Origin of the sequence: Neosynechococcus sphagnicola sy1 (assembly GCF_000775285.1) — a bacterium.
GTDB lineage: Bacteria > Cyanobacteriota > Cyanobacteriia > Neosynechococcales > Neosynechococcaceae > Neosynechococcus > Neosynechococcus sphagnicola.
On the sequence record NZ_JJML01000003.1, the window covers coordinates 1 to 57671 of the forward strand.

Annotated in this window: 46 protein-coding genes, 1 tRNA gene and 9 pseudogenes (1 of these 56 running past the window's edge); 32 read left to right on the forward strand and 24 right to left on the reverse strand. The window is 51.6% G+C overall.

The window, feature by feature from the left end; genetic code table 11:
• Window positions 1–64 precede the first annotated feature (64 nt).
• From DO97_RS01605 to DO97_RS01620, 4 genes and pseudogenes are all read right to left on the reverse strand, one after another.
• Window positions 65–367, reverse strand: a complete 303-nt coding sequence (locus DO97_RS01605) for an RNA recognition motif domain-containing protein (RefSeq protein ID WP_036530672.1) — start codon at window positions 365–367, stop codon at window positions 65–67.
• A gap of 761 nt (window positions 368–1128) precedes the next feature.
• Window positions 1129–1839, reverse strand: a complete 711-nt coding sequence (locus DO97_RS01610; protein WP_052128257.1) for a ComF family protein — start codon at window positions 1837–1839, stop codon at window positions 1129–1131.
• Window positions 1840–1903: 64 nt separating this feature from the next.
• Window positions 1904–2488 (reverse strand): GerMN domain-containing protein, encoded by a 585-nt coding sequence (locus tag DO97_RS01615; RefSeq protein ID WP_036530674.1) that lies wholly within the window; start codon window positions 2486–2488, stop codon window positions 1904–1906.
• 48 nt (window positions 2489–2536) lie between these two features.
• Window positions 2537–2992 (reverse strand): annotated as a pseudogene (locus tag DO97_RS01620) (GUN4 domain-containing protein); the annotation flags it as partial.
• Window positions 2993–3299: 307 nt separating this feature from the next.
• Here DO97_RS01620 and DO97_RS01625 point away from each other — a divergent pair.
• On the forward strand, window positions 3300–4727 hold the full coding sequence (locus tag DO97_RS01625) for an NADP-dependent isocitrate dehydrogenase (protein ID WP_036530676.1): 1428 nt from the start codon (window positions 3300–3302) through the stop codon (window positions 4725–4727).
• A 266-nt stretch (window positions 4728–4993) separates the two neighbouring features.
• Window positions 4994–6067, forward strand: a complete 1074-nt coding sequence (cax, locus tag DO97_RS01630) for a calcium/proton exchanger (RefSeq protein WP_036530678.1) — start codon at window positions 4994–4996, stop codon at window positions 6065–6067.
• A gap of 30 nt (window positions 6068–6097) precedes the next feature.
• Here cax and rpmB read toward each other — a convergent pair whose 3' ends face one another.
• The 3 genes from rpmB to DO97_RS01645 all read right to left on the reverse strand — a co-directional run bounded on the left by rpmB (window position 6098) and on the right by DO97_RS01645 (window position 9489).
• Complete coding sequence (rpmB, locus tag DO97_RS01635) at window positions 6098–6334, reverse strand: 50S ribosomal protein L28 (protein ID WP_036530680.1); 237 nt, start codon at window positions 6332–6334, stop codon at window positions 6098–6100.
• Window positions 6335–6374: 40 nt separating this feature from the next.
• Complete coding sequence (locus DO97_RS01640) at window positions 6375–7211, reverse strand: pentapeptide repeat-containing protein (protein WP_052128259.1); 837 nt, start codon at window positions 7209–7211, stop codon at window positions 6375–6377.
• An 835-nt stretch (window positions 7212–8046) separates the two neighbouring features.
• Complete coding sequence (locus DO97_RS01645; protein ID WP_036530682.1) at window positions 8047–9489, reverse strand: bifunctional orotidine-5'-phosphate decarboxylase/orotate phosphoribosyltransferase; 1443 nt, start codon at window positions 9487–9489, stop codon at window positions 8047–8049.
• 395 nt (window positions 9490–9884) lie between these two features.
• On the opposite strand from DO97_RS01645, the pseudogene DO97_RS01650 reads away from it, so the two are divergent.
• Both DO97_RS01650 and DO97_RS01655 read left to right on the forward strand, forming a co-directional pair.
• Window positions 9885–12523: pseudogene (locus DO97_RS01650) on the forward strand (cation-translocating P-type ATPase).
• Window positions 12524–12587: 64 nt separating this feature from the next.
• Entirely contained in the window at window positions 12588–12998 is a 411-nt protein-coding gene (locus tag DO97_RS01655) for a diacylglycerol kinase (RefSeq protein WP_072016316.1), read from the forward strand.
• Between the two features lie 110 nt (window positions 12999–13108).
• Here the strand turns inward: DO97_RS01655 and DO97_RS01660 are convergent, their stop codons facing one another.
• The 3 genes from DO97_RS01660 to DO97_RS01670 are packed head-to-tail and all read right to left on the reverse strand — an operon-like array spanning window position 13109 to window position 16186.
• On the reverse strand, window positions 13109–13810 hold the full coding sequence (locus DO97_RS01660) for a DevA family ABC transporter ATP-binding protein (RefSeq protein ID WP_036530684.1): 702 nt from the start codon (window positions 13808–13810) through the stop codon (window positions 13109–13111).
• A gap of 13 nt (window positions 13811–13823) precedes the next feature.
• Window positions 13824–14999: an ABC transporter permease DevC gene (gene devC / locus DO97_RS01665; protein WP_036530686.1), complete on the reverse strand. Its 1176-nt coding sequence runs from the start codon at window positions 14997–14999 to the stop codon at window positions 13824–13826.
• Window positions 14996–16186: an ABC exporter membrane fusion protein gene (locus DO97_RS01670; RefSeq protein ID WP_036530688.1), complete on the reverse strand. Its 1191-nt coding sequence runs from the start codon at window positions 16184–16186 to the stop codon at window positions 14996–14998. The genes devC and DO97_RS01670 overlap by 4 nt, the downstream gene beginning before the upstream one ends.
• A 182-nt stretch (window positions 16187–16368) precedes the next feature.
• Here DO97_RS01670 and DO97_RS01675 point away from each other — a divergent pair, with 182 nt between their 5' ends.
• Window positions 16369–17001, forward strand: a complete 633-nt coding sequence (locus DO97_RS01675; protein ID WP_239651362.1) for a TetR/AcrR family transcriptional regulator — start codon at window positions 16369–16371, stop codon at window positions 16999–17001.
• 20 nt (window positions 17002–17021) lie between these two features.
• On the opposite strand, the gene DO97_RS01680 is transcribed toward DO97_RS01675, so the two are convergent.
• Window positions 17022–17816 carry a 4'-phosphopantetheinyl transferase family protein gene (locus tag DO97_RS01680; protein WP_156120384.1) on the reverse strand — a complete coding sequence of 265 codons (795 nt, stop codon included), beginning with the start codon at window positions 17814–17816 and terminating at the stop codon, window positions 17022–17024.
• Window positions 17817–17966: 150 nt separating this feature from the next.
• Here DO97_RS01680 and DO97_RS01685 point away from each other — a divergent pair, with 150 nt between their 5' ends.
• The 19 genes and pseudogenes from DO97_RS01685 (at window position 17967) to DO97_RS01765 (ending at window position 37241) form a co-directional block, all read left to right on the forward strand.
• Window positions 17967–19397, forward strand: a complete 1431-nt coding sequence (locus DO97_RS01685; RefSeq protein WP_052128263.1) for a cache domain-containing protein — start codon at window positions 17967–17969, stop codon at window positions 19395–19397.
• A gap of 197 nt (window positions 19398–19594) precedes the next feature.
• Entirely contained in the window at window positions 19595–21829 is a 2235-nt protein-coding gene (locus DO97_RS20430; RefSeq protein ID WP_162182921.1) for an ATP-binding protein, read from the forward strand.
• A 12-nt stretch (window positions 21830–21841) separates the two neighbouring features.
• On the forward strand, window positions 21842–22507 hold the full coding sequence (locus DO97_RS20435) for a response regulator (RefSeq protein WP_052128267.1): 666 nt from the start codon (window positions 21842–21844) through the stop codon (window positions 22505–22507).
• A 44-nt stretch (window positions 22508–22551) separates the two neighbouring features.
• Window positions 22552–22929 (forward strand): response regulator, encoded by a 378-nt coding sequence (locus DO97_RS01695; protein WP_036530692.1) that lies wholly within the window; start codon window positions 22552–22554, stop codon window positions 22927–22929.
• A 90-nt stretch (window positions 22930–23019) separates the two neighbouring features.
• The gene (locus DO97_RS01700; RefSeq protein ID WP_162182922.1) at window positions 23020–24195 is read left to right on the forward strand and encodes a response regulator; all 1176 of its coding nucleotides are present in this window, start codon (window positions 23020–23022) and stop codon (window positions 24193–24195) included.
• A gap of 80 nt (window positions 24196–24275) precedes the next feature.
• A complete protein-coding gene (locus DO97_RS01705; RefSeq protein ID WP_036530694.1) occupies window positions 24276–25031 on the forward strand; it encodes a MinD/ParA family ATP-binding protein in 756 nt (251 codons plus the stop codon).
• Between the two features lie 22 nt (window positions 25032–25053).
• Window positions 25054–26035, forward strand: a pseudogene (locus DO97_RS30595) (alpha/beta fold hydrolase).
• A gap of 9 nt (window positions 26036–26044) precedes the next feature.
• On the forward strand, window positions 26045–26665 hold the full coding sequence (locus DO97_RS27195) for an MFS transporter (protein WP_275574913.1): 621 nt from the start codon (window positions 26045–26047) through the stop codon (window positions 26663–26665).
• Window positions 26589–27221 (forward strand): MFS transporter, encoded by a 633-nt coding sequence (locus tag DO97_RS27200; protein WP_338038184.1) that lies wholly within the window; start codon window positions 26589–26591, stop codon window positions 27219–27221. Before DO97_RS27195 ends, DO97_RS27200 begins: the two co-directional genes overlap by 77 nt.
• A 421-nt stretch (window positions 27222–27642) precedes the next feature.
• Complete coding sequence (gene eat, locus DO97_RS01725) at window positions 27643–29088, forward strand: ethanolamine permease (RefSeq protein ID WP_204368424.1); 1446 nt, start codon at window positions 27643–27645, stop codon at window positions 29086–29088.
• Window positions 29054–29176, forward strand: coding sequence for a hypothetical protein (locus DO97_RS27205; RefSeq protein ID WP_275574914.1), 123 nt, complete (start codon window positions 29054–29056; stop codon window positions 29174–29176). The genes eat and DO97_RS27205 overlap by 35 nt, the downstream gene beginning before the upstream one ends.
• Before the next feature lie 170 nt (window positions 29177–29346).
• Window positions 29347–30804 carry an aldehyde dehydrogenase family protein gene (locus tag DO97_RS01730; RefSeq protein ID WP_072016317.1) on the forward strand — a complete coding sequence of 486 codons (1458 nt, stop codon included), beginning with the start codon at window positions 29347–29349 and terminating at the stop codon, window positions 30802–30804.
• Window positions 30805–30913: 109 nt separating this feature from the next.
• Window positions 30914–31634, forward strand: a pseudogene (locus DO97_RS30600) (pyridoxine 5'-phosphate synthase).
• Window positions 31635–31636: 2 nt separating this feature from the next.
• On the forward strand, window positions 31637–31966 hold the full coding sequence (locus DO97_RS01740; RefSeq protein ID WP_036530698.1) for an MgPME-cyclase complex family protein: 330 nt from the start codon (window positions 31637–31639) through the stop codon (window positions 31964–31966).
• Between the two features lie 94 nt (window positions 31967–32060).
• Window positions 32061–32324 (forward strand): hypothetical protein, encoded by a 264-nt coding sequence (locus DO97_RS01745; RefSeq protein ID WP_036530700.1) that lies wholly within the window; start codon window positions 32061–32063, stop codon window positions 32322–32324.
• Window positions 32325–32500: 176 nt separating this feature from the next.
• Entirely contained in the window at window positions 32501–33094 is a 594-nt protein-coding gene (locus DO97_RS01750; RefSeq protein WP_052128273.1) for a hypothetical protein, read from the forward strand.
• A gap of 18 nt (window positions 33095–33112) precedes the next feature.
• Window positions 33113–34396, forward strand: a complete 1284-nt coding sequence (arsS, locus tag DO97_RS01755; RefSeq protein WP_239651363.1) for an arsenosugar biosynthesis radical SAM (seleno)protein ArsS — start codon at window positions 33113–33115, stop codon at window positions 34394–34396.
• 57 nt (window positions 34397–34453) lie between these two features.
• Window positions 34454–35749 carry an adenylosuccinate lyase gene (purB, locus tag DO97_RS01760; RefSeq protein ID WP_036530702.1) on the forward strand — a complete coding sequence of 432 codons (1296 nt, stop codon included), beginning with the start codon at window positions 34454–34456 and terminating at the stop codon, window positions 35747–35749.
• 109 nt (window positions 35750–35858) lie between these two features.
• A complete protein-coding gene (locus tag DO97_RS01765) occupies window positions 35859–37241 on the forward strand; it encodes a histidine phosphatase family protein (RefSeq protein WP_156120385.1) in 1383 nt (460 codons plus the stop codon).
• A gap of 37 nt (window positions 37242–37278) precedes the next feature.
• Here the strand turns inward: DO97_RS01765 and DO97_RS01770 are convergent, their stop codons facing one another.
• From DO97_RS01770 to DO97_RS01790, 6 genes and pseudogenes are all read right to left on the reverse strand, one after another.
• Window positions 37279–37824, reverse strand: coding sequence for a L,D-transpeptidase (locus DO97_RS01770; protein ID WP_239651364.1), 546 nt, complete (start codon window positions 37822–37824; stop codon window positions 37279–37281).
• A 770-nt stretch (window positions 37825–38594) separates the two neighbouring features.
• A complete protein-coding gene (locus tag DO97_RS22795; protein ID WP_052128275.1) occupies window positions 38595–38915 on the reverse strand; it encodes an LPS export ABC transporter periplasmic protein LptC in 321 nt (106 codons plus the stop codon).
• Between the two features lie 55 nt (window positions 38916–38970).
• The gene (gene lptC, locus DO97_RS21735; protein ID WP_162182923.1) at window positions 38971–39693 is read right to left on the reverse strand and encodes an LPS export ABC transporter periplasmic protein LptC; all 723 of its coding nucleotides are present in this window, start codon (window positions 39691–39693) and stop codon (window positions 38971–38973) included.
• Window positions 39694–39748: 55 nt separating this feature from the next.
• Window positions 39749–40353, reverse strand: a pseudogene (locus DO97_RS01780) (LabA-like NYN domain-containing protein).
• Between the two features lie 51 nt (window positions 40354–40404).
• A pseudogene (metG, locus tag DO97_RS01785) lies at window positions 40405–42040 on the reverse strand (methionine--tRNA ligase).
• Between the two features lie 468 nt (window positions 42041–42508).
• Window positions 42509–42796: a DUF427 domain-containing protein gene (locus DO97_RS01790; protein WP_036530704.1), complete on the reverse strand. Its 288-nt coding sequence runs from the start codon at window positions 42794–42796 to the stop codon at window positions 42509–42511.
• A 165-nt stretch (window positions 42797–42961) separates the two neighbouring features.
• Here DO97_RS01790 and DO97_RS01795 point away from each other — a divergent pair.
• From DO97_RS01795 to DO97_RS01805, 3 genes and pseudogenes are all read left to right on the forward strand, one after another.
• Window positions 42962–44934: pseudogene (locus DO97_RS01795) on the forward strand (AMP-dependent synthetase/ligase).
• A 120-nt stretch (window positions 44935–45054) separates the two neighbouring features.
• Window positions 45055–45505, forward strand: a pseudogene (locus DO97_RS01800) (YlqD family protein).
• A 6-nt stretch (window positions 45506–45511) separates the two neighbouring features.
• Window positions 45512–46765 (forward strand): dihydrolipoamide acetyltransferase family protein, encoded by a 1254-nt coding sequence (locus DO97_RS01805; protein WP_036530706.1) that lies wholly within the window; start codon window positions 45512–45514, stop codon window positions 46763–46765.
• A 68-nt stretch (window positions 46766–46833) separates the two neighbouring features.
• On the opposite strand, the gene DO97_RS01810 is transcribed toward DO97_RS01805, so the two are convergent.
• The gene (locus DO97_RS01810; protein ID WP_036530708.1) at window positions 46834–48387 is read right to left on the reverse strand and encodes a YcjF family protein; all 1554 of its coding nucleotides are present in this window, start codon (window positions 48385–48387) and stop codon (window positions 46834–46836) included.
• A gap of 468 nt (window positions 48388–48855) precedes the next feature.
• On the opposite strand from DO97_RS01810, the gene DO97_RS01815 reads away from it, so the two are divergent.
• Both DO97_RS01815 and DO97_RS01820 read left to right on the forward strand, forming a co-directional pair.
• Window positions 48856–49122 carry an AbrB/MazE/SpoVT family DNA-binding domain-containing protein gene (locus DO97_RS01815; protein WP_036530842.1) on the forward strand — a complete coding sequence of 89 codons (267 nt, stop codon included), beginning with the start codon at window positions 48856–48858 and terminating at the stop codon, window positions 49120–49122.
• The gene (locus tag DO97_RS01820) at window positions 49119–49502 is read left to right on the forward strand and encodes a type II toxin-antitoxin system VapC family toxin (protein ID WP_036530710.1); all 384 of its coding nucleotides are present in this window, start codon (window positions 49119–49121) and stop codon (window positions 49500–49502) included. Before DO97_RS01815 ends, DO97_RS01820 begins: the two co-directional genes overlap by 4 nt.
• Before the next feature lie 136 nt (window positions 49503–49638).
• Here the strand turns inward: DO97_RS01820 and DO97_RS01825 are convergent.
• From DO97_RS01825 to petB, 3 genes and pseudogenes are all read right to left on the reverse strand, one after another.
• Window positions 49639–49709 (reverse strand) — tRNA-Gly (locus DO97_RS01825).
• A 104-nt stretch (window positions 49710–49813) separates the two neighbouring features.
• Window positions 49814–50296: a cytochrome b6-f complex subunit IV gene (gene petD, locus DO97_RS01830; protein ID WP_036530711.1), complete on the reverse strand. Its 483-nt coding sequence runs from the start codon at window positions 50294–50296 to the stop codon at window positions 49814–49816.
• 114 nt (window positions 50297–50410) lie between these two features.
• Window positions 50411–51078 (reverse strand): annotated as a pseudogene (gene petB / locus DO97_RS01835) (cytochrome b6).
• Between the two features lie 343 nt (window positions 51079–51421).
• Between petB and ctpA the strand changes: the two are divergent.
• From ctpA to DO97_RS01850, 3 genes are all read left to right on the forward strand, one after another.
• Window positions 51422–52588 carry a carboxyl-terminal processing protease CtpA gene (gene ctpA / locus DO97_RS01840; protein ID WP_156120386.1) on the forward strand — a complete coding sequence of 389 codons (1167 nt, stop codon included), beginning with the start codon at window positions 51422–51424 and terminating at the stop codon, window positions 52586–52588.
• A complete protein-coding gene (locus DO97_RS01845; protein WP_052128279.1) occupies window positions 52578–53870 on the forward strand; it encodes an HD domain-containing protein in 1293 nt (430 codons plus the stop codon). The genes ctpA and DO97_RS01845 overlap by 11 nt, the downstream gene beginning before the upstream one ends.
• 153 nt (window positions 53871–54023) lie before the next feature.
• Window positions 54024–55313, forward strand: a complete 1290-nt coding sequence (locus tag DO97_RS01850) for a glucose-1-phosphate adenylyltransferase (protein WP_036530846.1) — start codon at window positions 54024–54026, stop codon at window positions 55311–55313.
• Between the two features lie 137 nt (window positions 55314–55450).
• On the opposite strand, the gene DO97_RS01855 is transcribed toward DO97_RS01850, so the two are convergent.
• The 3 genes in view from DO97_RS01855 to DO97_RS30605 are tightly spaced (at most 15 nt apart) and all read right to left on the reverse strand, a layout consistent with a single transcriptional unit that may run on beyond the window.
• Window positions 55451–55984, reverse strand: coding sequence for a chemotaxis protein CheW (locus DO97_RS01855; RefSeq protein WP_036530713.1), 534 nt, complete (start codon window positions 55982–55984; stop codon window positions 55451–55453).
• A gap of 15 nt (window positions 55985–55999) precedes the next feature.
• On the reverse strand, window positions 56000–56905 hold the full coding sequence (locus tag DO97_RS25670) for an ATP-binding response regulator (RefSeq protein WP_239651365.1): 906 nt from the start codon (window positions 56903–56905) through the stop codon (window positions 56000–56002).
• Window positions 56874–57671, reverse strand: partial view of a chemotaxis protein CheA gene (locus DO97_RS30605; RefSeq protein WP_239651366.1) — the 3' end only. Its footprint extends 1458 nt past the window's final position; only the last 798 of its 2256 coding nucleotides appear in the window; its start codon lies off the right edge, out of view — the gene reads right to left on this strand; it ends in the stop codon at window positions 56874–56876. Before DO97_RS30605 ends, DO97_RS25670 begins: the two co-directional genes overlap by 32 nt.

Here is a 57671-nt window from a genome sequence, read left to right on the forward strand (position 1 = left end):
AAAGCCAGCTTTACCAGAACTCAACACCACAGATACATCTTTGATTTTGGTACTGAACTGCTATTTAGTAGCGTCGAGAAGCACCACCTCGATTTTCCCAGTTGCCCCCTGGAGAACTTCTTTCTTCTCGGGGTCTTGCCTTATTAACCTTGAGGTCACGCCCCATCCACTCAGCACCATCCAGGGCTTCAATGGCCGCTGTTTCTTCTGCCTCTGTTTCCATTTCTACAAAGGCAAACCCTCTTAAACGCCCTGTTTCTCGGTCTGTAGGTAACTGAACCCGTTTGACAGTGCCATATTCCGCAAAAATCTGCGATAGGTCGTCCCGAACCACCTCGAAGGACAAATTTCCGACAAAAATTGACATAATAATATCTCCAGAATCAGAGAATGTAGGGATTTAGATTCGGAGAAATGTTTGTAAATCAATCAAGGTGAATTACTCAGCCGAAAATAAACTTAGTTAAAGTGTAGCATAATTTTGAGAAAATATACGAGAAAATATACATAGAATCTACCGATACAAATGTTGTTGAGACTCTCATTTTGCAGGAACCTAGAGAGTGAAAAAAATGTAGTATGAATCGTGCTTAAACTGGCTTTATATGAGACAAAAATAGTAGTACAATCCTGGCTCAACGGATCTAAGATGGAGATATCTCAGGTGGATGGACTGTGGGCATCAAAGGTGCTGTTGTGCTGGATGCAAGCAATGCTTTTCATTAGCTTATGAGGGTCAAGTTCAGCCGCAAAGGATTGTATTGTCGCCGATGGTCGTCCATGGACACGCGACTGATGGCAATTCCTTTTTGTTGGACTGTAGATGTTTTCAAAATGACCCATGCGCGTTCATTCAGCAGCCCTGTCAACTTTCCTGCCGTGAACAAGCCCCCTCACGTTGACAGCTAAAAACTCACTTGCAAGGGAAATCTTATTCCCCACCCATCGACAGTTGAGCTATTTCTCGCTGCTACAACTGTGCAGACTAGCACTGCTTCCTTGGCGGCCCTTCTCCCGATTGACAAATCAGCTCTAGGCTGGTTTGAGTAAAACGTTTCTTCCATGGCATTCAGATCCTGGAGCGATCGCCCATCAGGCGGCAGGGGAATGACGTTGGAGCCAGGGTTTTTAAAATCTTGCAGATGCGGGAAGTGAAGCTCCTGTTGGGAGATATCGTTGGGTGCGGGCGATCGCCACAACCCCATGAACAGCAATTCCAGCCCGTCGTAAAACCTGAGCGGCTGCCCGCGTCGTGGCCCCTGTGGTGTAGATGTCATCCAGGAGCAAGACCGCGGTGCCGGGAGCGGCTTGCCTCCACTCTGGCCCCAACCGAAAGGCATCAACCAAGCTTTGCTCTCGTTGATGCACAGACAGGGTATGGAGTGCCTCAGTGGCTTTAGACCGCTCCACACCCCGGCGCTGGATAGGCAACCCTGTGTAGTGACCAAAGCTTTCAGCCAATAACTCCGCTTGGTTATAGCCCCGCTGCTGGCATTTCGCGGCATGGAGGGGAATCGGCACAATGATTAAGGGTTGAGGGCATCTGCGGATGGCAATGGGAGCTGCTAACCAGGCTTTTCCCAACCAGTGTCCCAAGGGGCGGGCAATTTGCGGCTGGTTTTGATATTTCAAGGCCGCGATCGCCCGTTTCAAGAGACCGTCATAGGTTCCCCAGGCAAATACGGGCAGGGGCGGTTGCCATTCTTGGGTAGGGTAGGGAAGTTGATGGTCGATGAGTTGTCGCTGACAGTCCCGGCAGAAGTCTGCTGTTGTTGATCGCTGGCAAAGCGGGCAACGAGGAGCTAGAAATAAATTCAGCCAATCTCTAAACGGCTGCATATCCCTAGGGCTGAAGGCGATGGCTATGGGGCATTTTTACCATAGCCCGATCGCGCAGAGAAGCTTACAGGTCAAAGTCTTTCTTAAAGCTCTGTCGAGTCAGGGGTTGATCCACGATCAATCCTTCCCCACCCAAAACATCCAGAAGCTTCCCTTCGACCGCCACCCAAACAGGAGCCGAGGGTTGCAGACTAGTTGCGGTATAGACAATCTGGCCCAAGCGCCCGGTCATTGATTCACTGCCACCCCCAGCCGTAAATTCCCGGGACAGGTCAACATGAATCCCATCTGCCTCTAAGCGGACACCCCGGAGTTGGGTACCAGGGGGGATGGTTGTGGTTAAATTGTCCTCAGCTGGACCAGCTAACAATCGTTCAAAGGCAGTTTCCAAAGCCGCATCATTGGATTTAGCTTTGCTCTCAGGGGCGATCTCACCGGGCACTAACTCGGTCTTATTCCCAGCATGTTTCAGCCAGTAGACGCTCACTGACTGCTTGAGAGAAGTTCGGAGCGATCGTAATGGCGGCGGCGTCCCTGGCAAGTGCCCCCAGGTATACCAAGCAGTGCCACCTCCCACAACCAAAATGAGAGCCGCGAAACCCACCAGAACGTTTCTGGGAACCCCACCCACAGGCTTTGGCTCTTGCATCGTCCTACCTCCACACCTTGAACGGTCTAAGTCTTAAAAGACTGGAAATTAAGCATCTGGGTTCCGACTTGTCCAAGCAGGATGGTTCAGTAACGCTGCCATCATCCGTACCCCCCGTAACTGATTGGACAGGGGGAGATGACCTTTGGGAGCCGAGAGATCCCAGGTAAACTCCTGGGGATAGCGCGTCCAGCTATTTCCCTGCTTCCAGCCAATCTTGGGCCAGAACTTAGCCCAGTTTTTACCCACACTCAGCCAGATCTCCCGCTGCACCGAAAAACCAAACCTGCCTGCAGAATGGGTCAACCACAACTGGTTAATGGTCTGGAGGTCAAGAATCGGAAAACTGTCTACCTCGGTGAAGTAGACCCACTTGCGCTGTTCAGCTGTTGTACCGGCGATTTCGCAGAGCTTCTGGAGTGTCAGTTGATCCGCCGCTTGAAAATCTTGCTGGGCTAGCAGAGCTTGAAGGGGGCTGTAATCAACTCCCCGCTGCGATCGCAGCAACCCAGCATTGTCAGCGGACAGAGTGTCTTGAGTAAGGTCTATCATCCAGGGATTCGTTTCAGAGGCCTGTAATTCATCCATCATTGCTCCATTCTACCAATCGCTCCCTGACAGATCCTCTGCTGTTGGGGAAGCTGTCCTGAATTTCAGTTTTTGGGCCATCCATGGGGTAGAAATTGACCGTGGGGAGAAATGCTAACGTGAGCCACTCCCGCTAAAGCAAAGATTCTGGTAGCCTACCAAGGAGGTATACGGCTGGCTGTTGCTAGCCAGGATGCCTTGATTTTTCTCAGGATGCACTGGCATGTACAAGCTGATTACGCCCCCAACCACTGGCTCAAAAATTACCTTCGAGAATGGTGAACCCAGGGTTCCAGATCACCCGATTATTCCTTTTATTCGGGGGGATGGGACGGGGATCGACATTTGGCCTGCGTCTCAGAAGGTCTTTGATGCTGCCGTCGCCGTTGCCTATGGTGGCCAGCGTCAAATTAGTTGGTTCAAGGTCTATGCCGGGGATGAAGCCTGCGAGAAGTATGGCACCTATCAATACCTACCCGAGGATACCCTGCAAGCCATCCAGGAGTATGGCATCGCCATTAAGGGGCCATTGACAACCCCCATCGGCGGTGGCATTCGTTCCCTCAACGTAGCACTGCGCCAAATCCATGACCTCTATGCCTGTGTGCGTCCGTGTACCTACTACTCCGGCACCCCCTCGCCCCATAAAACCCCAGAAAAACTCGATGTCATTATCTATCGAGAGAATACGGAAGATATTTACCTCGGGATTGAATGGCGGCAAGGCAATCCCATCTGCGATCGCCTGATCAAGTTGCTCAACGAAGAACTGATTCCGGCCACTCCTGAACATCAGGGGAAGCAAATCCGTCTTGACTCGGGAATTGGCATTAAACCCGTGAGTAAAACTGGTTCCCAGCGGTTAGTTCGCCGCGCCCTGCAACATGCCCTCCGCCTACCCAAAGCCAAACAAATGGTGACCTTGGTTCACAAGGGCAACATTATGAAGTACACCGAAGGAGCCTTTCGAGATTGGGGATACGAACTGGCAACCACGGAATTCCGGGCTGAGTGTGTGACCGAGCAGGAATCTTGGATTCTCAGTAACCGCGAGCGCAACCCATCCATCACCATCGAAGAGAACGCCCGCCGGATTGAACCGGGCTATGATGCCCTCACCAGTGAGAAGCAGGCAAAAATCTGCCAGGAAGTCGAAGCGGTTCTCAACCAAATTTGGGATAGCCACGGCCAAGGTCAGTGGCAAGAAAAGGTGATGGTCAACGACCGCATTGCCGACAGCATTTTTCAACAGATCCAAACCCGCCCCGATGAGTACTCCATTCTGGCTACCCTGAACTTGAATGGGGACTATCTCTCAGATGCAGCAGCTGCCATTGTCGGTGGCCTGGGGATGGGACCAGGTGCTAACATTGGCGATCGCTGTGCCATTTTTGAAGCCACCCACGGCACCGCCCCCAAACACGCGGGGTTAGATCGGATCAACCCAGGTTCAGTGATTCTCTCCGGGGTCATGATGCTGGAGTTTATGGGCTGGCAGGAAGCAGCGGATCTAATCAAACAAGGGATTGCTCGCGCCATTTCCCATCGGGAAGTTACCTATGACTTGGCTCGGTTAATGGCCCCTCCCGTGGAACCGCCCCTCAAATGTTCTGAGTTTGCCGATGCCATCATTCGGCATTTTCAAGCCTAGTCTTTAAATTGCAGTTAACCACCGTAGATTGCCCAGACTATCTCGTGATCTCGGCGGCAACTCCTACAGAATCAACGATGCATCTGCCATTCCGATCAAACCAGCCGATGGATACTGCATCCATGGGTAGGGGTTAGGATCTGGCAGCGGAATTGATCTGAGTCACGGACAGGCAGCGACCTCTTGATTCTACTAGCGCTTGGTGTTAAGTTTTTTCTGCTGTTTGCCACGACCCAAGCGTCAGTTCCCATGGGCCTCAAAAAACAATTTCTATTGGCTTGTTGGTGTTTATTCCAATTTCCATCGCAGCTGAGATCCTGGAGTGGGGATCCTTAGCAGTTATGATCACGTCCGCCTTGGCAATTATTCCCCTCGCAATTTGGCTGAGCACAGCTACCGAAGAAATTGCCCTGGTAACGGGGCCATCGATTGGTGGCTTGCTGAACGCCGTCTTTGGCAATGCAACAGAATTGATCATTTCCCTGGTAGCGCTGAATGCTGGGCTGATCGATATTGTCAAGGCCAGCATTACGGGGACGATTATTAGTAACCTGCTCCTGGCCATGGGGCTGTCGATGTTCCTCGGGGGGCTTCGCTATAAAGAGCAAGACTTTCAGCCTGTAGTTGCCAGGGTGAATGGTTCTACCATGACCCTAGCGGTAATTGCCATGCTATTGCCGACAATGGTACTCAGTAACTCTCCGGGAGCTGAGTCCGCGACCAAAGAGCTGTCCGTAACGGTTTCTGTGGTGCTGATTGCGGTTTACATCCTGACCCTGGTCTTTTCGTTGAATACCCACAGCTATCTCTATGATGTGGGTCTCGTTGACTTAGAGGAAGGAGGCGAGGGTTCCGACCCTACCCATGTGCCCCATAAGCCCAACCTGTGGCTCTGGTTAGGTGTTTTGGTGGCTTCGACCCTCGCGGTTGCCTATGAATCCGAGATTTTTGTAGGGGTTGTGGAAGAAGCAACCTCAGGTCTGGGATTAACGCCCTTTTTTACCGGGGTAATTCTCTTGCCATTGGTCGGCGGTGCGGCTGAGTACGTCACTGCGGTGGGGGTCGCCGTCAAAAACAATATGGATCTTTCAGTGTCCGTTGCCATGGGATCTAGCCTCCTGGTTGCCCTCCTAGTCGCCCCAGCACTGGTACTGGTGGGTCTCGTCATTGGGCAACCCATGGATCTCAGCTTTAACCCCTTTGAGGTGGTTGCGGTGGCCGTTGCTGTCATCGTTGCAAACCTGATTAGTCTGGATGGGCGTTCCAACTGGTTAGAGGGAATCCTGCTCTTGGCAACCTATGTGATTTTAGGAGCAGCTTTCTTCTTTCAGCCCGGTTAGACAATCTACAACCAGTGGGAATCACCATAACTAGAAACGACTCAGATCGAGTCCTGCTTCTTTGGCAAAAGCCTGTAATCCTTTGTTCTCTAAGGTTTTGATGGCCTGAGTGGATAACCGTAGTCTTACCCAACGGTTCCCCTGAGGCCACCAAAGCCTTTTCCATTGCAAGTTAACTTCTTGTATCTTTTTGTTACGACGATGGGAGTGGGAAACCGCATAGGCATTGTTGGCCTGTTTCCCGGTTAGCTGACATTTGCGAGCCATAAATTCTCCAGACAACGGATTTTAAAGACACGATCCGTAATTATATCTGAAGTTTAGCGTCGATAGGAAGAGAATCTGACTTCATCTCTGATTGCAGGGTCAACGTTCCATCGTGCATCATCGCCCCAGACAGATTCACCCCTGTGAGATCGGTGCGATTAAAGCGGGCTCGACTGAGAATAGCACGGCTAAAGTTAGCTCCTGTGATGACTAAGCTACTCATCTCAGCGCGGCTGAGGTTAGCCTCTGTCAAGTTCACAGCCGTGAGGTTGGTTTCATTCAAGCGGGCACCACACAGGGTCGCTCGCACCAGGGTGGCCCCTGTGAGGTTGGTTTTTGTGAGATTCGCCTCGGCAAGAATGGCTCCGGTCAAGTCGGCACCCGTGAGGCTAACTTCGCTGAGATCGGCGCCCGTAAGGTTGGCAAAGGTCATTAGGGCACTGATCAAAACCGCTCTGGTTAAATTGGCTTCACTGAGGTTGGCCTGATTCAGATTTGCAGCACTTAAGACCGCTAGCCGCAGGTTGGCGCGGTTGAGGCCCGCATTGGTGAGAATGCACTTGATCAGATTGGCCTCACTTAAGTTAGCTTCGCTGAGGTTGACGCGGGTTAGGTCGGCTTCCGAGAGGGTCGCTCGCACCAGATTGGCACCACTAAGATTAGCTCCGGTCAAGTTCGCCCGAATCAGATTAGCGCCGCTGAGATTGGTCTCACTGAGGTTGGCATTACTCAAATCTTTGCCCCGTAGATCCATGCCGGTGAGATCGGCACGACTGAGACTAATTCCTCTCAAATCGGTCTGGTTGAAATCGGAGTCTAAAGTACCTTTGTATCCATTCAGTCCCGGAGACTGCTCTAGAAATTCCTGTGTATGCATGACGATTCCTCACCCAAATTTTGACGCGCACTTAAACCGCTAATGAAATATGGTGATCTAGATTGAATCGCTAAAGTTCCCAGATCATTGAACCGAGTTGGGATGCTCCGAAGGCGGTCTTTGACCATCTCCCTCTAAATTCCAGAGATTCGACCATATTTATGATTTAGTATGCCTGTAATTTCCAGTCGTGTGGTGACTAACCAGCCAGAATTTTTATAACTGAGTACAAAGAATTTAGCCACTTAATTGACATTGTACTTTCGCTGGTTTCAGGGGTGCGATCTGAGGATGATCATTGGCATATTCCACCTCTTAATGTTAGACCCCTCTTCACCATCCCTGGGTCGATCACTATTTTAGTACAAACAAACTAATGACCTTGACCGCCTTCCCCCAGAGTTTAAACCCTGTCCGCTGCATGAACGTGCTGCCATTAGCCCCATCAAAGTCATTCGCCAGAGCCATCTTCAGAGGCACATTCTCTCTCAGGCAACTGGGTTGACTCGTGCAGCGTCAAAGCATAATTTTAGGGTGGATAGCTTTGGAAAGGGTTGCCAGACAAAAAATCAGAGATCGCCAACCCTAATCCTTAGTATTGACGCGGCAGTAGTCTTCACCGTTTGACTTCGACCTAAGTCGGTCACCATTGTCACCTTGCCGTCCTGCACTGCTCCACTCCAGGCTTCTTCACCGACTTTCTATCACCTAACACTGCGGTTGTCTTCTCATAAGCAGTGTCAAGCCGATATGGCAATCCTAAATGAGTCGCAAACCAAATTAGCCTAAAATTCTTACCCAGAAAGGGTCAAAATTTACAAGTGACTTAGGACTGCTATAGTTTCAATAAGAGTTGCAACTGCTCGTGTTCTAAACGACCTGCTTCATATAAGGTTTGGGCAATTTCAGAAATTTTCAAAACAGCATGGCTGTGGTAGCCCTGCCGCTCAAGTTTTTCTTGTACTCCTTCTTCGTGATCAATTAATACGACCACATCTTTCACAACCAAGCCAACGGATTGTAATTTTTTCACCCCTTCGATCACACTCTTACCTGTGATGAGGATGTCATCAATGACAACAATGGTTTCTCCCTCACAAAATTGCCCTTCAACCAATCGACAGGTTCCGTGCGCCTTGACCTCCTTGCGGGGAAAAATCATGGGGTAGTTGAGACGTAATCCCAGACCAGTTGCTGTCGGTAATGAGCCATAGGGAATGCCAGCAATCCGGTCAAAATGCAAGCCTTTAAGTGTATTAGCATAGGCCGCAAGTACCTGCTCAAACACCTGAGGATGGGAAATGATTGTCCGCAGATCAATGTAATAGGGAAAGGTCGCACCAGAGGCTTGGACAAATTCCCCAAAGTGGATGCAACCAATATCATAGAGTTGCAAAATTAAATCCTTGTGGGGATGTTGATGCAATAGGCAGACATTCGGAAACCAGACAGAACAGGTGGGGTTTCCCTGGGCAATCGTTGATCTGATCTGATTGATGCCGTCACGTAGCGATCGCAGGGATTCTCGGGGAGATTCTTGAGCGCTGATCTCGTCAGGTGTGGGCATCAACAGTCCATCGCCGTTCGGAGTCAACCCTGCTTGCAGGAATTGCTCAAGGTCACTCAGTTCTGCTGGGAGTTCATCTGCTAGGATTAACCGCTCAGGGGCAATCGTCCGAATCCGACTAAAGACATCAATGGTTCCCCCAACTTCCAGACCTAACTGTTCGGGGATACCCCAGGTTTTGGCTTCTTCCACCAAATTTAGGTAAAAAGGTGATGGGGTTGTTGGATATTTCTGTAACCCCACAATGGATGGATTTGCAGTGGCACACAGGATAAAAACGCCCTTATCTGGATAAACCAGGAACGGGGTTACCCCATCCTGTCCGATGTAGGGATTGAGTGTAACAGCATCCACCTGCCAGGTTGCAAAGATCATCTGAGCAAAAATTGTACTGGTGTTGGGGTCGCTATGGTGGGTGTCCAAAATAACTGGAATATTGGGTGGAATGGCAGACAAGGTCTGATGCAATAATCCCAATCCTGAAGCCCCTAAAGCACGATAAAACTCCAACGTGAGGCGATAGGCACAGACTAAATCAGCTGTTTCCGCAATCAGAAATTGCAGCCACTCCTGCAAACCCCATATATGGCTGTGGGCACTTTCCCAAGAACCAAATTGTTGTGGCCAGTTCTTGGGATCAGGTGCTAATTCAAGATAGAGTAAACTTTGATTAAATTGAATAGATTTGTTTAATTTGTCGCAGAATTTCATGACTATTATTTGCAGAAGTGTTGAACGTTAGCTTAAAGCTAAGAAATTGGGTCGCTTTTGTAGATCATGCGTTTCACTTTAGGTGCCAATCAGGCCAGTTAATACGTTTATTCTCAATAAGTCGGGTTTTAAAATCCTACAAAGCGGACTGCCTGACACAAGAGTCTGAAAGGCTTATGGCGTCGTAGTTTGTGGGAAAAGATGGAGGTTATACACCAAATTTTTGAGTCCCAGTTGCGCCCGCACTCGCTCCAGACCAATCGCCCGCACCAGCTTGCCCCCCATCGTCATTATCCAGGCTCCAAAGACATCCTAACGAACCATGCAGTGACGAATGACCAATTGTGATTCAGCATTAAGACAAGGCATTTTCAACCTAGGACATCCCTCTGATGATGGTGAAACTCTCGGATTCACGCCAACTGACCGGACTGTCTGACCAGGAGGCCGCTGATCGCCTGCAGCAAGACGGTTTCAATGAATTACCCTCGACCCAGCAGCGTCATTTTCTGGCGATCGCCTGGGAAAATGTGCAGGAACCAATTTTTCTGTTGCTAATCGCCTGCGGAGTCATTTACCTGGTTTTAGGGGATGCCCAGGAAGCTTTAATCCTCCTAGGTTTTGTCTTCTTCATCGTTGGTATTAATCTTTACCAGGAACAGAAGACGGAGCGATCGCTGGAAGCTCTGCGGGATCTCTCCAGTCCCCGTGCCCTGGTGATTCGCAAGGGGGAACGACAACGGATCGCTGGACGGGAGGTGGTGCGAGGGGATTTGATCGTTCTCTCAGAGGGAGATCGTGTGCCTGCGGATGCAACATTGCTCTGGTCTACCCATCTGACAGTGGACGAATCGCTGTTGACCGGAGAATCCGCTCCCGTCCGCAAACGTGCCGCTGAATCTGGAGAAAAGCCGGAGACCCTTGCTGAAACGTTGCGACCGGGGGGAGATGACTTACCCTGTGTCTACTCAGGCACCCTGATTGTCCAGGGACAGGGGATTGCCCAGGTGCAGGCCACTGGGGTACACACGGAAATGGGCAAGATCGGAAAGGCACTGCAAACGGTTGTACCGGAAGACACCGTCTTACAGAAGGAAATTCGTCGCATTGTGAGCAAATTGACGCTGGTGGCGATCGCAATTTGCATCGCGGTTGTGGTGATTTACGGACTCACCCGTGGAGACTGGTTGCAAGGATCTCTGGCGGGATTAGCGCTGGCGATGGCGATTCTGCCCAATGAAATTCCGGTGGTACTGGCAATCTTTCTGGCGCTAGGGGCGTGGCGGTTTTCCCAGCAAAAGTCTTAACCCGTCGGATTCCCGTGGTGGAAACCCTCGGTGCGGCAACGGTGCTCTGCGTCGATAAGACGGGCACCCTGACCTTTAACCGCATGGCCGTTAAGCAGCTGTTTGTCTATGACGATTCCCGTCCCTATCCCTACGATGTCACCCTCCACGACCGCGAACCCTTGCCCGAAGCCATGCATGACTTAGTTGAGTTTGGGATTTTAGCCAGCCGCAAAGACCCGTTTGATCCCATGGAAAAAGCCTTACAGCTGATTGGTCAAAATTACCTGGCGCAAACGGAGCACCTGCATAGTGATTGGCAGCTCCTGTATGAGTATCCCCTCTCCAGTAAACTCCTAGCAATGTCCTGTGTCTGGGAAGCGCCCACCGGGGATTTAACCGTGGCCGCCAAGGGGGCACCGGAGGCGATCTCCGATCTGTGTCATTTCAATCCTGCCCAGCATCAAGAACTGGCTCAACATATTCAAACCATGGCACAGGAAGGATTGCGGGTGCTGGGGGTAGCCAAGGGACAGCGAACTGGCACTGTGCCGAAAATTCACCCTGATGACCCATCCCACCCGCTTCCCCACCTGGACGCTGACGATCGACTCCCCAGCAGACAACACGATTTTGAGTTTGAATTTGTGGGATTACTCGGACTGGAAGATCCAGTGCGGCCCACGGTCGCCCCTGCGATCGCAGAGTGCTACAGTGCTGGCATTCGAGTTGTGATGATCACGGGAGATTACCCCGTCACCGCTCAAAATATCGCCCGTCAAATTGGACTCACCCCGACAGAGCAGGTGATCACAGGTCGGGAACTGGAGCAGATGAGTGACGCTGAATTGCGCGATCGCATCCAATCCGTCAACATATATGCCCGTGTCGTTCCAGAGCAAAAGCTGCTGATTGTGAACGCCCTGAAAGGCAGTGGTGAAATGGTTGCCATGACGGGGGATGGGGTGAACGATGCCCCTGCCCTGAAGTCCGCCCACATTGGGATTGCCATGGGAGAACGGGGGACGGATGTGGCCAGGGAAGCGGCTGATCTGGTGCTGCTAGACGATGATTTCTCTTCGATTGTGGAATCGGTCAAATTAGGGCGACGGATTTTCGACAACCTGAAAAAAGGAATGGCCTATACCTTAGCGGTGCATGTTCCCATTGCCGGAATGTCTCTGATTCCAGTGATCATGGGATGGCCGTTGGTGTTACTGCCAATTCACATTGCCTTTCTGCACCTGATTATTGATCCGGCCTGTACGGTGGTGTTTGAAGCCGAACCCGCTGAACTCAATATTATGAAGCGTCCCCCCCGTAACCCCAAAGAATCCTTGTTCAGTCGTCGAACTTTGCGGCTGGCCTTACTTCAGGGAATCAGTGTTTTGGTGGTACTGGTCGTGGTGTTTGCGATCGCTTACTACAGTGGGAATAGTGCATTGGATGCCCGTGCCCTTGCCTTTACCACATTAATTATCTCCAATCTGGCGATGATTCTCACCAACCGTTCCTGGTCGCGCACCATTCCCGAAATGTTACAGGCTCCTAATGCAGCTCTCTGGTGGGTATTGGGCGGTGGCATTATCTTTCTAGCACTAATTCTTTATGTACCCATCCTCCGCCACTTGTTTGGTTTCTCCTTCCTCCATGGGGATGATCTATTAGTGAGTCTGCTTTCTGGAATCATCAGTATCCTCTGGTTTGAAGGGTTAAAACTCTGGAATCGTCGCCCCATAACGGTTTGATTACTAGACCTTCATTGGTAAATTACTGTCTAATATTTCATATAAATCCTTGAGAGTAAGCCCTATGTTTCCCCATCACCAATCATCAACCCCGCGCAAAAGATATGACGGAAATTCTATACCAAGTTATCGTCCGATTCACAAGTTTAAGATTATTCTACAGGGGCTTTATGTCGCCGTTATCTCTGACTTTAGTGTTGCCTACAAACTCGTTCTATCGATTCCAATTCTGGTTTTTTCATTTATTTTCAAACAATGGGTTGATCTGACGTTGATTTTGCTGGCAACTGGAATGGTTCTGTCTGCTGAACTTTTTAATAGTGCGATCGAAATTCTGTGTGATTTTGTCGAACCAAATGCAGATTCTCGGATTGGAATGATTAAAGATATTGCAGCAGCAGCGACGGGCATCAGCATCTTTGTCTGGGCTGTAACGTTGATCCTGGAATGCAATCACATTTGGCACTTGATTTGAAGTTTGGGCAAAACATGTATCTACCTGCGCATCATCGATTATAAAGCCATGTACTTTCACGCCTTTTCTATCAACTTCAAGGTGACCCAAATTCAGACAAGTAAGGTACGTTAACCTACCGTTTCTAAAGCATTAGAATTTTTACCCAAGCATCCATCTTCCATGTAAACGATGCGATCGGCAATATCCAAAATCCGGTTATCGTGGGTGACAAGTAAGATCGTCCCCCCCTGTTCTTTAGCAAGTGTTTGCATTAAGTTCACCACATCCCGACCAGACTTTTTGTCCAGGGCAGCTGTGGGTTCATCGGCTAATACGATTTTGGGATGACTGACCAATGCACGGGCAATCGCCACTCGTTGCTTTTGTCCCCCAGAAAGATCATCCGGATAGGAATGGAGCCGATCTCCCAGCCCGACGTGTTCCAGCATTGCAGCGGCACGTTTTTCCATGTCTGGTAACAATAAATGAGGGTGTAACTCCAAACCCATCTTGACGTTTTGCAGCGCAGTCAAACTGTGATGGAGGTTGTGGGCTTGAAAGATGTACCCATTGTGCCGTCGCGCCAGAGTAAGCTCTGTGGCTCCCGCTCCATAAAGCTCTTGATCTAAGACTTTCAGGCTTCCAGATTGAGCCGATCGCAAGCCACCGACAAGGGTCAGTAATGTGGTTTTGCCAGAACCAGAGGGGCCAGTCATAATCACAATTTCACCGCTATTGATTTCGAGTTCGATGTCAAACAGAACTTGTTTCTGCAATTGACCGTGCCCAAAATGGTGATTGAGATGGTGAATGGAAATTGCAACAGCCATAATGCGTTGATTCCTAAAACATATCCGCTGGATCGGCAGATTGCAGTCTCCGAGTAGCGATCGCTCCTGAGAGGGCACACATGATAACAGTTAGGGTTAATACCATCAGTGCTCTGGTGAATGTCATATAAATTGGTAACGCTGTTGCTTTGGCGGCGATGGCGTAGAGTCCCAAGGGTAAAATCGCACCCGGAATGAATCCTAGAAATGCCAGAATAATTGCTTCTTCAAACACCACGGATAACAAATAGGAATTGTGGTATCCCATTGCTTTGAAGGTGGCGTATTCTTTGAGATGGGCATTCACATCGGTGGAGAGCACTTGATAGACAATCACAACTCCAACCACAAACGCCATAGCTGTACCCAGACCAAAAACGAATCCGACCGGGCTTGCGGTTCTCCAATAGTTTTCCTCAAACGCCACAAACTCTTGAGCTGTAAGTACCCGGACATCCTGTGGCAGATGGGATCGTAAGGCAACGGCCACCTGATGTGGATCGTACCCAGGCTGCAGCCGCAGCAAGCCGAGACTAATACTGGCTGCATCTCTTCGAGGAAACAGGCGCAAAAAGGTTTGATCGCTGGTGATCAGGTTGGCATCGGCACCAAAGGAAGCACCGATAAAGAATGTCCCTGCAAGGGTTAGAGTGCGGCGATCGACCTCGGTGGTGACTAGCTTGCCCTGCTGTAGTTGGGCAATGACTTCTGCATACTTTCCCCTAGCGCCGCGATCGAAGAGCACTACATCAGGCAACTTAATTTTGTTCAGTTGTTGGTTGACTTGCGGTAAGTTAAAGGCTGGCCGATCGGGGTCAAATCCTAACACCTGGACGGTGGCATTGAGGCGAGTTTGGGGATTTTTCCAGGTGATGGTATTGATATAAAGCCCGGTTTCCGTCTTCACCCCTGGAATATCCATGGCCTGGAGCAGGCGACGCCGGGAAAATGTGGATAGATTTTGCAGGTTAAGGGCTTTGGGACTGAGCAAAATAATATCGGCCAACATCGAGCGGTTAACACGGGTATTACTGTCATACAAAGAACTCTGAAAGCCAAGCTGCATAAACATCAGCACATCGGCAAAGGCTATCCCTGCGATCGCGACTACGAATCGACCTTTTTCGTGACTCAGTTGTAGCCATCCCAGTGGAGTGCGGCGCTGAAGTTGTTGAATTAATCCCATCATTGTTCAATCACGACCTGAACTTGTAGATTCGTGAACTTGGCGGCTTTCTGATTGGAAGCATCATCTAGCCTGACGTGAACCTCAACGACTCTGGCATCAATGTTGGCACTCGGGTCGGTGTTGACCATCGTTTGTCGGCGAACCAGTGAATTCACGCGTTCGACGGTTCCTGTCAAGGCACCCGGAATCGTATCGCTGGTTACCCGCACCCGTTGTCCGGGATGTACTTTACCCACATCACTTTGATACACTTCTGCAATCGCTTGCATCTGCAGAGTTTGACCCATTTCCACAATGCCATCGTTGGCAACAATTTCTCCAGGACGGGTATGAATCTCTAAAATCTCACCCGCCATGGGCGATCGCACGTAGGCTTGATCTAATGCGGCTCTGGCCTGCTTCATGGCAGCCTTGGCACGCTCGACCTCGGCTTGATGGGCGCGAATATCCACGGGACGTACTTCCATAATTCGCCGCAAAGTTGCCTGGGCTTGGTGCAGTTGGGCAGGACTTGTGGTTTGAATCCGGGCTAACACGGCTTTTGCCTCTTCCAGACTTCTGCGAGCCGTGTCTAAGATTAACCGTTTGCGATCGAGATCAGATGCCGAGATCACACCCTCTTGATAGAGGGATTGATAGCGGTTCCACTCGGTTGCTGCATTTTGCAGTTCCGATGTTAATCGGGCAACCGTTGCCGCTTCAGCATCCATATCTCCCTGGTGTTGCGCTTTCAGACGGTCAATTTCGGCTCGCTGGGCATTGATTTCCCCCTGTTTGGCACCTGCCTCGGTAATGGCAAGTTGTGCCTCCGCAACTCTGACTTCATCCACTGCCTGCTCATAGGCGGCTTGCAGGCGATCGCGGCTATCTAAAATCGCAATTACCTGACCGACGTTGACGCGATCGCCCTCCTGCACCAGCAATTGCTCCACCCGATTGCCATTGCTAGAGGTTGGAGCCGATAGCTGAATCACCTCCCCCTGTGGCTCTAGCCGTCCCAATGCGGTCACAGTCGTGATTTCAGTAGAACGGATGACAGCAGCTTGGCTCATCCCCTTTTGAGCTAATTGCCATCGCCAAACTCCGTACCCTGCTCCTACTCCCAAGAGCACCAAGGCAGTGGCTGCGCCTCCTACCCAACGTCGGAATTTGCCATCAGAACTGCTGACAAACGGACTTTGTAGCATCCTTAACTCCTAGGCACCCTAGCAATACTAAACTGTTTCGTTTAGCCTCTTTTTAGACTAAACTGTTTCGTTTCGCTTCGTCAAGGATAGGATCGGAAGAGGCTGGGAAGTCCAGGGTGGAGCACCCCTGAGGGGGAATCCCTCCCCGAGACCTATCACAGCCTCAACCCTGATAAACCCTGATGACAGTAATGACCAAAGCCAAAAATATAGAGCGAGAGCTATCTGCTCAGAAAACTGATTTGATCTTAGCCGGAGCCATGCAGGAGTTCCTGGAGCACGGGTATGCAGGTGCCCGGATCGATAAGATTGTCGAGGCAGCTGGGGTCTCAAAAGCAACGGTTTATCGATACTTTCCGGATAAGGAAGCTTTGTTTACAGCGTTGATCCAGCAGATGGCCTCCCGAAAAGAACTGTTTCGGCTGCAAAATCTCCGATCCTACGAAGAGGAACCTATCTTATTTTTGAGACGCTATGCCACTGAAATGCTGGAGAATGTTGCCGAAGATCCCCAAATTCTGACCTTCTTAAGAATCATCCTCGGTGAATCAGGCCGCTTTCCAGAGCTGGCACGGGCATTTGTCAGAAATATTGAAAAATCTAGTCTTGACTTTCTCAGTCAATATTTTTCGACCCATCCAAAACTTCAGATTGCCGATCCGGAAGTCACTGCCCGAGCCTTTATTGGTACCTTGATTCATTTTGTGTTGTTAAAGCATGTGCTCCACAGTGGTGATATCGTCCCCATGGATCGCGATCGCCTTTTGGAAAGTCTGTTGGCACTGATTATTCCCCCGCCCATCGGTAACAGCTAAAAGGTTAGGCAACCTGTACCCTAAGAATTCCTAAGCGGCCCCACCAAGCGCCAACATTGCAGATGAGGGGGGGATAGGCTTTGTACCACCAGCGCCCCCAGGTAACTCGGTTGAGGCTGGAACTGATGCATCCACCATTGCAAACCAGATTCAGCTAGCACTAATCCGGTCACCGCCTCCCCTGCCCAGGCCACCTGAACCTCCGGCAGTCCTGCCAGTCCCCAACCCGTCCCTTTCAGATAAGCTTCCTTGAGCGTCCAGATCTGTAAAAAGCAATCAAGTCGCTGTTCAGGGGTGCGGCTTTGGAGTTGTTCATATTCCGAGGGACTAAAAAACCGCTGGGCTAATTGCTCCACGTTGTTGATCGGTCGTCTGTACTCTAGATCAATCCCTACCTGCATATCCAGGGCGATCGCGTAGGTACACAGGTCATGGGAGTGAGACAGGTTAAATTCCAGTCTCCCAGCGCTAAAAGTTGTCTCTAGAATGGGTTTTCCATGGGCACCATAGGTAAATATTAGTTGTCCGGGAAGCAGATCAAGATAACGGCTGAGGATGACACGCAGGTATCCCCGCGCTGCAATAAATCGCTGTCGATGCAGTTCTAATCTCAACCGATCAGCCCGACGATTTTCCTCCATTGACAAAAGGGATGAGAGCACTTGGAGTTCTGCCATGGGCACCACTAAGTCCGCCTGCCAGAGATGCACCTGCTGGCGAGGGAGTTCCGGTGTAACCGGAGCTAATAACCATTGCTCCGTCTTGCTGGGGGCTGAGGCAGAATACCCATCAATGGGAAAGATGAATTTCGTCAACAATCAGGACTTCCCAGCGTCATCAACAAACCCTTCAATAGCTAGAGACACCAAATTTTTCAACAGCATCAACGGTGGGGATACCCAAGCTGACTAAGAACCCTGTACTCATGGCGGCGAGATAAAAGCTGTAGCATGGGTATCAGATTCATGGTGCAAGTTGACGGGCGTATCTCCCTAAAATTGGCAGTAAAGGAACCTAGTATTGAGATGAAACCTTGGCATCAACGGGTTAACCCGACAACTTGGCCAATCACGGTCAAAATTTCAGTCGCCCTTTGCCTTGCTGCCTTAGTGCCGATGGGGGGAATTGCCTATTACAATCTTAACCAGAGTCTAGCGGCAATGGAAGCGTTAGAATACCGCAACTTAGAGCTATTAGCGCTGAGTACTGCCAATCGTCTGGATCAACTGATAACAGATGCCAGTCGCATAGCAATTCAGATCAGTGAGGATTATGAGGTCGGTCAATTTCTAGCGGGCACCACTGCCCCAGAGCGAGACGTTTTCGAAAAATCCGTGCAACAACTGCTGAATAGCGCTCTGTTAGATAACTCCAGTTACTCTCTCGCTGCACTTCTGAATCAACAGGGAACCTGTTTAGCCGCTACCAGCCCCGATCTCATTGGACAGAATTACAGTTATGTCAAGGGATTCAAAAGAGCAATTCGGGGTCAGACAGATATTTCTAGCATTTCTATTATTGATACTAAGTTTCCCAACAAACCTGGGATCTACTTTGCAGTTCCTGTTCGGCTTCAGAATCAAGAAATTGTCGGTGTCACTGTATTAAAAATGAAGGCGACAGCGGTGTGGAACATTGTCAACAATGTCAAAGTTGGCGACCAAGGATATGCGTTTTTATTGGATGAAAGAGGCATGGTTATTAGCCATCCCAAAGACGAATTAATGTACCATAGCCTATCTGAACTACCTGCCGACGTCAAGAAACAATTATTGCAAGAATATCAAGTGGGGATGGCAAAAGTTGGGGTTGCCAGGATTCGTAGTCTCAATGAGCCAGCACTGGCTAGAATCATGGAAAAAAGTAAGATGTTGGGCCATGCGAGTTATTACTTGTATCGTAAAAAACTACAAACAATTATTGGGTTTGCACCCTTGCAAGTGAAGCCATGGGTAGTTGGCATCAATGAATCTAAGGAGGCTTTCCTGGCACCCTTAAAAAAGCTAGCTCAAGAAAATAATCTCAGTGTGGTTGTCATTGGTGGACTAACTGGAATTTCAGCTCTATTTTTAGGTCGAAGTATTGCGAAACCAATTCGATGCTTAACGAAAGCAGCTCAAGACTTGGAGCAAAACACCTATAACGCAGAAATCTTACTCCCCAGTGCAAAAAGTCAAGATGACATAGGCAAATTTGTACGTACATTCATAAGAATGGCCGAGCAAGTGAAGGCACGGGAAGAGCGTTTAGAAGCACAGGTTAGAGAACTATATATTGAGATTGATCAGGGCAAAAAGGAGCGTCAAGTTGCTGAAATTACTGAAACCGAATATTTTCAACAGCTCTTGCAAAAAGCGAAAGTATTGCGTGAGCGTTCAATTCCTAATAATGAATAGCTGTAGATAGGAATGCCGACTATTAAATCGAAAACCTAATGTTCTCTATATCTAGATAAATTTAATTCCGAAGCAATATGAAAATTTTTGGCAAGCGTTATCTCTTCATGATGGGAATAACAACTTCGGCTGTTATCGCTGTTTCTAGCATCGTTTTCCTTTTACAATTACGCAAGCAATACCAGCATGAATTAAGTTTGATTGAAACTAGATTATATGATCGTACCCTAGAGATTGAGCAACTGACAGACAATCTGTTACAGCGGCTTCAGAGTTATCAGATTCATGCCGAGTCCGTGGTGAAAGCCAGGGGGGTTCGGATAAATCTTGCGTCTAACTATAACCAGTTACAGCCGTTACCAGGGATGAATCAGTTTGCCATGGATCATGTTCATCCTCCTCTAACCAAGGAAATGGTCGGCAATCTCACAGGGAGGGGATCTCTGGAAAAGCGCTCCCCAGATTTTTACCATGAACTGGATATGGCGCTGCTTTTAAACCCAGCTTTTCAGATCACAAAAGAAACGATGCCCCATGTCAGTTCTACCTACTATATTTCTGAACAGGAATTTATCAACGCTTATCCTTGGAAGCCCTCGAAGGTATTTAAATTTTTTGAGGGTCTTTATCAGGTAGATTCCTATCGTTTAGTGCGCCCCGAAAATAACCCCGATCGCAAAATTGTGTGGACGGTCGCTCAACAAAGAGATAAGAACCAAGACTTAGCGTCTGTGCCGGTGGTAACGGTGAGTGCTCCGATTTATTATGGGGATACCTTCTGGGGGGTAATATCTCTAGATGTTAAGCTCCAATTTTTGGATCAATTCGCCCGAGATATTGCCAGAACTGATCGTCTAGTCATGCTTCTAGAGCAACAAGGACAGCTCCTAGCCACACCCATTGACGCGGGGTCAAAAAACGTCCGATTCAGTTCAGTCCAAAAAGTTCTACCCCCGGAAGCTAGTCAGAGGATCAAAGAAATTTTAGCTGATGAACCTGGAAAGTTTCATCAGGTGGGAAACCAACTATTTGTTTATGAAAACATCAAGAATACACCTTGGAAGATCCTCCTTTGGATTCACCAACAGGAAGTTTTAGTGGCGATCTTGGGTCACACCATTTGGGGTTCGGTGATTCCGCTCTTAGGAGTTATCTTGATGGTCGTAATCGCCAATAGCGTCACCCGCCGCGAATTCATCGATCCCGCTAGCCATCTCGTCAGCCATATTGAAACTGAACGCCAGAAACTGGAACACTATCTGGCATTTGGTACCACCATTAGAGATCAAGCACTGGAACCTCCCATTCCCCCTGTACCCCAGCTTTGGAAGCATTGGTTTGATGTTATTTCTAATATCTTTGAAGAGAATCGCAACTTGCTAAGCCGCTTAAAAATTGAGGCTAAGTCGCTGGCTACAGCTTCTACAGCACTACAGCTTGTGAATGAAAAACTTGAGGAGGCCAACCGGACTCTGGAGCAAAAAGTAGAAGATCGCACCGCAGCCATGCGAGAGGCCATGCAGGAAGCTGAACAGGCTCGCGTGGCTGCGGAAGCTGCTAATCGGGCAAAAAGCACTTTTCTCGCGAATATGAGCCATGAGTTACGGACTCCGATGAACGCCATTATTGGCTACAGCGAGATGTTGATTGAGGAAGCTGAAGATCTTGAGCCAGAAGAATTTGTCCCAGATCTACGAAAAATTCAAGGCTCGGGAAAACATCTACTGGCATTGATCAATGACCTGCTGGATCTGTCCAAAATTGAGGCAGGGAAAATGGAACTCTACATAGAGTCCTTTGAGATCCAGGAATTAGTGGCGGAGGTGGTTGCAACCATCCAACCGTTGCTACGACAAAACGGTAACACGCTTGAGGTGAACTTGGATCCAGCCATTGGAACGATGGCGGCGGATCTGACAAAGGTACGTCAGAGCTTATTTAATCTTCTCAGTAATGCCTGTAAGTTTACAGAGAAGGGCATTGTTGCCCTCGCGGTCAGCCGCATTCACCCCATGGATCGGGACTGGGTGGTGCTGCAAGTGAAGGACACTGGAATTGGCATGACCCCGGAGCAGATGGGGAAATTGTTCCAGTCTTTCACCCAGGCCGATACATCTACCACCCGCAAGTATGGGGGCACTGGATTGGGGTTGGCGATTACGAAGCGGTTTTGTCAAATGATGGGGGGAGATATCAGCGTTGAGAGTCAGGTGGGTCAGGGCAGTACCTTTACAATTCAGTTGCCAACGGAGGTGGGGTGTCATCACGAAATCTCTCCGATGACCTCATCAGCCCCCAGTATTGAGACTTTATCACTCCCGGATCAGCGAATGTTGGTACTGGTGATTGACGATGATCCGACGGTGGGAGACTTGGCACAGCGGTTTCTCACCCGTGAAGGGTTTCGGGTTGTGAGTGTCCGGGGGGGGTAAGAAGGACTGCGAATGGCCCGACAATTGCACCCGGATGCCATCACTCTGGATGTAATGATGCCCCATATGGATGGATGGACGGTATTAACAGCCCTGAAAGCCGACCCAGAACTCGCGGCAATTCCAGTGGTGATGTTGACCATGGTGGATGAGCGCAACTTGGGTTACGCCTTGGGAACCAGTGACTACCTCACAAAGCCGATTGAGCGCGATCTCCTCGTGCGGGTGTTGACCAAATATCAACCCCACTTGGTCAGCAATCGGGTGTTGGTGATCACTGCCGATTCCAGCGATCGCATCGAATTACGACAGCTTTTGGAACGGGAAGGCTGGACGGTGGTGGAAACTGAGCAGGGAGCAGGGGCGCTGGAGCAAATTGCGATCGCGCAACCAGACGTGTTGCTCTTAGATCTAATGCTGCCCGATCTGGATGGATTTGAGGTAATTGCCCAGATACGAAGCCACCCTACCTGGAAGTCGCTACCCATTGTTGTCCTCACAGCCCAGGAACTTACTGCCACTGAGCGGCTGAAGCTGAGTGGCTCCGTCGAACAAATTATTCAAAAGCATTCACAAAATTTGGAGCAAACCTTGAAAGAACTCCAACAGCTTGTAGCGACAGCCGTTGATTTCAACGTTGATATCCCAGTAGATCTTACGCCTGAGAATAAGCCCTGACGGTATCATAAAATGATGAGCTTTACGTTGCTTCAGGGGTTAAAATGCCCAAGATCCTGCTAGTCGAGGATAACGAGATGAACCGGGACATGCTCTCGCGCCGTTTGATGCGCAAGGGCTTTGAGGTGATCATGGCCGTGGATGGGGATGAGGGCGTGAGAATGGCTCAATCACAGACACCGGATTTGATCCTGATGGATATGAGCTTACCGATTCTGGATGGCTGGGAAGCAACGCGACAAATCAAGGCCAATTGCCAAACCCAGAACATTCCTGTGATTGCCCTCACGGCCCACGCTATGTCGGGTGATCGTGAGAAAGCGTTAGCAGTCGGTTGCGATGACTACGATACCAAGCCCATTGACCTTCCCCAACTCCTGGATAAAATTGCCAGTTTGCTGACCCAGGGGGCTCCGTCATGACTGCTGAGGTTACCAACTCTCAGCCTGCCCGTCCAGCGCCGGATGCATCCATCTACCTCAATCATCTGCGCCACGAGTTGCGCACCCCCCGTGAACGCCATCATCGGCTACAGTGAAATGCTGCTAGAAGATGGCATCGAAGTCCAGGAGTCGGTGATTTCCGATTTAGAAAGAATTTTGCGGGGTGGACGATCCTTACTGGCTGAAGTCAACCAGATTTTTACCTCTCCCCAAGCCAATGCCACCCTTGCAGATCTCCATTCTCCGGTGTTGGTGCACCAGATTCGCCATCAACTTCGTCACCCCCTGGCAGCGGTGATTGGGTATGCAAAGCTCTTGCTAGAAGAGGCAACGCTTGATCTGCATCCCGATCTGGAAAAAATTCTGGGGGCAGCTCAACACCTCCTAGCTCAAGTGGATCAGATCCTGGAAGTTGTCTGTGGCGATCGCCACCAGTACCTGCAATTATCTAGGGGTGCCCAGTCCACTGAGACCACCCTGATGCAGGCCGTGGTAGAGGCTCTGCCACGCCAACGACAGGACTGGCACCCCCCCTCAGATAGCGGACACTTCACCATTCTGGTGGTGGACGACAATCCAATTAATCGGGATTTAATCTGCCGCCAACTGGAGCGACAGAGCTATGGGGTAGCCATCGCTGAAAATGGCCTCCAAGCGTTGCAAATCTTGTTCACAGAACGAATCTCTCTGGTTTTGCTCGATGTGATCATGCCGGAGATGAATGGCTACCAAGTTCTGGAAGCGCTCAAAGCCGATCCCCAGCACCGAGATATTCCTGTGATTATGATTTCAGCCTTGGATGAAATGGATAGTGCGGTTCACTGTATTGAAATGGGAGCGGAAGAATATCTCTGTAAACCTTTTAACCCGATTTTGCTCACCGCTAGACTTCATGCCTGTCTGGAGAAAAAGCGCCTGCGAGATTTAGAAGTCGAATATCTGCAACAGGTTGCCAAGGTAACAGCGGCAGCAGTGGCGGTGGAGACGGAGACCTTTGATCCGGGCAGCCTCTCTGAGGTGGCTCGACGCTCCGATGCCCTCGGGCAGTTAGCGCGCGTGTTTGAGCGGATGGCGAAGGAGATTTACCTGCGGGAAAAGCGCCTCCAGCAACAAATCCAGCAGCTGCGGATAGAAATTGATCAAACAAAAAAGGCGCGTCAGGTTGCTGAAATTACTGAAAACGATTACTTTTATGAGTTGCAGCAACGAGCTAGGGATTTACGAAAACGGGCTACTGATGCCTAAAGGGAGCGATCGCTGGTTTTATTGTTTCTGAAAACAACCATCGGAATCAGAGCCGTACTTAACTGCAAGAGGAGTCCTTGATGTCCCAAATCATCTCAATCCACTCCTTCCGAGGAGGGACTGGCAAATCCAACATGACGGCAAATCTCGCGGTCACCATTGCCAGCCAAGGTCATCGGGTAGGAATTGTCGATACTGATATCCAATCTCCAGGAATCCACGTCATTTTTGGCTTCGAAGAAGACATGATGAAGCTGGCACTGAATGACTATCTATGGGGGCGCTGTGCGATTGAAGAAGCCGCCTACAATGTTAGCAACATCTTACCGGACGCTTCCCAGGGTCAAATCTATCTGATCCCTTCCAGCATCAAAGCTGGAGAGATTGCCAGAGTCCTCCGGGAAGGTCTGGATGTGGGCTTGCTCAATGATGGCTTTCGGGAACTCGTCCAACAACTGAATCTAGACTATCTCTTTATCGATACCCATCCGGGACTGAATGAGGAAACCCTGCTCTCCATTGCCATTTCCGATGCTCTGGTGATTATTCTGCGCCCAGACCGCCAAGATTTCCAGGGAACTGCTGTCACCGTTGATGTCGCTCGGAAATTGGATGTCCCTAAATTGCTGTTGATGATCAACAAAATGCCCAGTGCCTTTGATCCAGCAACGGTGCGGCAGCAAGTCGAACAGAGTTATGATGCCTCTGTTGCTGGGATTTTTCTTGAAAATGAAGAGATGCTCCAACTCGCGAGTAGTGGAGTCTTTTGCCTGCACTATCCTGACCATCCCTTTACCAAGGAAGTGCAAAATGTGGCCCAGCAGTTACTGGCTTAAGTAATTCCGATTGAGAAACATTATGACAAGTGTCCCTGACACCATCCAACCTGGCTCACACCTCTGGCAGTGGCAGGGATTTTCAATTCGTTATCAGAGTGCTGGGGATGCTGGGAAGGCCGCCAGCCCTGACCCGTTGTCTCGGGCAGCCCTGGTGCTGATTCATGGCTTTGGCGCTTCTAGCGATCACTGGCGTCACAACCTCCCCGTCTTAGGTCAGACCTATCGTGTCTATGCCCTGGATTTGATTGGCTTTGGCCTCTCCGCGAAACCCCAACCTGGATCACGGGGAATCACCGATCAAATGGAATACACCTTTGAAGCCTGGGGAGAGCAGGTAATTGACTTCCTGCGTGAAGTGGTCGGTACACCTGCCTTCTTGATTGGCAATTCCATTGGCTGTATCGTTGCCCTCCAAGCCACGGTGATCGCGCCCAGTTGGGTGTTGGGAGTTGCCATGCTCAACTGTTCGCTGCGCCTTCTCCATGAGCGCAAACGCAGCCGTCTTCCCTGGCATCGTCGCTTCTCAGCCCCTTTACTGCAAGCGGTTCTTGGCAACCGCCAGATCGGGCATTTCTTTTTCCAGAAATTGGCAACTCCCCCGAGTGATTCAGAAGATTTTGCGTCAGGCCTACGGTCACCCTGAAGCGGTCACCGATCAACTGGTGGCACTGTTGCTGCGACCCGCTCAAGAGCCGGGGGCCGCCGATGTGTTTTTGGCCTTCACCGCTTATTCCTCCGGCCCCCTAGCTGAGGAGTTGCTTCCCCAGATCACCTGCCCCGTGTTAATCCTCTGGGGGATGGCAGATCCCTGGGAACCCGTTGCCCTGGGTCGAGATTTGGCAAACTTTGCCGCCGTTGAAGCGTTTATTCCCCTAGAAGGGGTCGGTCACTGCCCTCAAGATGAGGCTCCCGAACAGGTGAATCCCCTTCTAGCTGCTTGGGTTGCGAAGCACTGGGTTGTGGAAACCCCCGATCTAGAACGTGCTGAGACTCAAGGCTAGATAGTTCCCATGCGCGATCGCTCTCCCCGCTTTTCTCCCTTGTTATTTATCTTTGCAACAATTCTGATTGACAAGCTAGGGGAAAGCCTGATTTTCCCCATCTTGCCCTTCCTGGTGGAGCCATTTCACTTCGATGCCCTCAGTTTAAGCTTGCTTTTTTCCTCATACTCTGCCGCCCAGTTTCTCGCTGCACCTGTCTTAGGAGCGTTATCCGACCGCTATGGTCGGCGACCGATTCTCCTGATCTGTGTCATGGGAACGGCGATTTCTTACTTTATGTTTGGTTTCGCAGGGCAAGCATGGCTGCTATTTGTCTCACGGGCGCTGGATGGGGCAACGGGAGCGGTGTCCTCTACTGCACAAACCTACATCATTGACACCTCTGCTCCCCAGGATCGAGCCAAAAATTTTGGGCTGACGGGAGCTGCCTTTGGCCTGGGATTTATTTTGGGGCCGGCGATCGGGGGCTCCCTGGCGACGATTTACTTAAAATTGCCCATCGTTTTTTGCGGGCACCATTGCGCTGCTGAATTTTGGTTTGGGCTACTTGACGTTGGCGGAATCTTTGCCACTAGAGCAGCGTCAGGGGTTCAAGTGGCGAGACTTGAATCCCTTTTTGCAACTGAGTGACCTCTTTGTCAGACCAAGTATCCGGGGATTACTCTTAGCTTTTTTGATTTTCAACTTTGCCTTTGCTGGGTTTACCAGTATATTTGTCTTATTTTTAGATCGGCGTTTTAACTGGGGCCCCTCCCAGGCAGCCCTAGTCTTTGTAGCAATTGGGGTTGTTTCTACCGTGGTTCAGGCCGGTCTAATTCGGAAACTGCTGCCCCTCTGGGGGGAGGTGAAGTTAGCCATTTACGGATTTATCCTCTTGGTTGTAGGCTTTGGTCTGATTGTGGTGATTCCCCGGCAAGCCTTACTCCTGAATCTGATTCTTTACACCAGCGTTACCCTGATCGCCATCGGGGTGGGTTTTGTGTTGCCCTCGATCCGGGGGTTAATTTCCAATCTGGTGTCCGATCAAGAACAGGGCAAAACCATTGGCAGTACCCAGGGACTTCAGAGCGTTGCCGCGATCCTAGGCCCAATTTGGGCAGGTTGGACCTTTGATCACCTGGGGATTTTTACCCCGTTTCTGGATGGCTGCGGTGCTAATGCTGCTAGCCCTGGGATTCACCCTTAGTAACCTGAATGCTAGGCCGCGATCGCACAAGTTCTAAGGTCAGGACTGACGCAGTTGGTGAAAGAGAGAACAAAGGAGCAGCTCAGCAGGAGCGCACAGCCTCCCGAACAATGCTGAGTTTAGACTCATACCAACTGATACCTGTGTTAAAAATCATGTCCATTCAGATCCATTTAAGTTTCCTGAAGTGGAAACGAGTAGACAGATCATTTGCTGAATTGGTTTCTGGAATAGAGGAAAGAATTGTAGCCCTGATATTGCAAGGGGTGCTATGGCAGAATCATACTCTGAGTACAGGAAGCTGCAATCAATACGAGCAGGCGAGACTTTCTACCAGAAGTGGTAGGTTGTGACCAATCTGGATCGGTGAGGCCAGCGTTGGAGTTGATGAGTCCCTCAGAATAATGCAAAAGGGGTTGCTATGAGTGAAGAGAAGCCAAGGGGTATCGTTCGCTACGAAGCCGTGGAAGATGACTATCTCCACAAACGACAGTTACAACGCAGTGCGGGTTGGATACTGCTGTGGGCGTTGGGTGTGGGAGCTGTGATTTCCGGTGACTTCTCGGGTTGGAATTTTGGTCTAGCGTCGGGGGGATTTGGCGGCTTGGCGATCGCCACCCTGCTGATGGCATTGATGTATGTCTGCATGGTCTTTAGTATTGCGGAACTGTCTGCGGCGCTGCCCCATGCGGGGGGCTTTTATTCCTTTACTCGCAACGCCTTTGGGCCTTTTGGGGGCTTTCTGTGTGGCGTTACCGACACCATTGAATATGTGATCACCCCAGCGGTGGTCGTTTTCTTCATTGGCAGCTATATGCAGACCCTACTCCCTACCGTCCCCCTAGTGATTTGGTGGGTGTTGTTTTATGCCGTGTTTGTGTTGATTAACATTCGCGGTGTGGAACTAACGTTGAAGGCGGGTTTAGTCGTAACGGCGATCGCGGCGGCGGTGCTGGTGATCTTCTTTGTCGCGGTGATCTTCTCCGGTAAGTTTGACCCGGCCTTACTGGTGAATATTCCCCCGGAGCCTGGCAATCCCAACTGGCTTCCCTTCGGTTGGGCGGGGGTATTTAAGGCTTTGCCCTATGCCATCTGGTTTTATCTCGCCATTGAACAGCTTCCCTTAGCCGCCGAAGAAGCCCACGATACGGTGCGCGATATTCCCAAAGCGTTGATCTGGGGCATTGTTACCCTGTTGTTGCTGTCGCTGTTTGTCCTGGTTCTGAATACGGGTATGCCCGCTACCTTCGACATCAAGGACGACACTGGCAAAGTGATCGAAACAGTCACCGGGGCCGCTGCCATTAGCAGAACCGGAGCCCCAGTTGCCGATGGCTTCAAGGCCATTTTTGGGGAGGGACTGATCTTTACCGTCTTAACCAGTCTGGCGGTTGCCGGTCTGATTGCCAGTTTTCACACCATCATCTACGCCTATGGACGAGTGCTATTTTCCCTGTCTCGGGCTGGGTACTATCCCCGTTGGATCTCGATTACGAGCAAATTTCATACTCCGGCGATCGCCCTGATTGTGGGAGCATTGATCGGACTGGCCTGTATTCTGATTCTCGATAGCAGCGGCCAGACGGTGCTAATCGGCAGTACGTTAATCAATATGGCGGTACTGGGGGCTGTGATTTCCTACGCGACGGTCATGGTCAGTTACATCAAACTCAAGATCAGTCGCCCCGACTTAGATCGCCCCTATCTCAGTCCCCTGGGAATTGGAGGAGCCGCCATTGGGGCGGTGCTGGCGATCGTGGCTTTGCTGGCCTGCTTTGCAGATCCGGCCTACCAGCCCGCCGTCGCTTGGGTGGTGAGTTTTTGTGGCGGTGATGGTTGCCTATTTCCTGCTCTATTCGCGCCATAAGCTGGTTGCCAAGGCTCCTGAAGAGGAAGAAGCACTCCTCGCCCGAGCCTTGAGCGAAATCGAACAGCCCGAAGTCTTGGGTAAATAGGAACACCCGTCGCCCCTCTGAATCCAGGGGTGGTGCATCAAGTGGGAGAATTTGGAAAGAATCTGGGGTTAGAATTCAGCGATGATCTGACTTCTAACTCCTAGGTTCCTCTGAGGCATTGCTCTGCCACCTTTAGACAGCTCCCTCGGTGAAGCCAGCGCGGAGAACAGATGAGCCACACACAACACGAACCGTTGCACGAGAACTTGTTAATCAATGGGGAATTTCAAGCTGCCACCACGGGGGAGCGCACCGAACTGATTGATCCCGTCACCGGACAACTCTGGACGACCGTGGCGGCGGCAGGGGTGGAGGATATTGATCGAGCGGTGCAGGCTGCCGATCAAGCACGGGCAACCTGGCGGCGGGTCAATAGTCGCGATCGCACCCGGCTGTTACTGAAGTTAGCCGATCTAGTTCGAGATCAAATCGATGTCTTGGCACAGCTAGAAAGCCGTAATGTCGGCAAACCCATCCGCGAGGCCCGAGAAGAGGTGGAACTCGCCGCCGATTGCTTTGAATATTATGCCGGAGCGATTAACAAAGTCGGGGGGCAAACCATTCCCGTCGCCGCCGCTGGCACCAGTCTCACCTGGCGAGAACCCATCGGCGTTTGTGGTCTGATTGCTCCCTGGAACTTCCCAATCGCGATCGCTGCCTGGAAAGTTGCCCCAGCCCTCGCCATGGGAAATACCGTGGTTCTTAAGCCTGCCTCGCAAACGCCCCTGACCGCCCTGCGTTTGGGTGAGTTAGCCTTAGTCGCAGGAATTCCACCGGGAGTGATGAATGTGGTGCCCGGTAAAGGGCAGGTAGCGGGGGAGGCACTGGTAAACCATCCCCTGGTGCGGAAAGTTTCCTTTACCGGATCAACCGCCGTGGGCAGTCAAGTCATGCGACTGGCCGCCGAGGATATCAAGCGGGTGAGTTTAGAGTTGGGGGGCAAATCTGCCAACTTGGTGTTTGCCGATGCGGACTTGGACAAAGCCGTACCCAAAGCCCTCTGGAGTGTGTTTAGCAATGCAGGGCAGGATTGTTGTGCGCGATCGCGACTGTTGATTGAACGTTCGATCTATCCAGACTTTCTCGGGCGGCTGACCGAACAGTGTCAAGCCTTGAAATTGGGACTTCCCTCAGATCCGCAGACGGAAATTGGCTCTCTGATCTCCCAGCATCATCGGGATCTGGTGCGCCAATACATTGAACTGGGTCAGCAGGAGGGAGCCACCCTAGTCTGTGGGGGTGAGATTCCAACCACCCCATCCTTGGCTCAGGGAGCCTATCTATATCCGGCGATTTTTGCGGATGTCCGCCCCCAAATGCGTATTGCCCAGGAAGAAATTTTTGGCCCTGTGATTTGTTTAATTCCCTTCGATACGGAAGCCGAAGCCATCCAGATTGCCAACCATAGCCTCTACGGACTCTCGGGTTCCATCTGGACTCAAGACATTAGTCGTGCTTTGCGAGTGGCACGGGCCATAGAGACTGGTGTCCTGTCCATCAATACGGGGCATAGCGTCCATCTAGAAGCCCCCTTTGGCGGGGTCAAACGCAGCGGTCTAGGCCGGGAGTTGGGGCTGGCGGTGCTGGATCAGTACACGGAAATCAAGAGTATTTTTATTGCCGAATAATCTGCTGATCACAACCCAGGGAGCAGAGGTGCCATCGCCCCGTTTTTTTATCCCCCAGAAGTCTCTACAGTAGAAACTGGAGATCTGAATCTAGGGAGACCTACCCCCATTGCCTTCCCTTGGTGTCAATATTGACCACATTGCAACCCTTCGACAGGCCCGGCGCACCGTAGAACCAGACCCCATCGCTGCCGCAGTTTTAGCAGAACTGGGGGGAGCAGATGGCATTACCGTGCATTTGCGAGAAGATCGGCGACACATTCAGGATCGGGATGTGCGACTCTTGCGCCAGACAGTGCGAACCCATCTGAACCTGGAAATGGCTGCCACAGAGGAAATGGTGGCGATCGCCTTAACCATTCAGCCTGACTACATTACCCTGGTTCCCGAACGCCGGGAAGAAGTCACCACCGAACGGGGGGTTGGATGTGGCTGGGAACGAACCCCGACTGGGTGAGATTGTGACGCAGCTTCAGGGGGCAACCATCCCCGTCAGCTTATTTATTGATGCTGACCCCGAACAGATTCGAGCAGCGGCTCGGATCGGAGCCAAATTCATTGAGCTGCACACCGGGTGCTATGCCGAGGCTGCCAGTGAGGCGGAACAGCAGCAAGAATTAACGGTGCTGGCTCAAGGCTGTGCCCAGGCGATCGCCGCTGGATTGCGGGTGAATGCGGGGCATGGACTCACCTACTGGAACGTTTATCCGGTTGCCTGTCTCCCTGGCATGGAAGAATTGAATATTGGGCATACCATTGTCAGCCGCGCTGCCCTTGTGGGGATGGAGCGAGCCGTCCGTGAGATGAAATCTGCAATTCAGGGAAGATAATCATGCAAACGTACTACTATGTCCTTGCCAGTCAACGCTTCTTACTGGAGGAAGAACCGCTGGCTGAAGTTCTCAAAGAACGCCGTCGCAACTATCAGGAGCGAGAAAAAGCACTGGATTTCTGGCTGGTAAAACAACCCGCCTTTTTAGCGGCTCCTGAAATGGCATCGGTGCAGGCTCAATGTCCCCAGCCCTGTGCCGCCGTGATTTCCACCGACCAACAATTCATCATCTGGTTAAAACTGCGACTTGAGTTTGTTCTCACCGGGGAATTTCCAGCTCCCTCCGCCACCATTGCCGATCCCTTGGCATCCTTAGAAGCCGTTGTCTGATCTGAGCCAGCGGCCATTTCTGAACCCAGGGAGGCCATTGGCCAGGAGGCAGCCCTCCAACCTTGATGCTTGTTGTTTCGGGAAGAAACGATCTATGTCACCGGAGCCATCTCAGCAGCCAGAGCCAGAACCAACACCCAGAGTATCTGTCCTGTCAAAGGTTCAGCAACTCTGGCATCAAGCTCAACCCCGATTGAGAACCAAAACCATACAGCTTTTACGCACCGCGATTCAAGCCCTAGAAGCAGTGGCCGAAAAGTTAGAAGTGGAACCAGCGCCACCGGTTCTGCCTCCTGCTGCCTCCAAAATGATGCCATCGGAAATTGCTTCCGAGGTGGCTTTAGACCACCCCCCTTAGAGGGGATCTCGGAGCCATCAACCATCCCCTCTACTGCCTCGGATCTCCCGATTCTAACGAGTCTGTTTTCGCAATTGACCCAGCTGCGATGGTCAAAGACCGCTCTCCGAGCATCGCAGCTGCCGCAAACTCTAACCCCGAAACTGGCGCAACTCTGGTCGAGGTGGAGCCCGATTTTGGCAACCCTTCGTACCCGCTTACCTGAGTCGGTGAACACGAGGGTTTCCGATGCTGGATTGACCGGGGCGATCGCAGGCGTGCTGGTACTCTTGCTGTGGACCGGGATATCTCTCCTACCGGGGAAATCCTCCGAGATTGCGGTTGCTCCCCCCACCCCTAGGGCTCCCGCTATTCGTGTTCCTAACCCCAAGGGTTCCCCCACCGCAGCAGCTCCGCCAACGGCCAGTCCCCCAGCGGCTCCGGTGTTAGAGCGGACACCGGAGCAACCGTTGATTGCTGCGATTCAAGACCAGGTAGCAGCAATTACCGAGCAATATGCGGACGGTCTGATTCAATCCACCCAGGCTAATTTTCAGAGTAGTCGGCTGATTGTAACAGTCAGCAACACTTGGTACACCCTGAACCCAGCTCAACAGGATCAAATGGCTAGGGAAGTCCTCCGTCGTGCCCGGTCACTGGACTTCCGCACCCTCCAGATCACCAATCCCCAGAACCAACTGCTGGCAAGAAGCCCCGTGGTGGGGACTGAAATGGTAATTATGCAACGGCAACCCCCTGATGTTCCTGCCAGTGGAGCCGCTGATAGCTAGGGATTCCTGACAATCCCCTTGAGAATTACCGAGGGCGAGGGACTGGACAATTCTGCTGTGGCCTGGTTAAATCCTGAGGATCTGACGGTCTCGATCAACGTCGAGGAACTAGCAGCGATCGCCGACAAATCTGAGCCAACAGGGTTCCTTACGAGGTATGGGATGGATAACGTCATGGCAAATGTTCGGGTTGTTACATCGGGGGCTGCCCATAACCGCGATCAAGACACGAAACCCCCACGCCTGACTTCTTTGCAACAACGGCGTTCTCCCTTAGCTGACCCCCGCCAACAAATCGCCACCCTAGCGGCGCTGAATCTCGGCACCACCGCCACTCAGGGTAAGTTCTCCCAAGCCCTGGCCAATCATGGTTGGGCCTCCCTGACCCCTGCCCCCCTGGAAATCTTTCAGATCAATGTTGGCAAGCTCTGCAACATGACCTGTCGCCACTGCCATGTGGATGCTGGCCCTGATCGCAAGGAGGTCATGAGTTGGGAAACCATTCAGGCCTGTTTACGAGCATTGGATCAAACCGCCGCCCACACCGTTGATATTACCGGGGGGGCTCCGGAACTCAATCCCCATTTTCGTTTCTTAGTAGACCAATGTGTCGATCGCGGCAAACAGGTGATCGATCGCTGCAATCTGACGGTGCTCTTGCTTCCGGGCCTGGAGGATTTACCGACGTGGTTGGCAGCCCGTGGAGTCGAGATTGTCTGTTCCCTGCCCCATCATCGCCCTCGCAGTACCGATGCCCAACGGGGGGATGGTACCTTTGCGAAATCCATCGAAGCCCTTCGTCGCCTCAACACCGTGGGCTATGGTCAGGGCAATTCCCGGCAGCGGCTGACCCTGGTGAGTAATCCGGTGGGGGCATTTTTGTCCGGGAATCAAGGAGCCATGGAACGGGAGTGGCAGGTGAGTTTGCAACAGCACCACGGGGTCAGCTTCGATCGCCTGATCACCCTCAACAATATGCCGATCTCCCGCTATTTAGAATGGCTGGAGCAATCTGGCAATCTTCAGGCTTACATGGAACGGTTGGTGAATGCCTTTAATCCCGGTACGGTGGCAGGACTGATGTGTCGCCATACCCTCTCTGTTTCCTGGGATGGCCGACTCTTTGATTGTGATTTCAACCAAATGCTCGATCTGGAGATGCAGTTACCCCAGGAACCCCGTCCCCACATCCAGGACTTTGACCCGTCACTGCTGATGCAACGGCAGATCGTGACCCAACGCCATTGTTTTGGGTGTACCGCTGGTTCTGGCAGTTCCTGTGGGGGGGCGATCGCCTCCTAGACGTGAACCAGGAGACGAGATGTTTTAAAATGGGGCAGTTGTATTGTGTAACGAACGTTGATTGAGCGTTATACGTTGCCCGAGATGGGCGACCTCTGGACTGATACTTACAAATTACAGACATGGCTGCAAGTCGAAATCGCAGTTTGTGAGGCTCAGGCAGAGCTAGGGACGATTCCGGCGGCAGCGGTTGCTGAGATCAAAGCCAAAGCAAAGTTTGATCCGCAGCGGATTCTGGAAATTGAAGCCGAGATTCACCATGATGTGATTGCCTTTCTCACCAACGTCAATGAGTACGTCGGGGATGCAGGCCGCTACATTCATTTGGGTCTAACCAGCTCCGATGTCTTGGATACAGGGCTGGCATTGCAATTGGTTGCCAGCGTCGATGTGTTGCTGTCCCAGATCGAGGCCTTGACCCAGGCGATTCGCTATCAAGCCCAACAGCACCGTCACACGATCATGATTGGGCGTTCCCACGGCATTCATGCCGAGCCCATCACCTTTGGATTTAAGCTCGCTGGGTGGTTAGCAGAAGTGTTGCGTCACCGCGATCGCCTGGTACACCTACGAACCCAAGTTGCGGTCGGCAAAATTTCCGGGGCGGTGGGCACCTATGCCAATATTGATCCCAAGGTAGAGGCAATGACCTGCCAGTTGTTAGGGTTACAACCCGATACAGCATCTACCCAGGTGATTTCCCGCGATCGCCACGCTGAGTACTTACAAGCACTGGCCTTGCTCGCAGCTTCCATTGAGCGCTTTGCCGTTGAAATTCGCAACCTCCAACGCACCGATGTCCTAGAGGTGGAGGAGTTCTTCGCTAAGGGGCAGAAAGGCTCCTCGGCCATGCCCCACAAACGCAATCCCATTCGTTCTGAGCGGCTCACAGGTCTTGCACGGGTGATTCGGGGTCATGCGATCGCGGCTCTGGAAAATGTTGCCCTCTGGCATGAACGGGACATTTCCCATAGCTCGGTGGAGCGGATGATTTTACCCGATAGTTCTGTGTTAACCCACTTTATGTTGGTGGAAATGACGGACTTGGTGAAGCATCTGCTGGTCTATCCGCAAAATATGGCACGAAACCTCAACGTTTATGGAGGAGTGGTGTTCAGCCAGCGGGTGATGTTGACCTTGGTGGAAAAGGGCATCCGTCGGGAAGAGGCCTATAGCATTGTCCAGTCCTGTGCTCACACGGCCTGGAATCAGCCCGACGGTAACTTCCGTGATCTGATTTCTAAAGATGCGCGAGTTGCTGAGAAACTCTCCCCCGCAGAGGTCGCCGACTGTTTCGACCCCCAGCATCACCTCCGACACTTAGATGAGATCTATCAGCGATTAAATATCTAACGTTGCAAGAGTCTCCTTCAGATAAGGTAATGATTGGAGATTCACGATAGGATCTGTTCTGGCTTGGGGGTCTGGCAACATCATCCCAGCGCAGTTGCACTGAGACAAATTGGGAGGCAAAATTCTGGCTACTCGTGTGATTTTGGTGCGTCATGGTGAGAGTACTTACAACATTGAGCAACGGGTGCAAGGACACTGCGATCAATCGTGTCTCACCGATCACGGTCGCAAAGGGGCTCAGCAGGTTGGCCAGGCTTTGCAGGGGTTGGCGTTGGAGGTCATCTACTCCAGCCCCCTCCAACGGGCTCAGGAAACGGCAGACATTATTCGCAGCCAAATCCAGTCCTTGCCCCACCCTCCCGATCTGCACCTCACCGATCAACTGAAAGAAATTCATCTCCCCCTTTGGGAAGGAATGCTGTTTGAGGAGGTCAAATCCCAGTATCCAGAGGAGTACCGTTGTTGGCAGCAGCAACCCCACAACCTCTGTATGCAGATTCCTTCAGTCACAGGGGTTACCGACTTCTATCCGGTGCCAGCGGTCTATGACCAGGCTCGAAAGTTCTGGCTAGACGTTTTACCCCGCCATCCGGGAGTCACCCTGCTGATCGTGGCTCACAGCGGCATTAATCGGGCATTGATCAATACGGCAATGGGCTTGCCCCCCGATCGCTACCAGCGGATGAATCAATCTAACTGTGGGATCAGTGTGCTCAACTTTGCTGGGGGGCTGGGCGATCCCGTCCAACTGGAATCACTCAACTTGACCGCTCACCTGGGTGATCCCCTCCCCAAGGCTCGTCCATGGCAGGGGAAATTTCCCCTACGGTTATTGTTGGTACGTCATGGTGAAACCGAGTGGAATCGACAAACCCGGTTTCAAGGGCAGATTGATGTGCCCCTCAACGATAACGGACGAGTTCAGGCGCAGCAGGCGGCTGAGTTCTTGAAAGTCATTCCCCTTGAAGCTGCTTTCAGTAGCCCGATGCTCCGCCCCAAAGAAACCGCTGAGATTATTCTCCAGCACCATCCGGCTCTGTCCTTACAACTCCGGGATGGGTTGCGGGAAATCAGTCATGGACTCTGGGAAGGCCAGTTAGAGTCTGAAATTGAACAATCCTTTCCAGGGCAACTCCAGCAATGGCGAGATGCCCCTGAAACCGTGCAAATGCCAGAGGGTGAAAATCTGCAAGATGTCTGGGATCGGGCGATCGCCGCTTGGCAGGTTATGGTCAACGAATTGGCTGCCGCTGCCCAGGATGGCAGCCGGACAGCGCTGGTCGTTGCCCACGATGCCACGAACAAGGTGATTCTCTGTCACATCTTGGGAGTAGGGCCGGAATCCTTCTGGTCGTTTCGTCAGGGCAATGGAGCGGTGTCCGTGGTTGATTATCCCCAGGGCCCGCAAGGGGTGCCAGTGCTGCAAGCGATGAACATTACCACCCATTTAGCCGGGGGCATTCTCGATCGCACCGCTGCGGGAGCATTATAAACAACGGTAAGATTGCCAGGGTGTGAGGGATGGCTGCCTAAGGACTCACAATCACCGGAGTGCCCTCGGTGACTAGTTCAAATAACACTTTGACATCTTGGTTGCGCATGCGAATACAGCCGTGGGAGACCGCCTGACCAATCAGGTGTTCATTGTATTTGGGGGTGCCGTGAAAACCAATTTGGTTGCGACCATTAGTCCAGAATCCGATCCAGCGCTCCCCCAAGGGATTCTCAGAACCCGGAGGCATCACTTCTCCTGTAAGAGGATTCTTCCAAGCCGGGTTGGTGTATTTATTGAACACTTTATAGGTACCCAGGGGTGTCTTCCAACCTGCCCGCCCTACGGCGATCGCAAAACTGGTTTTGACGAGATCGCCCTGATAAACATAGACCCGACGCTGGCTCAACTTCACCTCTAGGTGGGTGACATTGACTGGTTTCGGGTTGGTGTTGAAGTCGGCAGGTTCTGGAGTTGGGGGCAGAACTGAGGTTACAGGAATGGGGGGAACGGCGACTGGGTTGACCCCATTGGGCGTGGCTGCTTCCAGGGAAGTTGGAACTCCAGCCAGGGCAACACTCACAGCGGCTATAATTCCAGATTTCCAGTGCAATTGTTTTTTCCCCATTCAGTAACCAGATATCATCAAATCTAAGATAGAAGAGATTCATCCCCATGCCAATCTCGCCAATAACCCCCTGAATGGGCCTTCGGGTAACCATAGCCTAACGAATCTGCAAAATTATCGCTGCAACATCGCTGGCGACTACACCTGTCCTTGCCTAAATCTATTTGGATGAGGTTGGCCATTAGCAACCAGTTAAGACGGGTAATCGGTTCAGTTTTATCCGCTGGTCTGCCAAGAATTGCCACTAACATTTTGGGGGTCACAGGGGATGAAAGGCCCTGTAGTTGTTTGTATTTGGCATTGACGGTAGCTACATCGGCTAAAACCCATCTTCTTCACAACTCCGGAGTCAGCTGGGTAGTCTCAGTTACGTAGTCCCATTCTTGGTCTCTAATTTTACACTGCTGTTCAAGACACTGATCAACCTAACCCCTGAGATTACAGGGACTGGAGAGAGAATGGCGATCGCCCTGGCTCTATGACTGCTCGTAATCTGGTTGAAATCCGTCAATCATAGAATTGTTCGGTCAAGATGAAGATGAACCCCCTTGGAGATTCATGATGTCAAAAGAGAAAAAAGGCAACAGAGAAACCAAAAAGCCCAAAGCCCCCTCTGATGGAACTAAAAAGCCAAAGAAAGACCCTAAGAGACATGATAGTTCCAGCGGTGGCTAGGGTACGGACTTGTTGGGTGCGACTCAGCGCCCAACAAATCAACCTGGTAACTACTCAGGAATAATATGGGTGACCACGTTACTAGTACCACCACTGAGCATCACACGTTGATCCTGGAATTTTCCCCGTGCGGTTGGCCCAGTAGAGGTAAAGCTGGGATTCTGCTGTTGATAGAAAACATCACCCTCTGCGATGAAGTCGCGGGTGGGAATAAACCAGGTGAGTTGATTACTGGTAAGTAGCGCCTGATTGCGTTGACCAATGCCCTGCACCGCCCCGGTCAAATAGAAAATTTGTTTGGGGATATCCATCCACCCTTGGTTGGCATTGACGGTGACTCGATCCACTCGATGCAACAGTTGAATCGGCACTTCCGAGGTCAGGGGTTTTTTGTTTAAGTCCCATAGGAGCGCCTGACTGGCAATATCAAGCGGTGGGTCTTTGAGGATTAATTTGGCAGTTTTTTTGTAGTAACACGGTTTTAGTTTTCTGATTCACCAGGGACTGGTAGCCCGTTGCTCGGTCAGTTAAGGTGGTGCCTTTATATTGGTCAACTTGAATGAAGCGATCGCCTACAACCTTTTGCTCCGCCATCAACCAAATCAAATGTTCAGTTTTGAGCTTCAAATTTGGGTCCTTCGAGGTAGCTGCCACCTCCCCGGTCATTTCCATGCGGCGGGCACGGCTAAACATCCGCCCCTCCCGTGCCGACCCCTGCATCTTTGGATGGGTCACGGTAAAGTGATTGCGCACCATTAACAAATCCTTTTTGGGGTGCCACTCAGCCTCATTGCCCCTGAGAACGGCCCCGTCTTTAATCGCTGTGGCAACAATCTCCCCCTTGAGAAAAATCTGCTGCCCATTCTGCTGCACCATTCCTTGGAGTGCTTTGAAGCGATAGACTATCTTCCCGTCCTGGAACAGCTCACCGTTAGGCTGTTCAATCCGGGCTACCTTCTGGTCTTGACTATAGACAGCCCGCTTACCCCTGACTAGCCAGAGGGGATGCCCCTGAGCATCAGCCTGCTCCAGCACCACCTCTTTAAACACCAGATTGCCACCGGGATTTTCTGGAATGTCCTGGGTCAGGGGTGAGTCATTAAAGTTGCGACTCCCACAGGCCGTTGATCCCAAAAGTAGTGCGATCAATAACAGACGCCTGAGAGTTAGTTGTAAGCACATACCCCCTAGACGCTGCTCACCCCTAAAGTTGTTCCGGCTCATCCACTAAACCAATGCCAGAGAGGGGTCGGTAGGTATAGCTGCGAGGGGTTTTTTTGAATATCTTCTTTGATATTGTCAAGATCCACGTAGCGATCAGCCACATTGATTAAGCTGTCACTGGTCATGGAACGGAGACTAACCACTTCAACCCGCACCCCTCGATAGCTAACGGCATCGACCGCATAGGCTAAATCACCGTCGCCACTGACTAAAACAGCAGTATCGTAGGAGCCTACCAATGCCATCATATCCACAGCAATCTCAACATCCAGATTGGCTTTCTTAGAGCCATCAGGCAATTGCACCAAATCTTTGGCAATCACCCGATACCCATTCCGCCGCATCCACAACAAAAACCCCTGTTGCTTTTCATTGGTCCGATCCACTCCTGTATAGAAAAAACGAGCGCAAAAGACGGGAACCTGCGGTTAGACGACAGAGCAGCTTGGTGTAATCAATCTCAATTCCAAGTTGAAGAGCTGCATAGAATAAGTTGGAGCCATCGATAAAGATAGCTACCCGACCCCGGTTTTCTAAAACCTGTTCTGGTGTAAAGACAGAGCCGCTATCTAAGTGATTCAACATGTTTTTTGGACCTCAATTTATTATGTGAAAGCTTAAGTGCTTTGAAATCATCTAAGCAGTATCTTTTGCAGTATCTTTTAGAGAACTCGTTAACTCTGGCAATTCCAACCGTTGAAATACGGGCTTTGGTTCCGCCAAAATCTGCCCGGGGGGGAAGAATTCCCCAGGTGGCGTGGTGGTGGAACGGAGCTATCCCTGGCAAACCGACAGAATCCTGAAAATTGACCGCAAATCCCAGCTGTTGATAAATGGTGGAGCTGGTACTGGGGATGATCGGAGACAAAAGATAGGCAGCTAGGCGTACAGATTCTAAAACCGTATACAGCACAATTTCTAGCGCCGATTGTTGCCCCTGTTTGTACAGGGTCCAGGGGGCTTGTTCGTCAATGAGTTTGTTGCCAGCGCGCACCAGTCCTAGAACCGCTTCACAAACCTGATGGAATGCCAGATCTTCGTAGGCTTGGGCGACCTGTCCTCCCAGGGGAAGTGCCAGTTGTTTGAGGGGATGAGTCGGATCAATCTCGGCACCACTCAACGCTGGAACGTAGCCCTGGCAATATTTATGGGTCATCCTCAGGGTGCGGTTCAAAAGATTACCCAAGTCGTTTGCTAAATCAGCATTCAGGATGTGGACAAATCGTGTCTCGCTAAAGTCACCATCCCGTCCAAATTCAATTTCCTTCAAGAAATAGTACCGAATGGCATCAGCTCCATAGCGCTTCACCAAGGAAATTGGATCAAGGGTATTCCCAAGACTTTTGCCCATTTTCTGACCATCTTTGGTCAGAAATCCGTGTCCAAATACCCGTTCCGGTAGGGATAAGCCAGCTGACATTAGCATTGCTGGCCAGTAAACAGCATGAAATCGCAGAATATCTTTACCAATTAAATGCAATTGAATCGGCCACCAGTGGCTGAGGGCATTCTCTAGAGTAGGTTCGGCATCAGGCTCAAGGAGAGCCGTAATATAGCCCAGTAGGGCATCAAACCAGACGTAAAGGGTATGACCGGGATCAACGGGAACGGGAAATCCCCAATCGAGGTTAACACGGGAAATCGAGAAATCCTGTAACCCTTGGCTGACAAAATTCAAAACTTCATTGCGACGGATTTGCGGCTGAATAAAGCCAGGTTGGGTATGATAGAGAGCCTCCAATTGGGTTTGATATTTAGAAAGACGGAAGAAGTAGTTGACCTCATCTCGCCACTCAGCTTGACGATTGGGATGAATGGCACAGTAATGATCCGTGAGCAGATCACGTTCTTCTTTGAATTCTTCACAGGCTACACAGTACCAGCCCTGCTGCTGACCCAAGTAGATATCGCCGCGATCCCAGACGCGCTGAAAAAACGCTTGTACAATGGCATGATGACGGGGATCAGTGGTGCGACTGAAGCGATCGTACTGAATGTTTAGGGTTTGCCAGAGGATATCAAAGCCCGCTGCGATTTCGTCGCAGTGATCCTGGGGAGATCGCCCTCGACTTTCAGCGGTGCGCTGAATTTTTTGCCCATGTTCGTCGGTGCCCGTAATCAGCAGCACTGATTTTCCCTGTAAGCGCTGATACCGTGCTACAACGTCCGCTGCAATCGTTGTATAGGCACTACCGATATGGGGAAGGTCGTTGACGTAGTAAAGCGGTGTTGTTAAAGCAAACCTAGAATTCTTTTTATCAGTAGAATTCATAAAAACAATTTAAGACCCCCCTGAGCACTCGTTGTAATGATTACCAATTAGGGGCTTGAGGAATGCGCCAAATTGCAATTTTTCTGGATTAAAAGGCTTCAATCTGAAACTGTGACGGGATCAGCTCCTGAGAATAAAAGGGAAGCATAGGGCTAATCCTAACGGTGATCTCAGTGAAAAAAAACTTAAAGAAAGCTTAAATCACCCAGAAGTTGGCACGGTCATTGCCGATCAAACTCAAACAGCTAATGCTGGTAAGTACTAACCAAGCCCTGATTAGCAATGATCTACATGCTCCAAGGGATAAGAACTGATTTTAAAATCAGCAACTTGCTTCGGCCTGGATTGAAACCTGGTTTTTTAACTATAGTCGAAAGTGGCTCCTGTGTGCTAGGGATTTGTCTCAGTGTCGGGTGTCAGGGGACACATGGCCACCGCCAAATGTCCCGGCATCACCAGTGAACTGGTTCAAGCGGGTTCGACGCGCACGCCTTTCCAGAAAGCAATATAACCCGTAATGTTTTTAGCTGCTTCCTTGGGGATGGGGTAGTACCAGGCTGCATCTGGGTTGACTTTGCCATCCACCTCCAGGGTGTAATAACTGGCAACGCCCTTCCATCCGCAGGTGGTGTGGGTCTGACTCTCTTTGAAATAGGTGCGGTTGAGGGATTCAGGGGGAAAGTAGTAGTTCCCTTCCACCAGTTCGCAGCGATCGCTCTGGGCGAGAACTGCGCCATTCCAGATTGCTTTGGGCATAAGTTTTAAAATGCAATGGGGTTTCTGCTTCAATTGTGTACGAAGATCTACCCAGACGACATCCTGTCTCTAGTCGGTGAACTGGATACCCCCATCGTCGCAGAATAGAATCCGTTGGCAAATTCAGCCACTGCTGTCACTCCCCATTCCCGTGCAACCTTGACTATGAATGCCACTGTCTCCCCTCCGTCTGTGCAATTTACCGCAGCGGAACGCAAACGGCTACAAAAACTGGTGGACTATAACCAGATTCAGTCGATTCCAGATATCTGGGCGATCGCAGCTCAACAATTTGCTGATTTGACCGCGCTCCATGATCCCCATGCCAAGCCTGCGGTGCAAATCAGTTACACCCAGTTGCATCAACAAATTCAGCAGTTTGCTGGGGGTTTGCAACAGTTGGGAATTCAGGTGGGCGATCGCGTCTGTCTGTTCGCAGACAATAGCCCCCGCTGGTTCATCGCTGACCAAGGAATTATGACGGCGGGGGGGTGAACGCAGTTCGCAGCTCCCAAGCAGAGCGGGAAGAGCTGTTATTTATTTGCAGCGACAGCGGTAGCAACTTACTGGTGCTCGAAGACCTAGATACATTTAATAAGTTGAAACCCCGGTTGGGGGATCTGCCCATTCAAGCAGTCATCCTGCTCTCAGATCAGCCCATCGTCGGGGAGTCGAATTGGCAAGTGCTCAACTTTCAGCAGCTGATGGACTTGGGAGCCAGTCGCCCCTTCCAGCCTGTTACCCTCAGTTCTGAGCAGTTGGCAACCCTAATCTATACCTCCGGCACCACGGGCAAACCAAAGGGCGTGATGCTCAGTCATGGCAATCTGCTGCACCAAGTCACGACCCTAGGCGTCGTGGTGCAGCCCCAACCCGGCAATCGAGTCCTGAGTATTTTGCCCACCTGGCACTCCTTTGAGCGGAGTGTAGAATATTTTCTCCTGTCCCAGGGCTGTACCCAGGTCTATACCAATCTCCGCCAGGTCAAACGGGATCTGAAAACTTTCCAACCTTCTTACATGGTGGCGGTACCCCGTCTCTGGGAGTCGATCTATGAGGGAGTGCAAAAGCAACTGCGAGAACAATCTCCCCAGCAACAGTTGTTGGTGAAGACTTTAATCGGGATCAGTCAGCAGTATGTGGCTGCCCGCCGCATTGCCGAGGGCTTGGACATCAAGCACCTTCGTCCCTCCCTCGGCCAAGAATGGTGGGCGAGACTCACAGCCCTAGTGCTCTCGCCCCTCCACGCCCTCGCTGACCAGTTGATCTATCGCAAGATCCGGGAGGGAACGGGCGGTCAACTCAAACAGGTGATTAGCGGCGGCGGCTCCCTAGCCATGCACCTGGAAATGTTTTATGAAATTGTCGGCATCCAGATTCTCGTCGGTTACGGTCTCACCGAAACCTCCCCCGTGACCAATGCCCGCCGCCCTGAACGCAATCTGCGGGGTTCCTCCGGGCAACCCGTTCCTGGGACTGAAATTCGCATCATTGATCCAGAATCTCGCCAGCCCCTGCCCCAGGGACAGCGGGGACTGGTGCTGATTCGTGGCCCCCAAGTGATGCGGGGATACTATCAAAATCCCCAGGCCACGGCCAAGGCCATTGATGCCGAAGGCTGGTTTGATTCCGGTGACCTGGGATGGGTCACCGCTGAAAATCACCTGGTGTTAACCGGAAGAGCCAAGGATACGATTGTGCTCACCAATGGCGAAAACATTGAGCCTCAACCCATCGAGGATGCCTGTCTCCGCAGCCCTTACATTGCTCAGATTGTCTTGGTGGGTCAAGACCAGCGATCGCTAGGAGCCTTGATAGTCCCCAACCTTGAGGTTCTTCAGACCTGGGCGCATAGCCAACAACTGCATCTGCAACTCCCCCAAGCTCCTGACCAGCCGCCTTCACAAAAACGCTCTCTGACCCTGGAAAGTCCGGAGGTCATGGATCTGTTCCGTAAAGAACTCAACCGGGAAGTGCAAAATCGTCCCAGCTATCGTCCCGATGACCGCGTTGGGCCGTTCCGGCTCCTGAGCGAACCCTTCACGATGGAAAATGGCCTCATGACCCAAACCTTAAAAGTTCGGCGGTCTGTTGTCATGGAACGCTACCAGGGTATCATTAACGAGTTGTTCACCTAATGCAGGTGTGCCCAGTTCTCCCTGCCTGCGAGCTTGCCAATGCATCAGCGACTGGCCGTACTGAGTCACTGAATGTCCTAAATATTTTCCCTGTCCTACTGTCTTTCATGTGAACGTTTTATGGATATTCCCAATACCCAACTGCTGCTCAAACGCCCTGTCACCCTTAAGGCCATTGTGACGCCCCGCTGGAAAGAAGAAGTGCAGCAACAACTGCAAGCCCAGATCAACCAACTGGACGATCAATTTCAGCAGTTAGAAATGCAAGGGCAGCGCATGGTTGCCGAGGTACAGAAGCAAAACCTCCAAACCCCCTGGCCCTCAGGTGACGCAGCAGATCGAAAATATTCAAGCTCAGATCAACCAGAAGAAAAGCGAACTCCTCGATCAGAAAAACCAGATTTTGCAAAATCTGCAACAGATTCAACTCCTAGAAATGAATCAAGAGGTGTTTCAAGGCCAGATCGAGGGCTTTTTCCGCATTGAACTGGGGGACAATATGGTGCATAAAATGCAGGTAGAAGTTCTCCTGCGGGATGGGATTGTCGAAGAAATTCGCGGAGATGTGTAGCGGTCTATGATCTATGAAGTTTTCATGCCAGCCCTGAGTTCGACTATGACCGAGGGGAAAATTGTTTCCTGGACGAAGGCTCCCGGTGACAAGGTGGAGAAGGGCGAAACCGTGGTGATTGTCGAGTCTGATAAGGCTGACATGGATGTGGAGGCTTTCTATGAAGGCTATTTGGCATCCATTGTGGTTCCAGCTGGAGCGGTGGCTCCGGTGGGAATGACCATTGCCTATCTGGCAGAAACCATCGCCGAAATTGCCACCGCTCAGCAACAGGCTCAAGCCACAACCACCCCTATTGCACCGCCGCCGCCACCCCCCCCCGCCGCCGCTGTTGCCAGTGGCAATGGGACTCCCCAAGTCCCAGCCACACCACTCCGGAGTGGCCGCCCCATCATTTCCCCCCGCGCCCGCAAGTTGGCTAAGGAATTAGGCGTTGACCTCGGTACCCTGACTGGAAGCGGTCCCCATGGCAGAATTGTGGCGGCGGATGTAGAAGCTGTTTCCGGTGAAAAAACAGCGATGGCGATCGCTCCTTCTGTGGCAGCTGTGGCTAAAGCCCCAACCCCGATCGTCGCCAAAACCACCCCAGGGATTCTCGTCCCCTTCACAACACTGCAAGCTGCGGTGGTACGCAATATGGTTGCCAGTTTGGAAGTTCCCACCTTCCATGTGGGATACACCATCACCACCGATCCCCTTGATCAGCTGTATAAACAAATCAAATCCAAGGGGGTGACGATGACGGTGCTGCTGGCAAAGGCTGTTGCCCTGACCTTGCAGAAGCATCCGTTACTGAGTGCCAGCTACACTCCCCAGGGAATTCAGCACAGTCGTGCGATTAACATTGCCGTAGCGGTGGCCATGGAAGATGGGGGATTGATTACCCCGGTGCTCCAGCAGGCCGATCAGGTGGATATCTATGCCCTCGCTCGGAACTGGAAAGATTTGGTGGCCCGCTCCCGTACCAAGCAGTTGCAGCCCGATGAGTATAACTCCGGCACCTTTACCCTCTCAAATTTGGGGATGTTTGGGGTGGATCGATTTGATGCCATTTTACCCCCCGGTCAAGGGGCGATCTTGGCTATTGGAGCCTCCCGGCCTCAGGTGGTTGCCACCAAGGATGGATTGATGGGGGTGCGGAGCCAGATGCAGGTCAACCTCACCTGTGATCATCGAGTGATCTATGGGGCGGATGCTGCTGCGTTTCTGCAAGATTTGGCTAAACTGATCGAAACCAATCCCCCATCGTTGACCCTCTAAGGAATTGAAACAGTTCTCGTCCTCTGGGTGAGCCAATCCCTGAGCAATAACCGACTGAATCATCTGTTTTAGAGGGAATTCCGTCGGTTGTTGGGTTTTTCAGGTGGTTCTACCTCTGGGGTTAAGGGTTTGACGACGCGGGCGATCGCCTGTTGAACGAATGTCTTGATAAACTCATCCCGGCGATTCAGTTGGAACTGCCGCTGTACCACTTCCGTGATCCCGCCATCCCCCCAATCTTGGTCGTGGCGAAAATATTCCACGAAGCTTTTCCCAGCAATGCGCGTGAGGTAGGCGGCACTGACCCCTTGAATCGCCCGACCCACCAAAAAGCCGCCCACGCTTAATTGCAACGCCGCCGTTAACAACTCCACAGCTCCTTTGACAATACCCAGGCTGGTGAGGGTTTTGGCGAGGGAAACCGCTAATTCCCGTCCCCGTTCTATATTTAGTTCACAGCCATAAATTTTGCCAATTTCCACCACCATTTGGGCATTGACAGCGGCGGCGGCCAACAGATCCACCACAGGTAAGGGGGTCATGGCTACTACCCCAGCACCAATCCACTGAAATCGTTCAATGGCTTTTTCGGCAAGACGGCGGCGCTGACCGTCGATCAGGCGGCGGGCTTCTTCACTGAGACGTTGGGACTGTAACAAAATATTGTCCGCAATCAGGTCTTCGCCTTCTGCCCTCAGAATTGCTGCCATGCGCCGAATTAACGGCATCACCTCTGAGTCGGGCTGAAAAACTTCCCCACTCTCTAAGACAACTGCTTGGGGCTTGGCGGTGACGGCAATCACGTCCATCGCCGGTACTGCCCCCCGAACCCGTTCTCGCAGGCGAGCCAGAATCACCTCCCGATCAATTTCAGGGTACAGATCGGCTTTGTTCAGCACCAGCAGCGATCGCTTGCCAATTTCAGCTAAAGCCCGGAGGGAGCCATATTCTGACTTTTGAAGATCATTATTCACTACAAAAATCAACAGATCCGCTTCCGTAGCCAGTTGCCGCGCCAGTTGCTCCCGCTCGGTACCTGCCGTTCCCGCTTCTAAAATTCCCGGCGTATCGGTGATCAGAATCTCCCGCGCCAAGCCTTTGAGTTTCAGGCAGTAGGTTTCCCCCACTGCTGTCGTGCCCATCGGTGCCCCCACCTCCCCCACCATCCGCCCCATCAGGGCATTGATCAGGGAGGTTTTACCCGCCGAACCCGTGCCAAATACCACCACTTGAATCTCCCCACGGGCAAAGCTGGCTGCAATTTCCTGCGATCGCTGGAGCAACACTTGCCGCGACACTTCATCCTGAATTTGATTTACCTGCTGACGCACCGCTTTCAAGGTTTCCTCTGCGGCTTCGGCTTTGGCGGCGGGAATCCGAGCAGCGGCAAGGCGACCTTTACTGCGAGTCGGTTGCTGAAACAGCAGGGCATAGTAGACAAAAGCAACAATCAACACCACCAGCAACACAATTAAGACAAACATCAACGTGTTTGCCAGAAAAGGGTTGGTGTAGTAGGAAATTTGCCAGTAAAACTGTTGTAACGCCCCCACCAACCAGATCATCAGCCCTAGAACAACGCAGAGGCCAACAATCAGTAGTAACAGGCGGGAAGGAGGCATGAATCCAGGACAACAGACCAACGCCTTAATACTATCTCTGATGCTAGAGGGAATTTCCAGCAATTTTATCGGCGACAAGCCAAGGCAGAACAGCCAGACCACAACGCAACTTTAATGTTTCAGCAACTATTCCCTTGCCCGTGCCATCAGTCGTCCTACCTGGGGTCAATTAGTCAGATAACTGCAACACTTTCTAAGTTTAAGATCTGAGTTAATAGTGGCTGCATATCCCTGTAAGTGTATAGCCGAGAACACTATCATACCAAATCCTGAAGATCCAGCAATTTGTTTGTCAAATTCGTAGGTGGCGGTTTAGGGAATTAGAAGTATTGAATGCGTTCAAGGCTGATGGAGATCGCCCCTCATCCCGAATCTGGCGGCTGAATGATTGGCTGGAATGGATATGAAAAAGTGGCATAGAATAATTAAATGTGGCACGTCCAGAAAAATGTGGCATTCAAGGGAAATATGAATAAACTATCCCCATCGGTAGACGTGAATCTGGGTCGCCAAGGTCGATTAGTGATTCCGGCAGCGTTGCGGCGATCGCTGGGGTTTGAGGAGGGCGATACGTTGGTGGCGCGGGAGGAGGCGGGGCGATTGGTGTTGGAAAAACCGGAAACAATTAAGCAACGGCTGAAGGCGCGATTTGCGCAGGTGCCGAACGATCGCAGCTTGGTGGATGAATTGATTGCAGAACGGCGGGAAGAGGCAAAGCAGGAAGCAGCGGAATGACGGTTGTTTTGGATGCTTCGGCCCTGCTGGCGTATTTGAAGGCTGAGCCGGGGGGCGATCTCGTGGATGGGGTGCTGGCGGAATCGGTGATATCGAGTGTGAATTGGGCGGAAGTGATCCAAAAGTCGATCGCCGCAAGTGTGAATGTGGATGGAATGCTGGATGACTTGGAGGCGCTGGGGTTGGTGGTAGAACCGTTTACGCCGGAAGATGGCGAAATGGCGGGACGACTCTGGGAACAGACGAGACAAGCAGGTTTGTCCCTGGGCGATCGCGCTTGTTTGAGTTTGGGACTGAGATTGGGAGTTAATGTTTTGACAGCCGATCACGCCTGGACAGCTCTCAATCTGTCTCTCGATATGCAGGTGATTAGAACTTGATACCTAAACGATACCCAAACTGCCATGAAATACCCCAATCTTAACCGCACAATCAAAACACCTGCACTATGGCGCATAGGTACCTTAAACGACAAAAAGCCATAGAACCGTTGAATTCTATGGCTTTTTAGAAATAAGCGGGCAGCGGGAATCGAACCCGCATGACTAGCTTGGAAGGCTAGAGTTTTACCACTAAACTATGCCCGCAATTATGAACCTTGTCTAGAATATCATATTTAAGCCTGCTGATCCTCTAAAACCCTCCTTGAGAACCGCTTCAAAGCATCAACAGGCTTGTGAGATCACTGCGTTTAGAACAAGCCCAGGGTCAGAGACTTGTCAATGGGGAAGGTCGCCCCCACACCCAGCCAGATGGTGACCAGGGTACCAAACAAGAAGATGGTGGTAGCAACCGGGCGGCGGAAGGGGTTTTGGAACTTGTTGACATTCTCAATGAAGGGAATCAGAATCAAGCCCAAGGGCACGGAGCCCATCAGTATCACCCCCAGTAATTTATTGGGAACGGTGCGGAGAATCTGGAACACCGGGTAGAGATACCACTCTGGCAAAATTTCCAAGGGGGTTGCAAAGGGGTTAGCAGCTTCACCCACCATGGCAGGATCAAGCACTGCTAAACCAATACACAGGGCAATTGTCCCCATAATCACCACGGGGAAGATATACAACAAGTCATTGGGCCAGGCAGGTTCACCATAGTAGTTGTGACCCATGCCTTTGGCTAGCTTGGCACGCAACTCCGGATCGCTGAGATCCGGCTTCTTTTCAGTTGCCATTCAGGATTCTCCTTATCAAAGTTGAAGTTGATTTCACAAGGGGCGGCGGGGGTAGGCAGCAACCATGTTGGCTGTAGAGGGGGGCTAACCCAACATGGCATTAGCCGCGATCGCTTACAAGGGGCCAGAGATGCCCTGCTTGCGGATCATCAGGAAGTGCAGCAGCATGAAGACGGCAATCAGCCAGGGCAGCACAAAGGTATGGGCGCTGTAGTAGCGGGTGAGGGTTGCCTGACCGACGCTGGAACCGCCCCGGAGCAGGTCGGCGATCAACGTGCCAACCACCGGAATTGCCTCAGGTACCCCTGAAACAATTTTCACCGCCCAATAGCCCATTTGATCCCAAGGCAGAGAGTAGCCAGTCACCCCAAAGGAAACCGTGATCACGGCCAGAATCACACCTGTCACCCAGGTCAGCTCACGGGGCTTCTTAAACCCACCAGTGAGATAAACCCGAAACACGTGGAGAATCATCATCAACACCATCATGCTGGCAGACCAGCGGTGGATGGAACGAATCAGCCAGCCAAAGTTAACTTCTGTCATCAGATACTGAACGGACGAGAACGCCTCCGTTACAGTGGGTCTGTAATAAAATGTCATGGCAAATCCAGTAGCAAACTGGATGACGAAACATACCAGCGTAATTCCACCCAAGCAATAAAAATATTGACATGGGGAGGAACGTACTTGCTGGAAATGTCATCTGCGATCGCCTGGATCTCCAAGCGTTCTTCAAACCATTGGAATGCCTTGGAGTCAGTTACCTGCTTAGTGAACATGAAGCAAGAGTTCCTAGATAAAAATGTATTCCAGTAGATGCGGACGTGATGGATAAAAGTAGTGACAAATCCAGACAGGTATTGGGGTATGACAACTCTCTCACGCTTGCTGAGGGACCGATCCCTAACCCCCGGATTGACAACTGCTCTCCCTAACTTTTGAATGACATCTTAACACACTGTAACTGCCTGTTTTTGAGTCTCCATAAGGGGATCAGCCCAGTCAAGATAGATGGGTAGCAGCTGCTCAGAGATGACGTTAAAATTCTTGACATGCATAAACGGTTTTTTTTCAATCGGGCTGTCATTTATTCTCGTCTTAGTTCTAGGACTTTGTGTCAGCATGCCTGCTGCCCATGCCCTGTCGGAGGGGCAGAGACTGTTAAATGAAGCCTGGCGGATTGTGGATCGTGCCTATGTGGATGACACGTTTAATCAACACAACTGGTGGCAGGTGCGTCAACAGGCCTTGAAGCAACCCTTGGGGGATCGGGAGGCAGCCTATGCTGCGATTCAGACCATGCTGGCGAGTCTGGACGATCCATTTACACGGTTGTTGCGCCCCGATCAGTACCGGAGTTTACAGACTAGTACCTCTGGGGAGCTAACAGGGGTGGGGCTCCAGATTGCCCTCGACGCTGCCACTGGGGAGCTAGAAGTGATTGCCCCCATTGAAGGTTCCCCTGCTGAACAGGCGGGTATTCAACCCCGCGATCGCATTCTGGAAATTGATGGCATCCCCACCACCCAGTTAACCCTGGATGAGGCGGCCCAGCGGATGCGCGGCATTGTCGGTAGCGCGGTGAAGCTGACCATCAAACATGTCGAGAACCCGCCGACGGAATTGTCCTTGGTGCGGGGACGAATTATCCTCAATCCGGTGGTAGCGGAGCTACGCTCGACGATGCAGGGTTCTCCCATTGGCTATATTCGGTTGAACCAATTCAATGCCAATGCCACCGCGGAGCTTGCCCATGCCCTGGCGCGTTTTGAAAAACAGGGCGCGGATGCCTACATTCTGGATTTACGGAATAATCCGGGGGGGCTCCTCCAGGCTGGGATTGAAGTTGCGCGGCTGTGGTTAGATACGGGAACCATTGTCTACACGGTGAATCGGCAAGGGATTGAGGGCAGTTTTGCCGCAATGGGATCGGCGCTGACCCATGATCCACTGGTGGTGTTGGTAAACCAAGGAACCGCCAGTGCCAGTGAAATTCTGGCGGGGGCGCTACAAGACAATGGTCGCGCCCAGTTGGTGGGGGAGACCACCTTTGGCAAGGGCTTAATTCAATCGTTGTTTGAACTCCCGGACGGGGCAGGATTAGCCGTTACCGTTGCTAAGTATGAAACCCCGCTGCACCACGATATTCATCGCCTGGGAATTCGCCCCGATCTGCGGGTGCCCTTGGAATCCCTGACTCGCGAACAGATTGGGACGGATGCCGATTCCCAATATCAAGCGGCGGTGGAGTTGTTAACGAACCCTGCGGTACTCGCCGGTGCAGCGTAGCTGGGGTCGAACTTACCACGATCCACTCCACGGGGCGATCGCCCTCGAACGCAGCGATCCCATCGAAGCGTTATTGATCCGACTGATTGATACCCCTGCCTTTCAGCGGTTGCGCCGTATCCGGCAATTGGGGCCTGCCAGCCTCACCTTTCACGGGGCGGAAGGGTCACGGTTTACCCATTCCCTGGGGGTGTTGGCGATCGCCCGTCGTGCCTTTGATCGTTTGGCCCATCACTATCCCCAACTGGGAGTGCATCGCGCTGTGGTGTTGTGCGCCGCCCTGTTACACGACATTGGTCATGGTCCCTTCAGCCATACCAGTGAGGAGATCTTTGACGGCCATCATGAAGCCTGGACGAGTCGGATTCTGCAAGAGTCAGAGCCGATTCGCACCCTGTTGACCGACTTTTCCCCGGAGTTAATTGACCAGATTCAGCAGGTTTACCGCAAACAGTACCCGATTCCCTTAGTTTGGCAGTTGGTTTCCAGTCAATTGGACTGCGATCGCCTGGACTATTTGCTGCGGGATAGTTATTTTACGGGAGCTTCCTATGGTCATCTGGATCTAGATCGGATTCTGATGGCGATGAACTATGACCCCGTGACCCAGCAATTGGTGGTGGCCCACAAAGGGATGGCTGCGATTGAACATTATTTAGTGGTGCGGTACTTCATGTATGCCCAAGTCTATAGTCACCCGAAAAACCTGGCTGCATCTTGGGGATTAGACCAGGCTTTTCAGCGGGCACGGGAATTACTCACCCGCCAACAATTGGCCGCCGATGAGACGGTGACGGCTTGGTTAAGTCTCCCCAGCGACCAGTTGACCTTGGCGCAGTATCTGGCGGCGGATGATGGTGTCCTCACCTACCACCTCCAGCGCTGGCAAAGCAGTTCAGACCGCGTGTTGGCCGATCTGTGTCGGCGGTTTTTGGATCGGGATCTACTCAAAGCCTTGGATGTCACCCTCCTAGCCCCAGCGGATCGGGACTGGTTGCTGAATCAAGCCTATATTTACCTCGGGCAGGCTGACTTGGTGCCCACCTCCTATGCAGGGCTCCGGGTGGCGAAGAGTCGAGGCTATACCCTCTATCAGCGGGGGATCAAACTCCAGACAGCCGAAGGTCTTCAGGAAATTAGTACCGTTTCCCCCTTGGTGCAAACCCTGATTCAGCCCTATGAGCGGGTGTGGCTGATCTACCCCCGAGAAATTGAAGTTCCCCTCCTGAGCGCCCAGCGTCAACTGCGTCTGTCCCCGCCACCTCCCCCCACTCCAGTGTGACACCGGGCATCGGTAACCTGCGATCGCACCTGGATGGAACGGCGGGTAAGGACTTTGCAGTTCCCCCTTGCAAACTGTTCCCCTCAGTCACACACTGGACTTGGAAGGGATAGATATCACATCTGTTCAGACTGGGAGTTGAGAGGTTTTTTTGTGAAAAGAGTATTAGCCATCATTCTCGGAGGTGGCGCAGGCACCCGCCTCTATCCACTAACCAAACTGAGAGCCAAGCCTGCGGTGCCCCTGGCAGGGAAGTATCGTCTGATCGATATTCCAGTGAGTAATTGCATTAACTCGGAAATTTTTAAGATTTATGTCTTAACTCAGTTCAACTCGGCCTCTCTCAATCGTCATATTGCCCGTACCTATAGTTTCCCTGGCTTTTCCGAAGGCTTTGTGGAAATCCTGGCTGCCCAACAAACGCCGGAAAACCCGAATTGGTTTCAAGGGACGGCGGATGCAGTACGTCAGTATCTCTGGATCCTAGAGGAATGGGATGTGGATGAATACCTGATACTCTCCGGTGACCACCTCTATCGCATGGATTACCGCCAGTTTGTCCAGCGTCACCGGGAAACCCAGGCTGATATTACCCTCTCCGTGGTGCCCATGGATGAGCGTCGGGCTTCTGAATTTGGGTTAATGCAGATTGACAGTGCCGGACGGGTGGTAAGCTTCAGCGAAAAGCCCAAAGGGGATGCCCTCAACCAGATGCGTGTTGATACTACCGTCTTGGGTCTGACGGCTGCAGAAGCCCAGGCAATGCCCTTTATTGCCTCTATGGGGATCTATGTGTTCCGCAAAGAGGTGTTAATCCGGTTGTTGAAGGAGGCGACGGATCGCACGGACTTTGGCAAGGAAATCATCCCGGCCTCGGCTCCTAACTTTAATGTCCAAGCCTACCTGTTCAATGATTATTGGGAGGATATTGGAACCATTGAAGCCTTTTATAAGGCCAACCTCGCCCTGACACGGCAGCCGCAGCCGCCGTTTAGTTTCTACGATGAGGAAGCTCCCATCTACACCCGCCAACGCTTTCTGCCCCCGAGCAAGCTGTTAGATTGTCGGGTCACTGAATCGATGATTGGGGAGGGCTGTATTCTCAAAGAATGTCGAATCGAGCACTCTGTCCTCGGGGTGCGATCGCGCATTGAATCAGGTTGTGTGATCGACAACTCCTTGATTATGGGGGCGGACTATTATCAACCCTTTGCCGAGCGACGCACGGGCATGGCCAATGGTACGGTTCCCCTTGGAATTGGCTCTGACACCGTCATTCGTCGTGCCATTGTTGACAAAAACGCTTGTATTGGACGCAATGTCCAGATCATCAATAAGGATCAGGTTGAGGAAGCAGAGCGGGAAAACCTGGGATTCTATATTCGGAGTGGCATTGTGGTGGTGCTGAAGAATGCCGTCATTCCCGATGGCTTTGTGATTTAGATAGGAGCAGCGTAAGGCAGGAAACTTGAGATCGGGCAGGAGGATAGGAAAAGGCATCCCGAAGACAACGATTTCCTGTCTGCTGGATGCCTTCTGAACCGTTCTCCCTGGAAAGTCCTTGCTAGCCTGAAAGACAACTAGCGAGTGAGTGCCGTGATTTGCTGAGGCTGAGACAACTGGTCAGGATCGAGCAAGAAAACAGGGGGTTGATTCGCTGCCTGAATCATCAAGGAACTGACACACTGGATATTGGCCTGGGAGAGGTAAGTGGTAGATAAGGGCATCACCGCCGCGATCGCCACCCGCCGTAACGTTGGTTGAGAATCAATGGGCAACCCAACCACTCCCCCCTGAGAGTTTTGCACAATTAACAGATAACGCTGGGGGGCAGCCGCTGCTCCCGCAGTGGTGGGTAAACTAGCAAGTCCCTGGTTGCTAAAGATGCGGTGTCCCACATCCACGACGACGAGTTCTTGGTCCTGGTAAATGGTGAGGCTGACCCCAGTCCCCTGAGGGTCACCGTAAACTTGACCGAGGGGGACTACTTTCTGAACCACCTGAATCGCGAGGGCAAACCATTCTTGTCCGAGACGAAAGACGACGAACTGCTCCGTCGCTTCCGCCCGATGTTTTTGCAGGCGTTGAAATCGCAGGGGAGAGAGGGCTGACATAGGAGAAGGGGCGCACTAAAGGGCATGGGACTGGGAAGCTGAGATCAGGTTTTGTAAACTTTGCAACAGTTCTGCTTCTTTGTATGGCTTGGTGAAGTAGGCAGCAGCCCCTAAACTCATTGCCAGTTGTCGATGTTTATCACCACTCCGGGAGGTGAGCATGGCGATCGGTAGCCATCGATGGGCAGGGTCTGCTTTAATCCGTGCCAAGAAACCATAGCCATCAAGGCGGGGCATTTCAATGTCACAGATCACAGCCTGCACTTGAAGGTCACCTCCGAGCAACTTTTCAACCGCATCTTGCCCATCCTTGGCCTGTTCTACCTGATAGCCAGCTTTTTCTAAGGTCAAGGCTAAAAAGCGGCGCACATTCACCGAGTCATCCACAATTAAAATACGGTTGGTGGCAATGGGACGCTGCTGGCCATCGGTGGCACTATTGTCGGCATTCAATTGGGGTATGCTCGACGGGGACAAGGTTCCCATTGGAGTGGCTCCTCCCTTGCTGGTACCATCGCCACCTTGATCATGAATCCAATCCAACAATTTACCAGCATCGACCAAGGGCACAATTTGACCGTCTCCTAAAATGGTGCAGCCAATAAAACCAGGAGACATGGGGATGGTTCCCTCCACTTGGCGGATGGCGACCTCCTGTTCTCCCCAACAGCGATCGACCTGAAACCCGACCAACTGATTCCCCTGGGCAATGGTTAATACCGTGGGTAGGTTGATCACAGGGGCTGATTCTGGATCCATGGACTGACGAGGGCAGTGGAACTTCAGCCACTGACCAAGATAGATCAGGGGGAGCAGATACCCATCCCGTTCCAGAATCGGTTGGCCCGTGGTGACAAGTACCTGATCAGCTTTCAGTAAGAACATTTCTTCAATGATGTCCGTGGGAAAGGCCAATCGCATCCCATTGCTTTCCACCAACAGCACCCGCAAAACGGATAGTGTGAAGGGAACACTGAGGATGAAGGTTGTTCCCACGCCGGGCTTGGTATTGACCTGAATTTCCCCCCGCACTTTTCTGAGATTGGTTCGCACCACATCTAAGCCGACCCCACGCCCTGAAACGGGGGGTGACCTGCTCGGCGGTGCTAAATCCGGGTTCAAAAATTAAGTCGAGGATGTCCTGATCACTAGCAGCTTCCAGGACATCCGGGGTATAGCCAAACTGTAATGCTCGGGCTCGCAGTTTCTCCAGGTTGATGCCCCCACCGTCATCGCTGAGGGTAATCAGGGTTTGGTTCCCCCGATAGGTGGCGCGAATTTCAATGAAGCCGACCTCTGATTTGCCCTGACTGCGACGGATGGCTGCATCTTCAATGCCGTGATCAAAGGCATTGCGCAGCAAGTGCATCAGCGGGTCACCCAGCGCTTCTAAGATGGTGCGATCAATTAGGGTGGCCGCCCCGTGGATTTTAAGTTCGACGGACTTACCGTACTGCAAACACAGATCTCTCAAGGCTCTGGGGAAACGCCCTACCAGGTCAGATAGGGGACGCATGCGGGCTTGGGTCAGGCTGGTTTGTAGTTGTTTGGCAGTGCGGTTGAGGTCACTGGCCGTTTGGTCAGTGTCTTTGAGGCTGATATCAATGTCGCTCGTGACCTCCTGTACCTGAACAATGGTTTCCATCACTTCCTGGGAGACTAGGTGCAGGTCACTGTAGCGATCCAG

Bases quoted from the DNA above. Each gene is read 5' to 3' on its own strand.
- DO97_RS01605 (WP_036530672.1), bottom strand. From the start codon at position 367: ATGTCAATTTTTGTCGGAAATTTGTCCTTCGAGGTGGTTCGGGACGAC.
- DO97_RS01610 (WP_052128257.1), bottom strand. From the start codon at position 1,839: ATGCAGCCGTTTAGAGATTGGCTGAATTTATTTCTAGCTCCTCGTTGC.
- DO97_RS01615 (WP_036530674.1), bottom strand. From the start codon at position 2,488: ATGCAAGAGCCAAAGCCTGTGGGTGGGGTTCCCAGAAACGTTCTGGTG.
- DO97_RS01625 (WP_036530676.1), top strand. From the start codon at position 3,300: ATGTACAAGCTGATTACGCCCCCAACCACTGGCTCAAAAATTACCTTC.
- rpmB (WP_036530680.1), bottom strand. From the start codon at position 6,334: ATGGCTCGCAAATGTCAGCTAACCGGGAAACAGGCCAACAATGCCTAT.
- DO97_RS01640 (WP_052128259.1), bottom strand. From the start codon at position 7,211: ATGCATACACAGGAATTTCTAGAGCAGTCTCCGGGACTGAATGGATAC.
- DO97_RS01645 (WP_036530682.1), bottom strand. From the start codon at position 9,489: ATGAAATTCTGCGACAAATTAAACAAATCTATTCAATTTAATCAAAGT.
- DO97_RS01655 (WP_072016316.1), top strand. From the start codon at position 12,588: ATGTTTCCCCATCACCAATCATCAACCCCGCGCAAAAGATATGACGGA.
- DO97_RS01660 (WP_036530684.1), bottom strand. From the start codon at position 13,810: ATGGCTGTTGCAATTTCCATTCACCATCTCAATCACCATTTTGGGCAC.
- devC (WP_036530686.1), bottom strand. From the start codon at position 14,999: ATGATGGGATTAATTCAACAACTTCAGCGCCGCACTCCACTGGGATGG.
- DO97_RS01670 (WP_036530688.1), bottom strand. From the start codon at position 16,186: ATGCTACAAAGTCCGTTTGTCAGCAGTTCTGATGGCAAATTCCGACGT.
- DO97_RS01675 (WP_239651362.1), top strand. From the start codon at position 16,369: ATGACAGTAATGACCAAAGCCAAAAATATAGAGCGAGAGCTATCTGCT.
- DO97_RS01685 (WP_052128263.1), top strand. From the start codon at position 17,967: ATGGTGCAAGTTGACGGGCGTATCTCCCTAAAATTGGCAGTAAAGGAA.
- DO97_RS20435 (WP_052128267.1), top strand. From the start codon at position 21,842: ATGGCCCGACAATTGCACCCGGATGCCATCACTCTGGATGTAATGATG.
- DO97_RS01695 (WP_036530692.1), top strand. From the start codon at position 22,552: ATGCCCAAGATCCTGCTAGTCGAGGATAACGAGATGAACCGGGACATG.
- DO97_RS01705 (WP_036530694.1), top strand. From the start codon at position 24,276: ATGTCCCAAATCATCTCAATCCACTCCTTCCGAGGAGGGACTGGCAAA.
- DO97_RS27195 (WP_275574913.1), top strand. From the start codon at position 26,045: ATGCGCGATCGCTCTCCCCGCTTTTCTCCCTTGTTATTTATCTTTGCA.
- eat (WP_204368424.1), top strand. From the start codon at position 27,643: ATGAGTGAAGAGAAGCCAAGGGGTATCGTTCGCTACGAAGCCGTGGAA.
- DO97_RS27205 (WP_275574914.1), top strand. From the start codon at position 29,054: ATGGTTGCCTATTTCCTGCTCTATTCGCGCCATAAGCTGGTTGCCAAG.
- DO97_RS01730 (WP_072016317.1), top strand. From the start codon at position 29,347: ATGAGCCACACACAACACGAACCGTTGCACGAGAACTTGTTAATCAAT.
- DO97_RS01740 (WP_036530698.1), top strand. From the start codon at position 31,637: ATGCAAACGTACTACTATGTCCTTGCCAGTCAACGCTTCTTACTGGAG.
- DO97_RS01745 (WP_036530700.1), top strand. From the start codon at position 32,061: ATGTCACCGGAGCCATCTCAGCAGCCAGAGCCAGAACCAACACCCAGA.
- DO97_RS01790 (WP_036530704.1), bottom strand. From the start codon at position 42,796: ATGCCCAAAGCAATCTGGAATGGCGCAGTTCTCGCCCAGAGCGATCGC.
- DO97_RS01805 (WP_036530706.1), top strand. From the start codon at position 45,512: ATGATCTATGAAGTTTTCATGCCAGCCCTGAGTTCGACTATGACCGAG.
- DO97_RS01810 (WP_036530708.1), bottom strand. From the start codon at position 48,387: ATGCCTCCTTCCCGCCTGTTACTACTGATTGTTGGCCTCTGCGTTGTT.
- DO97_RS01815 (WP_036530842.1), top strand. From the start codon at position 48,856: ATGAATAAACTATCCCCATCGGTAGACGTGAATCTGGGTCGCCAAGGT.
- DO97_RS01820 (WP_036530710.1), top strand. From the start codon at position 49,119: ATGACGGTTGTTTTGGATGCTTCGGCCCTGCTGGCGTATTTGAAGGCT.
- petD (WP_036530711.1), bottom strand. From the start codon at position 50,296: ATGGCAACTGAAAAGAAGCCGGATCTCAGCGATCCGGAGTTGCGTGCC.
- ctpA (WP_156120386.1), top strand. From the start codon at position 51,422: ATGCCTGCTGCCCATGCCCTGTCGGAGGGGCAGAGACTGTTAAATGAA.
- DO97_RS01855 (WP_036530713.1), bottom strand. From the start codon at position 55,984: ATGTCAGCCCTCTCTCCCCTGCGATTTCAACGCCTGCAAAAACATCGG.
- DO97_RS25670 (WP_239651365.1), bottom strand. From the start codon at position 56,905: ATGCGATTGGCCTTTCCCACGGACATCATTGAAGAAATGTTCTTACTG.